The following is a 48,310-nucleotide window of genomic DNA, read 5'->3' on the forward strand; positions in this document are numbered from 1 at the left end:
CGATTGGATTGAAGCCTTTTTGGTGTCGCACCGAGAGGTGCGCTCAGGAGATCAGCGCCAGGCAGCGGCTTAAACGCCTTTGTCTCCCTACGATTGGCCCATGGCCTTCCCGCGCATCAGTCACGATCCCGCCGTGATGGGAGGCAAGCCCTGCATTCGTGGGCTGCGCATCACGGTCGGCACGGTCGTGGGACTGGTCGCCAGTGGCAACAGCCATGAACGAATTCTGCAGGCCTACCCGCTGTTGGAAGCGGCTGATATCGACGAGGCTCTTGCTTACGCCGCCTGGCGCATGGAAGAGCGAGAAGAGGCCCTGGTCCTGAACTAATGGCCAGGATCCTGGTCGACATGAACCTTTCGACCGAATGGATCCCGCTTCTTCAGGGCGCCGGTCATAAGGCGGTGCACTGGTCAGATGTGGGAGATCCGCGCGCACCGGATACGGCCTTGATGGAGTGGGCTGTTGCCAACAACTACGCCGTTTTCACCCATGACCTGGACTTCGGAACAATGCTGGCGCTCAGCCGGGCTGATGGTCCCAGCGTCCTGCAGGTGCGCTGTTTGAACGTCTTGCCTGAGGCGATCGGCGCACTGGTGCTGTCACTACTCCGGACTTACGCGGCCGAGATGGAACAAGGGGCGCTCGTGGTGGCTGATGAACGCCGCTCACGGGTGAGGATTCTGCCGCTCAACAGGCAGAACTGAGTGCCTACAGACGAGCTGGCCAATAGTCCTCCCGCAAGAGCTTCAAGGCCAACGGCACCGTCATTGGCCTAGCGGGCTGGGTTTGGGGCATGGCACTGGCGGTGGTGGTGGCTCCGCAATCCCTGCCAGCGGTACTGCTGTTGATTCCCTACTTGCTCTGGAGCCCAGTGGGCACAATCGTCACTTGGCAGATGCAGCATCTCAACCGCTGAAGAAACTGCACTTGCCAAAGATTACGGATTATGCCTGTGGACATTCACGGAGAGGTAGATAGAATTCAGAAGATCAAAACTTATTCCCATGCTCACCGGTTCGGAACTGCTCGCCAAAGTCAAAGAGCTTGGCGATGTCTCCAAGTCGGAGCTCGTGCGCGAGTGCGGCTATGTGAGCACCAAAAAGGATGGCTCCGAGCGACTGAACTTCACTGCTTTTTATGAAGCCCTGCTCGGCGCCAAAGGCGTCAGCCTTGGCACCGATGGTGGCGGCAAGGGGCGGGGCAAAGGCGGTCGTTCGCTCAGCTACATCGCCACCGTCCAGGGCAACGGCAACCTGCTGGTCGGCAAGGCCTACACCGCCATGCTGGATCTCAAGCCTGGCGATGAGTTCGAGATCAAGCTCGGCCGCAAGCAGATCAAGCTGATTCCCAGCGGTGGTGCTGACGAGGAGGAGTGAGCTGAGAACAGCAGCAGCAGGCTGTGAGCGTTTGTTGCGCACGGCTGCCTTGCTTCTTAGTTGCTTTCAGAGTGAGGCCTAGGCGCCAGCGATGCAGGTGCCGGCATGAGCGCCAGCCTCCCCTTGCCCGGCTGCTCCAGAACCCCCCACTCACCCCGGGGGGTTTCTGTTGTCACCTAGACGGGGCGTGCTCCTGAAGTCTTGTTTCTCAGCGCGGCAGCGGACAGAGCAACGGCCGTCAAGGGCTGGCGGTAGTCAACCTCCCAGGAGTCCTCCGCCGAACGGCCCCTGGTTCCTTTTGCTTCCCAATATTTCCTGGTCTGTCCCAGCGCCCTGGCGCCGGAAATGGACGCCTTGAAGGGGGCATTCGGGGATTGCATGCCCCTGCGTCCCGTCCGCTCCCACGGCGACCAGTCAAAGGGTTCGATTTCTAGACGAGCTCTCTCCAATGCCCGGCCGAGGGTTTCGGCTAGCTCCACCGCTTCCGTGGCCCGAGCCGGGTAGTCCAGCCCAGTCGAGATTCGCTGCTGCCGCCAAAGGGTGTCCGGGGGCTCGCCAGGCTTGGCAGGCATGGAGGCTCGGAGCCTCAGACGTGAGCCAACAAGCTCAAGGGTGACGGCCAAACCGCGCAGCTTGAGGGCTTCGATCTGGCGTCGTAGCCAGGGGTCAGAGGCAGGCACCGGATTTGCCTAGTGATTTGCCTAATCGTGGCTGATCCGGTCTTTTTTGCCTAATCGGTTTGCCTAGTTGGCCCTTCTGGAAGGCTCCTTCTGGAGCTGGGGTCTGAGGCTTAAAACCTAGTCAGTGGAAGGGTTCTGGTGAACGGAGAGGGTGGGATTCGAACCCACGGTGCCTTTCGGCACGCCGGTTTTCAAGACCGGAGCCATCAACCACTCGACCACCTCTCCAGGTGCAAGGTGCGGCTGCTGCCGCACCTCTTTCTATCTTCCCATGGTGGGAAGTCTGGACTCGCTCAGTTGTTGCTGGGCTTGGCCAGGGGCAGCAGGCACTTGTCGGAGTCGCAGCCGGCCGGACCGGCTTCCACCAATTCGCCGCGGTCGTAGCGCTGCAGGGCTTCGAAGAAGCAATCGGTGCGCCGCCGCGCTGCCACCTCGGCATTGAGGCGCAGGTAGGTGGCGTGGTCGATCGGCTCAAACGGCAGCCGCGGGAAGGTGGCGTTGGCATCAAACCGGGCTAGCAGGGCCGCGGAGATGTAGCCCTCGCCGTTGTCGATCGCCTGGTGGATGGCATCGGCCAGAGGTTCGATCTCATTTTCGCGGAACTCCACCGTGGCACTGGTGTTGTGGGCTGTGTAGTGCTTCTGCACCTGCATGTAGAAGTCGAACTGGGCAAGGGCGGAGAAGTTGTTGATCTCCACCGCGTCGGCACCGGGGATGTTGGCCCAGCTCACTTCCGTGGGGATCTCCACCAGCCACTCGGTGCAGCGGGGATCGAACGGATCGTCCAGCAGGCGGCCCTGCTCGTCTTTGTCGCTCTGGCTCGGCACGATCGTGTAGCCGTAGTCCATGCAGGCCAGCGCCACCGGATCGTTCTTGCGGAAGGTGATGCGGCGGATGAAGCGCTGGGCCTTGGGGGGGTGCCAGCCGGGGGAGGCGCCGGTGAGCAGGCTCTTGGTGCCGGCCGGCTGCACGGTGGTGCAGCGGTTGGGGCGGCGCAGGCCGTGGCGATCGCAGTAATCCCACACCGCCTCGTTGACGATCTCCTTCCAGCGGCTGAGGAATTCGGACTCCTTGGCCTTGAAGGCCAGGCCCGCGTCCGTGTTAGGGCGCCCCGCTTCCCACCACTGCAGCCAGGGGGTGCCGAAGGCGTGCACGAAGAAGTCGAACAGACCGGTGAAGCTCACGCCCACGATCGGGTCCCAGGCGCGGCTCTGGCGGTAGCGCTCCACCTCGAAGCGGTGGTTGAGCAGGCAGGCCACGGCCAGGCCGGCGGCGCGGAAGGCCTCCTCCTGGGCGACCAGGTCGGCTGGATCGATCTGGTTGAGGTGGATTTCGGCCAGGTTGCAGTGGAAGTCGGCGCCGAGGATTTCGCCGCAGGGGTTGAGGCCGTAGCGCCCCAGGCGGTGCTCCAGCTCAGCGGCGCTGATGTCGGGGTGGTGGGTGGTGAGCCAGCGGCCGGCTTGCTCCCGGCCCTGGTCGCAGTAGATGCCGATGAACTCCGTGCGGAGTTCGGGGGTGGTCAGCAGGTCGGCGTTGGAGCGGGCAATGGCCTCAGGCGCGAACTGGATCGCGCCCTCTCCGCTCTGGAACTGTTTGTTGACGGCCTCCAGCACCGTCTCCCGTGAGGGGCGGCTGTGGAAGACACGGGTGTGGTTGGCCATGCGCAGGGCATCGCGCTCCGGATCGATGCTCCAGTTGCCCTCGCTGTCCTGCTGCCAGAGGTTCTCTTTGGCGCCGGCGGCGGAGTTGTCTTCGGCGCTGAACTGGCGCATGCCGGCGCTGCGGCGGATGTTGCCGGCCACGATCGTGACGGCGGCCTCATCGATCAGCAGGCAGCACTCCACCGAGGTGAGCTGGCGGCCCTGGGCCTTGTTGAGGATCTGGGCCACCCGGCCGTAGAGATCCTTCAGCTTCACCGGGTTGGCCATGCCGCCGAAACCCTTCAGGGTTTCGCCGACTGGGCGCACATCGGAGAGATCGACGGCGATCTCAATCGGGCTGTTGGCGTCGAAGCGCTGGTCGCTGCAGAGGTTGAGCAGCAACTGGTAGCTGTCCACCCAGCCGCGGCGGGTGTCGCCCACCTTGATCGCCACCCGGTTGCCCTCGATGGTGTGGGTGGTGTGGTCCTGGCGCTGGCCCGCTGGGGTGGCACCGATGTCCGTCACACCGGTCACGGTGAGGCGATTGCGCACCGCCGGCAGCCGGTTGATCAGGTGCGGCTCAATGATGGCGCCGGTGCCGCAGCCCATCATCGCCAGGTCCATCATCAGCCCGAAGGCTTCCCAGTCCACCAGATTGGTGGAGGTGCAGTTGTAGGCCCCGGAGAAATTTTCGCTGCGCTCGATCCATTCAGTGCCACCGATCCACAGCCAGCGGCCGGAGGGCAGGGCCTTCTGCTGCTGCTGCATGCGGCGCAGCAGGTCGACTTCCGCATCGTTCAGATCACCCAGGCGGCGCAGTCCGCCCAGGTTGCGCTCGGCCACTTGATACCAGCTTTCCCGGCCAGTCTCGGTTTTGCGGCTGTAGGTGCGATAGAAGACCGGATTGGCCGCAGGAGCGGTAGCTGGAAAGTCTTGGGCCTCGCCCGCCGGTCTGCCGCTGGGGGCGGCAAAGGCCTTCTCAGCACTGGCGGCTGTTGGGGGCGTGGCGGAGAGGGTCACAGGTGGTACGGCCTGATGGTGTGCCGAACCATAACGCCACCGGTGGGGTGTGCAAGACACCGTTGACACCAGCAACAGTGCGAGGCTCCGCCGGCGCCCCCAGACTGGCGAGACAGGTGTGGTGTGCCGATGCAGCGGATTCCCGAGCCGGAATTGATGGATGGGGCCGACCAGGTGCAGGCCTATGGCGCTGCCGATTTCGACGCCTCCGACCAAGCGATGCTGGATCGCTTATCGGCGCTCTGCGGCGGTGATCCCGGCGGGCGGCTGGTGGATCTGGGCTGCGGCCCCGGCAACATCAGCCTTCGCCTGGCTCGGCGCTGGCCGCTGGCGCGCGTGCTCGGACTCGACGGCGCGCCGCGGATGCTGGCCCTGGCCCAGGAGCGGCTTGCGGCTGAGCCTGGGCTGGCAGGGCGGCTGCAGTTTCAGCAGGCGTTGCTGCCCCTGGCCGACCCGGGGCCCCTGGCCGCGTCCTTCTCGGCGGTGGTGAGCAACAGCCTGTTGCACCATCTGCACGATCCGGGGGGGCTTTGGCGGGCCGTGGCCCAGCTGGCAGCACCAGGGGCTTTTGTGGTTGTGCAGGATCTGCGCCGCCCCGCCAGCCCGGCGGCGGTGGACGCCTTGGTGGCCGAGCAGATGGGCGGTGCCCCGGAGGTGTTGCGCCACGACTACCGGGCGTCCCTGCATGCCGCCTTCACGCCTGAGGAGGTGGTGGGGCAACTTGAGCAGGCGGGATTGGCGGGACAGCTGCAGGTGGCGCCGCGGCAGGAGCGCTACCTGGAGGTGTGGGGGCGCATCGCGTGAATGGCCTGGCAGGCTGACCCCATGACGAGCTCTCCCGAACTGGCGGCCTTGGCCGAGGCCGTGGCCCGGCGCCGCAATTTCGCAATCATTTCCCACCCGGACGCGGGCAAGACCACCCTCACCGAGAAGCTGCTGCTCTACGGGGGCGCGATTCAGCAGGCCGGCGCCGTGAAGGCCAAGGGGGAGCAGCGCAAGGTGACCTCCGACTGGATGGAGCTGGAGAAACAGCGCGGCATCTCGATCACCTCCACCGTGCTGCAATTCGACTACTCGGGCAGCACGATCAACCTGCTGGACACCCCCGGCCACCAGGACTTCTCAGAAGACACCTACCGCACCCTGGCGGCCGCCGACAACGCAGTGATGCTCGAGGACGCGGCCAAGGGTCTTGAGCCCCAGACCCGCAAGTTGTTTGAGGTGTGCCGCATGCGGCGCATCCCGATCTTCACCTTCATCAACAAGATGGACCGGCCGGGGCGCGAGCCCCTGGAGCTCCTCGATGAGATCGAGCAGGAGCTGGGCCTGGCCTGCTGGCCGGTGAACTGGCCGATCGGCAGCGGCGACCGCTTCCGCGGTGTGATCGACCGGCGCAGCCATGACGTGATCCTGTTTGAGCGGGCCGAGCGGGGACGCCAGAGCGAGGAAAAGGTGCTGTCGGTGCAGGAGGCCCGCGACTCAGGTGCCGTGGAGCCGGAACTGCTGGCTCAGGCCCTGGAGGAACTGGAGTTGCTGGAGGGGGCTGGTGCCGACCTCGACCTGGAGCTGGTGCATGCCGGTGAGCTCAGCCCCGTGTTTTTCGGCTCGGCCATGACCAACTTCGGCGTGCGGCCGTTTCTCGATGCCTTTCTGGAGCTGGCCCAAAAACCCATCGCCCGCGCCAGCAGCGCCGGTGAAATTGAGCCGGTGGCGTCGGGTTTCAGCGGTTTTGTGTTCAAGCTGCAGGCCAACATGGATCCTCGCCACCGCGACCGGGTGGCGTTTGTGCGGGTGTGCTCCGGCAAGTTTGAAAAGGACATGACGGTGCAGCACGCCCGCACCGGCAAGGCCATCCGTCTGTCGCGCCCACAGAAGCTGTTCGGCCAGGACCGCGAGGTGGTGGAGGACGCCTACCCGGGTGATGTGATCGGCCTCAACAACCCGGGCATGTTCGCCATCGGCGACACTCTCTATCTGGGCCCCAAGGTGGAATACGAGGGCATTCCCTGCTTCAGCCCTGAGATCTTCGCCTGGCTGCGCAACCCCAACCCTTCGGCCTTCAAGAGCTTCCGCAAGGGGGTGAACGAGCTGCGGGAGGAGGGAGCGGTGCAGATCCTCTACGACACCGACGAGAGCAAGCGCGATCCGATCCTGGCGGCGGTAGGCCAGCTGCAGCTCGAGGTGGTGCAATACCGCCTCGAGCATGAATACGGCGTGCAGACGCGCCTGGAGCCCCTGGGTTTTGCGGTGGCCCGCTGGGTGGTGGGCGGCTGGAGCGCGCTGGAGAAGGTGGGGCGGATCTTCAACTGCAAAACCGTGCGCGACGCCTGGAACCGGCCGGTGCTGCTGTTCAAAAACGACTGGAACCTCAATCAGCTGGTGGAGGAGCATCCCGAGCTGGAGTTGAGCGCCGTGGCGCCGGTGGTGAGTGGGGTGGAGCCGATCGCGCTCTAGGGGCAACTGGGTCCACGGCCAGCCAAGGAGCGCGCCAGACTGGTGCGTAACAAACCATCACAGCGATGCCCAAGCCGCTCTGGCTGGTGCGTCCCCGCCCGGACGGGGGCTGCGATTACGTGAGTTTCCTGCCCGCCCAGGGACCCATCGGTGCGACCACCGTGGAGATGCGGGAGGGGAGCCACCTTCCCCCCCAGTTGCCCCTGCTCAAGCACCGCAAGCGCCTCGGTGCAGAAGAGGCGGAACACTGCCGCCGCCGTTTGCAGCTCGAAGCGGGTTTCCGCTGCAGTGAGCCCCTTTTTTAGCCAAGTCTCGATACGCTCTAGTCCAGGCAACGTCCTGCGATCTCCCTGGTGCCGCGGCGCGGCTCGTCATGACCCAACGCTCCGATCAGCCCTCTCCGGCGGCCGACCCCTCGGGCCCCTATGAGCGATTGGGTGTTCCGTCTGATGCCAGTTTTGATGCGGTGCAGGCCGCCAAGCTGGCCCGCCTTGAGGAGGTGGGCGACGACACGATGGCCCGTTCCCGCATTGAGGCGGCTTACGACGCTGTGTTGATGGAGCGGCTCAAGGAGCGTCAACAGGGCCGCGTCAGCAGTGCCGCCAAATCCGCCTCCCAGCGCGAACAATTGGCCCCGCCACCGCCGAAGCTGGCGGTACCGGCCCTGCCCCAGCTTCCCCTGCCTCGGATGGCAGCGCCCCAGCTCAAATTGCCGGGTCTCGCCTTGGCCAGTGGTCGGGAGCGGTGGTTCCCGCTGGCGACCTCCGGGGTGTTGCTGCTCCTGCTGCTATTGGCTCCGGGTTGCCCCCCGGATTTGGTGCTAGCCCTGGCCACCGCCATGACGGTGATCAACCTGCAGTGGCGGAATCGCCGCTTTCTGGCGGCTGTGGGCTGGGGCTTTGGCCTGCTCTGCCTGGGCCTGTTGGTGGGAGCGATTCTGGCCGGCGCCCTCTCCACCAGCCTGCCCCTCGGCCTGCCTCTGACGCCCCTGCAGGTCCAGAGCCTGCCAGCTCTGCTGCTGTTGCTGCTGGGGGCCCTGCTGATCGGTAACGAGCGCAGCTGAGCGCCATGCACGGCCTGGGCCCAGGAGTGGATTCAGGGTCTTGGGTGGTTGCCCCCCAGTTGCCGTTCGGCAATGGCGAGGCCCAGCTGTTCGACATCCTGGATGAGCTGCACGAGAGGCTCTCCCTGGCGATGAACCTGCGTCGGCTCGAGCCCTGCGCCAACCGCGTGACGCTGGCCCAGCGCTCGGCCCTGCGGTTGGTGGGTGACATCGGCCTCACGGCGATGGCCTGCACGCCCACGGCTGCCCTGGTGGATGACCACCACGAGGCCGTGGTGGCGTTTCTGCAGCTCGGCCGGATCGACTACCGCATTGGTGGTCGTTCGTTTTCGGCTGAAGCGGGCCGCACGCTCATGTATCTGCCGGGAGAGGCGATGAAGGTGCGCACGCACCCTCACGTTGGCATTGCCTACAACCTCAATCGCCCCCTCTTGGCGCGTTATCTGGTGGAGCAGGATCGCGCCCTCAGCCTGGAGCGAGCCCTGCTCGACCTGCATCGGCCCTGGCAGGTTGACCTGCGCGATCCGGACACCCGCTCTGCCCTGCAGCATCTGAACCTGATCATTCGCCTGCTGGATGGCACCGGCGAGATGGTCCCGGGTCTGTCGATCCTCTCGCTGTTGCAGGACCGGATCTACCAGGCCACGGCCCAGCTGCTGCTCCCTGCCATCAGGCGGGGGTGAGCTCGTTGATCAGCTCCTGGAGCTCGCCTCCACCCACCTCGTACACCGCGCTGCAGAAGTGACAGGTGAGTTCGGCCTTGCCGTCTTCGGCCAGCATGGCGCTGAGTTCGTTATGGCCCAGCAGCTTGAGGGCCCCGACGCTGCGCTCGCGGCTGCAGGGGCAGTGGAACCGCACCGGCGTGCACGCCGCACGGTCGTCGAGGGGTTGGGGATCGAGGTCGGGGAAGATGTCCTCCAGCAGGCTGTGCAGCCCCTCGCAGGCGGCCAGCCGCTGGCTGAAGTGCTGCACCTCGCGGCAGCGCTCCTCCAGCAGGGCCACCAGGGCCGGTTCCCGGGCAGCCTTGGGCAGCACCTGCACCAGCACGCCACCGCTGCAGCGCACGCCGCTGCTGTCGATCTGCTCACCCACGAACACGGCCGAGGGGGTTTGCTCCGAATGCAGCAGGTAGGAGGCCAGATCGTCGCCGATGCCACCGCTCACTAGCTCCACGGTGGAGCTGAACGGCTGGCCCTCGCCCAGATCCCGCACCACGTGGAGATAGCCGGTGCCGGTGGCGGTGCGGAAATCGAAGTGATGCAGCCCGTCGGGCTCGCTCACCAGATCCAGCTCCAGGCCGGGATGGCCCACATAGCCGCGCACGCTGCCGTCGCGGCCCGCATCCACCATCAGGCCCCGCAGCGGGCCGTCCGACTGGATGCGCAGGTTGACGCGGCCGTGGGCCACCTTCATCGAGCTGGCCAGCAGCAGCCCCGCCGTCATGGCACGGCCCAGCAGGGCCGTGGTGAGGAAGGAGAGGCCGTGGCGCTCCTGGGCGGTGCGGCTGGTGTGGGTGGTGCTCACCGCCACCATCCGGATGCCCCCGCCGGCGGCCGTGGCCCGCAGCAGCTGATCGCTCAAGGCTCGCCGTTTCGATGTGATGTCATCGTACGGAGCTTGGTTTGGAGGGAGGTTTGGAGGCTGGTCAGCTGGCCCGCCTCCAGCCTCCAGCCCCCATCGATCACGCCGCGGAACAGCTCGGGTTCGTGGGTCACCACCAGCACGGCCCGCTCCTGGGCCAGGGCGGCCAGCAGCTCCAGCACCTCGCGTCGCACGGCCCAGTCGAGGCCGGCGGTGGGCTCATCCAGCAGCAGCACCTGGGGATTGCGCAACAGCTGCACCGCCAGGGCGAGCCGCCGCTGCTGGCCGCCGCTGAGCTGCTCCGGCGCCTGCTGCAGCGAGAGGCCCTCCAGCCCCACCAGCTGCAGGGCGCCCTGGGCCTGCTCGGCCGTCAGTCGCCGGTGGCCGAGCTTGAGCTCCTGGCCCACGCTGAGGCCGAGGAAATGGCGCTCCGGAAACTGAAACACCAGGCCGCACAGCCAACGGCGTTGGCGGCCGTTGAGGGGCTGTCCCTCCCAGAGCAGCTGGCCGGCGGAGGGCTCGGCCAGGCCGCTGATCACCTCCAACAGGGTCGTTTTGCCACTGCCGCTGCGGCCGGCTACCAGCACGGCGCGGCCCACCGGCAGGGCCAGGTTGACGCCGTTGAGCACCGGTTCCTGCGCCGTAGCGGGCTGATAGCAGACGTTGCGCAGCTCGAGCATCAACCCAGCATGCCGCCGGGCGTGTTTGATGGAGCCAGTGTTCCCCCCGATCCCCCTCTGCCATGGAGGTGCGCTTCCGCGAGTTCAACCCCTTTAATTGCTGGATCTGGATGCGCTTCCCCCATCCCCTGGGCTCAGGGGAGCGGGGTTATCTGGAAACCGCTTTCGACAGCTGGTTCTTCCTGGGCAAGCTGGGCGGCTTCAACGCTGAAAACCTTCAGGCCCATGAGGAGGGGGCGGAGCTGGGCTGGATGGCCTACAGCCATGAGACGGCCGCGTCCGCCTTGCCGGCCCTGATGCACAACATGGGCCCGATGGAATACCAGGACGACTGGGCCCGCTGTTGGCTGGACCTGGGCACCAGTGATGCCTTCGCCCTGGATGTGTTGATCAATGCCCTGGGTCAGCTCAACAACGACGTGCTGGAGATCGAGGAGTTGCTGATCGGCGGCCTCAATGACGACTGGCCGATTGAGGAGCAGCCCGAAGCGATGTTTGCGGGCCTGGATCTCATCTATGATCAGGACGAGCACACCGACGAGGACGCCGACGATGAGGACGAAGACGCGTCTGGCAACAGGGCCTGGAGTTAGGGGGCGCCGTGGCTCGGGAACTGCGGCGCCTGCTGATCGCCCCGGAGCGGCTGGCTGCCGCTGCTGAGCGAGTGGGCACCCTGGTCCTCAGCCTGGAACGGGCCGAGGGCCACTACCTCAGCCGGGTGTTGCGGTTGCGCCCCGGCGATCACTTCGCGGTGGTGGACGGGGCCGGCCGGCTCTGGAGTGCGGTGTTGCAAGGCAACGATCGCGCCCACCTGGAGCAACCCCTGGCGGCTCCGTTGCAGATGGAGCCGCCGCCGGCAGTGCGCCTGGAGCTGGCGGTGGCCCTGCCCCGGCGGGATGCCGATGTGCTGCTGCGCATGGTCTGCGAACTGGGGATCGACCGGCTGATCCCCCTGCAGGCCGAGCGCAGCGTCGACCCCGAACCCCTCAAGCCGGGCCGCTCAGGCACCATCCTGCGGGAGGCGGTTGAGCAGTGCGAGCGGCTCTGGCAGCCCGTGCTGGCCCCATCGCTGACGGCCCAGGAGCTGCTGGGTGCCCCGCCGCCAGGCGGCCCGGCCCGGGGATGGCTCTGCACGACGCGTCAGAGCAGCACGCCCCTGTTGGCGGAGGCGTTGGCAGCTCTCGGTTCCACACCGGATGGCCTGCCAGGAGCCCTGACGGTGGCGATTGGTCCGGAGGGCGGTTGGACGTCGCAGGAAGAGGACCTGGCCCGGGAGCACGGGTGGCAGGCCGTGAGCCTGGGCGACACGATCCTGCGCTGCAGCACGGCCGCTGTGGCAGCAGCAGCCCTGCTCAGCCACTGGCGCGCCCAGCGGTTGCCCTAGTTGCGGAACATGCCGGAGGCCATGTCCTTGAAGCCGGCCAGGTTGGCGCCAGCCAGGCGGCGGCGGCTGCGCAGGGTGTTGGCCGGATTGAGGCAGTCGGGGGCAAAGGTGGCGTTGCTGGGCGGGGGCAGGGCCTCCTGGGCCGCCCGCAGCTCAGCGGCAATGGCTTCGGCCGTGGTGAGGCTGCTGCCGGCGGCGGCCTCTGCGCTGGGGGACGCCTGGCTGGGCGCGGGGGTCGTTGCGGGGGTAGCCGCGGTGATTGTGACCGGCGCGCTCTGGCCTTCGGCTGACTTGGCTGGTGGTGTTTTGGGTTGCTGGGCTTTGGGTTCGGCGATGGCCACCTTGGCCGGCTCGGCGCCTTCACTGCCCAGGTCCAGGAAGAAGGAGTCCTTGCGGTTGAACACCATCACGGCAGCAGCGTCGTAGGCCGATTATCCGCTGCCCGGCTCCCCAGCTGCCCCACCGGTCGCGCTGTGCAACACACTTTGATGGCGCCGTCGCCGCCCCGTGCCGATCCCCGCCCTAGTCCTGGTGGCCCCCCAGACCTGGAGCCACTGGTTGGTGGCCCTGGCCCTGAACACCCTGTTGATCGGCGTGGCCCAGCGCCTGCCCCTGCTCACCCGGGCTGGCTGGGTGCACGCCGGCATCCTCGGCAGCCTGCTGTGGGGCTGCCTTGGGCTGAGGGGCTGGCTGGCGGTGGTGCTCTATCTGGCCTTGGGATCCCTGGTGACCCGCCTCGGCTTCCGCACCAAGCAGGCCCGCGGTCTGGCGGAGGGGCGCGGTGGGGCCCGGGGTCCGGAGAATGTCTGGGGTTCGGCGGCCACCGGCGCCCTGCTGGCGATGGCGGCGGTGTTGGCGCCGCCGTCTTGGCAGCCCTTGCTGTTGCTCGGCTTTGCCGCCAGCTTCGCAGCCAAGTTGGCCGACACCTGCGGCAGCGAGATCGGCAAGCGCTGGGGGCGCCACACGGTGCTGATCACCTCCCTGCGCCCCGTGCCGCCGGGCACCGAAGGGGCGATCAGCCTCGAGGGCACCGCCGCCAGCCTCGCGGGCAGCGGCCTGATGGCGGCGCTGATGCTGGTGCTCGGCCTGGGGGCTGGCAGTTCGGTCAGCACCAGTTCGGTCAGTTCCAGTGCCGTCAACCCAGGAGCCGTCTGGCTGCTGATCACCCTGGTGGGACTGGCGGCCACCCTGATTGAAAGCCTGATCGGCGCCAGTGCCCAGCAGCGCTGGGCCTGGCTCAGCAACGAACTGGTGAATGGGATTCAGACGGCGATTGCCGCCCTGCTCGCCATGGCACTGGCTCCGCTGCTGCTGGCTCCGCTGGTGCTGGCTCCGCTGGTGCTGGCGGCGGCCTCCTGAAGCCAGGCCAGCAGAGCGTCCCCCCGGACCCTGGCCTGGCGGCTGGTGAGCCGCAGCTCCAGGGCCAGCTCGCTCCAGCTCAGGCCCTCCATCCAGCGCCCCTCCAGCAGCCGCTGCTCCAGCCGGTTGAGGCGGGCGAGCTGGCTGTGCAACCAGCGGCACTGCAGCTGCTGCTCTGCGTCTGTGTCGGCGTCTGGTTCGGTGTGGGGTGTTGTTCCTGCTGTTGCCCAGCCTGTTGAACAACCTGTTGCACAACCCGCTTCGCTGTCGGCGTCATGGGTGGTGCTGCCAGCGGCCAGTTGATCCAGCAGGCAGCCAGCCTCCTCACCATCGCTGCCGGACAGCGGGGCATCGAGGCTGCGCACCTGCAGGGCCCGCTGGACCGCTGCGGCCTCCTGGAGCTGGGTCGGGGTGCAGCCCAGCTCCTCGGCGAGCTGGGCCGTTTGCAGGGGAGCCAGGCCCTGGCCGCGGCGCTGCTCCTGCAGGCGCCGGGCCCGCTGCTGCAGTTCCCGCAGCCGACGCGGTGTGTGCACCGGTTGGCCGTGGTCGCGCACGTCGTGGCGCATGGCCCCTTCGATGTAGGGCACGGCGAAGCTGCTGAAGTTGCAGCGCTGGCGTAGGTCGAAGGCTTCCACGGCCCGGATCAGCCCCAGGCCTCCGGCCGACACCAGGTCGTCGAAGGGCTGGCCACTGCGCCGGCTGTGGCGCTGGGCCACCATGCGCACCAGGGCCAGGTTGTGCTCCACCAGGGCATTGCGCCACAGCAGTCGGGTGGTGGCGTCGGGGCTGGCCGCCATGGCTTCGAGCCAGCTGCGGTTGCGCACGTGCAGCTCGGATGCGGCGAGTGTTGATGCGGTGGGCTTGGGAGCAAGAGACTGGGGAGCGGCGGCCATGGAGGGCGAGATGTCGGTGTTTTCACCGTCGCCGCGGTGCCCCAACCGTCGGTTCCCCCGCGCGGGGGACTTGCGCTCACCCGAATGGGGGATCGCCGCTGCCTTCAGCAGGCCAGAGGCGTTTGGCCGTGGAGGGGCTGCAGATCCGCCCAGGCCAACAGGGCCGGCCAGGTGCGCACCCGCTCGAACACCTGGCGATGGCCGTCGCTATTGAGGTGCAGGCCATCGCTGCCCAGCCACTGGGGCCAGTCGGGATCGGCCAGCAATCCCTCCAGCAGGGGCAGAAACGGCACGTCGGCTTCCAGGCAGGCCTCCTCCAGCAGGCCCTCGTAGCGGCGGATGTCGGCCAGGGAATACCAGAGCACGTCGGCGTAGGGCATGGCGGCCTCCTCCACCGGGGTGAGCCCGATCACGTGCACTGGGGCGATCGCCCGGGCCTGTTGCAGCAGCTGCTGCAGGCCAAACAAAAAGCCCTCGGCATCGAGCTGGGGCCGGCCATCAGCCCGTCCCACCCGGGCCGTGTCGTTGAGCCCGATCCCCAGCAGGATTCCTTGGGGCTGCTGGCGCCGCAGCTCTCCGCGGCAACCCACTTCACCGCTAAGGCGAGCAGCCAGCCGCTCCAGCCCGTCGCCCCGCACGCCCAGGTTGTAGAGCACCGGGCCGCCCGGCAGGTCCATCCAATGGCGCCGCAGCCGTTCGCACCAGCCCCCCTCCAGCGGGTCGCCCCAGCCGAACACACCGCTATCGCCAAGCGCCACCAGCTTCCTGGGGATGGCCATCACCATGGGGGGTCTCCAGCAGCCACAGGCGGGCGCGATCGCTCAGATCTTCCCCCAGCAGCGTCAACAGCGCGTAGGCCAGCACCAGCGCCAGCAGCTGGTCGCCGGCAAACGAACTGAGGGCCTCGAGCAGCTGGCTGCCCAGACCGGTGGCGCCCACCAGACCCACCACCACCGATTCCCGCAGGATCACGTCGGCCCGGTAGGCGCCGTAGGCCAGGTAGGGGCGGGCCAGGCCACTGAAGCGGCCGTAGAGCAAGGCCAGGCGCGGCCCGCTGCCGGCGGCCAGCAGGGCCTGCTGCTGGGGTGCGCCAGTGGTTTCAGCGGCCTCCAGCAGCAAGCGGCCGAGGATGCCGAGGTTGTGGAACCCCAGGGCAAGGGCGCCGGTGAGCACCCCGGGCTGGAGCACAAACAGCAGCAGCAGGGCGGTCAGTGGTGGCGGCCACAGCCGGCCCAGGGCCCAGAGCCCGCGCACCAAAGCGCCCCCAATCGGCCAGGGCGCGACCACCAACAGCAGCAGGGGTGCCAGACCCACGGCCAGGGCCGCGGCCAGCACCGTTAACAGCACGGTGTTGGCGATCAGGCCTGGCCAGGGCAAGGCGGCCACGGCACCCCAGTCGGCCGGGCCCAGGGGGGGTAGGCCCTGCCACTGCAACAAGGCGGCGGGATCTACCTCCAGCCGCCAGGCCACCACCGCCAGCAGCGGCAGCAGGGCCAGGCCCGCGGCCACCAGCTCGCGCGCCTGCCGTCCCACGGCCCGCTGACGCAGCCCCAGCCGCGCCGGCATGGCCCAGCGGCGCCGCAGCCAGCCCAGCAGGGCCTCCAGCAGCAGCATCACCGCCAGAAGCAGCCACAGGCCGCTCCACAGTTCACGGAAGGCCAGCGACTGCAGGGTGAGGCGCAGCTCGGTGCCCAGGCCCCCCAGGCCGAACACCCCCAGCAGGGTGGCGCTGCGCAGGGCGCACTCGAGGCGGTAGCCGCTGTAGCTGATCACCTGGGGCAGGAGCGGCGGGCCCAGGGCTGTGAGCAGGGCCGCCGGGGCCGGGGCTCCGCCAGAGCGCAGGGCCTCGAGGGTGGCAGTGGGCAGGGCATCGAGCAGGTCGCTGACCACCCGGGCCACCAGGGCTCCGAAGGGAATCGCGATCGCCACCACCGCCACCGCCGGTTGCAGGCCCACCAGCTGCAGCAGCAGCAATCCCCAGAGCAGTTCGTGAATGGAGCGGGGCAGGGTCAGCAGGCGGCGGATCCAGCCGGCCGGGGCGGCATTGCCCATGCAGGTGCGCCAAACCACCCGGGAGCTGGCGATGCCGAGCCCCAGGCCCAGCACCAGGCTGCCGGCCCAGCCCAGCAGGGCGATGCCTGCGGTCACACCCAGGCCACCCAGCACCGACCTCAGCACCAGCGGATCGAGGGAGGGCTGCAGCGCTGCCGCCGCAAACTGCCCCACCAGCTCCCAGCCGCCGCCATGGCTGATCCCGGGCAGCAGGGCCAGCACCGGCAGCAGCACCAGGGCGGGCAGCAGCACCCACAGGGGCGCAGCGGGCCTCATGGTTCAGCGCCGGCGTAGAGCGCCTCGAGTTGGCCAGGATCCAGGCTGGCGCAGGGTTGGTCGAAGACCAGACGCCCATCCCGCAGCCCCACCACCCGATCGAAACCCGTCAGCAGGTCGGGGCGGTGCAGGCTCAGCAGCAGGCCCCGCGGCGGGCCGGCCAGCTCCAGCAGCAGGGTGAGCAGATCGGCAGCCAGGCGCGGATCCAGGCTGGCCAGGGGTTCATCGGCCAGCAGCAGCAGCGGCTCCTGGCGCAGCAGCCGGGCCAGGGCCACCCGCTGCCGCTGGCCGCCTGAGAGCGCCGACACCGGTTGGTTGAGCAGGGCCGGATCCAGATCCAGCCGCTGCAGCACCGCTGCGCAGGCCGGGGTGTCCAGGGGCAGCAGCAGGTTGAGCAGGGCCCGCGGCCAGCCCCACACCGCCAGGCGCGCGGCGTTGAGGTTCTGCTGCACCGTCAGCTCCTCGATCAGGCGCAGGTCCTGCCAGAGGGTGCCGATGCGCGCCTGCTGGCGACGGCGGGCGCGGCTGCTGCGGGCGCGTGGCTCCCCCTGCCACAGCACCTGTCCCTGATCCGGGGCGAGCAGGCCGTTGGCCACCGCAATCAAGGTGCTCTTGCCAGCGCCGCTGGGCCCCAACAGGGCCACCCGCTCGCCGGGCTCGAGCTGCAGCGACACCCCATCCAGGCGTGGCTGGCTGCGCCCGGCCACGGTGATCGACTCCAGGGTTAGCAGGGACTGCAAGGCGAGGTCAGGCCAGGGTGAGTCGATAGACGATCAGCGCCAGGATCAAAGCCACCAGGCTCATCTCAATCAGATCGGGGCCGCGGGGGTTCATGGCCGGATTAGAAGCGCCGCCGCTCAAGGCTGGCCGCCGAGGGCAGCGCCAGAGCTACCGCCAGCAGGGGAATCTCCAGCAGCAGCTGGCCATTGCCGAAGGCGATGAAGGCCAGATCGATGAAGGCGATGCTGCGCAGAAACAACGACCACGCCTCATCACCTTCGTTGCTGGCGCGGTTCCAGAGCACCAGGCCGGCCAGCAGCAGCACCAGATCAATCAACCAGACCACGCAGTCTCCCGGGCTGGAGCGATCTGATTCTGGCCTGCGGCTCGCGGCCCCGGGTGGGGCTGTCAGCGGATTTTGCCGATCTGACGCCCCACCTGCTCGATTTTTTTGTATTCACCCGCTTTCACCGTGGTGAATTGCTGGGCGCCGAACAGCTCCAGAATCTGTTTCTGCTCGGGATCACTGGGCCGCCAGCCAACAATCGCGGCGCGCAGCTTGGCGGTGAAGCCCTTGCCGAAGCGCTGGTCGAGGTTGGGTTGGCCCAGCCAGAGGTAGTCGGGATAGCTGGGGGTGCGCCAGATCTGCGTCACCTTGCTGCGGTTGGCCTTGCCGCTGCGCAGGCTGCTCTTCCACACCTGTTCGTTGACGGCGCCGGCGTCGTAGGCACCGCTCTGCACCAGGGCGATGGTGGCGTCATGGCTGCCGCTGAAGCCCGGCGCGCCACCGGCGAAGTCGCCCAGCTTCACACCCGCCTGGCCCAGGAAGTACTGGGGCATCAGTCGGCCGGAGGTGGAGCTCTCCGAGCCAAAGGTGAAGCGCTTGCCCTTCAGTGCCGTCAGCCCTTTCTGGGTTTGGATCGGCGCGAGGCCGCTGCGGCTGTTGGCGATGAACACGCTGTAAAACTGCGCGTCGATGTCCCGTTGGGCGATCATCTGCGCCCCGGGCTTCTGCAGGCTGGCCTGCACGCCGGTGAGGCCTCCAAACCACACCAGATCGAGGTTGCCGGTGCGGAAGGCGCCCACGGCGGCGGTGTACTCAGTGACGGGCACATAGCTCACCCTCACCCCGAGTTGCTTGCTGAGCTCATCGGCCACCAGGCCGTAGAGGCGGTTCAGTTTTTCGGGGTTCTGGTCGGGGATGGCGCCGATGCGCAGCACCGGCTTGCTGTTGCTGGGTTTGGCCTGGTTCTGCTGGGCTTCAGCCGCCGGCAGCAAGGATGGGGGAAGGGGGGAGAGGACCGCCGGCAGCAGGGCAAAAGCAAGCCCCGCCAGCGCGGCGGTCCAACGTTCTCGAACAGGCATGGCAGTTGATGGAAAAGGGTGAGTCGGGCGGTCAGACGCTGGCCAGGAAGTGCTGCAGTCGCGCCAGGCCGTCCTGGATGGTGGCAGGTCCGGCGGCGCAGGACAGGCGGATGCAGCGGTCGTCGCCGAAGGCCACGCCGGGCACCACCGCCAGACCAACCTCATCAAGCAGGCGATTGCACAGGGTCATGGAATCGAGGCCGTAGGCACTCACGTCGGGGAAGGCGTAGAAGGCTCCCTCCGGCGGCAGCAGTTCCAGCCGTTCGATCGCCATCAGCCCCGCCGTCAGCAGGCTGCGGCGCTCATCGAACTGGGCGGCCATGGCGCGCACACAGTCGCGGGAGCCGCTGATCGCGGCCAGGGCGCCGAACTGGGCGAAGCTGCACACGTTGCTGGTGCTCTGGCTCTGCAGGGCGCTGGCTGCGGCCACCACCGACCGGGCACCTGCTAGCCAGCCGATGCGCCAGCCGGTCATGGCCCAGCCCTTGGCGAAGCCGTTCACCGTGAAGATGCGATCGGCCAGGTCGGGTGCCACGGCGGCAAAGCTGTGGTGGCTGTGTCCGGGAGCCAGCAGAAACTCATAGATCTCGTCGCACACCACCGCCACCTGGGGATGGCGGCGCAGCACCGCGGCGATCGCCTCCAGCTCCGGCCGGCTCAGCACCATGCCGGTGGGGTTGCCAGGGCTGTTGAGCACCAGCAGCTTGCTGGCCGGGGTAATGGCCGCCTCTAAAGCGGCGGGATCGAGGCGAAATCCTTGGGCCGCTGAGCTGGGGATCAGGGTCACCGATGCCCCGGCCAGCCGGGCGATCTCGGGGTAGCTGAGCCAGTAGGGCGCCGGCAGCAGCAGCTCATCGCCCGGCTCCAGCAGCACCTGGAACAAGTTGTAGAGGGCTTGCTTGCCGCCGTTGGTCACCAGCACCTGGTCGGCGGTGGTGACCACACCGTTTTCCTGGTTTAGCTTGGCGGCGATCGCTTCCCGCAGGGCGGGTTCGCCGGCGGCGGGGCCGTAACGGGTGTGGCCTGTCTCTAGGGCCGCAGTAGCGGCCTCGCGGATGAAAGCCGGCGTGTCGAAGTCCGGTTCGCCGGCGCTGAGGCTGCAGATGTCTTGGCCATCAGCCTTGAGGGCTTTGGCGCGGGCGGCAATCGCCAGGGTGAGGGAGGGCTGCAGAGCCCTCGCCCGGGCCGAGAGACTCGGGCTGGTGGTGGGTGCGGCGAACATCCCTATGTCCGGCATCGGGACGCGCGGCTTCAGCACTGCTTTCCATCCTGCCGCACGGGTTCTCCACCTACGGTTCGGGCTGGCACGAAACGGGCAGTTCGTTGCTGAGCGTCACCACTGTTCCTCGATGGCTTCACCATTCCCGCCGCGCGACGCCCTGCAGCAGCTGGCCCTCTCCTGCGCGGCCTGCCGCAGCTGCGGCCTGGCGGAGGGCCGCCAGCAGGTGGTGGTGAGCCGGGGCAATCCAAGCGCCCGGCTGATGCTGATCGGCGAGGGGCCCGGTGCCCAGGAGGATCTGGCGGGGCTGCCATTTGTGGGCCGCTCCGGCCAGCTGCTCGACCAGCTGCTGGCTGCCGCTGGTCTGGACAGCCAGAGCGAGGCCTACGTGTGCAATGTGGTGAAGTGCCGGCCGCCGGGCAACCGCAAGCCCACGGCCGTTGAGATGGCCGCCTGCCGCCCTTGGCTGGAGCAGCAGATCGCCCTGGTGGATCCCCTGGTGATTGGGCTGGTGGGCGCCACGGCCCTGGAGGCCGTGCTGGGCATCCGCGGCGGCATCACCCGGCTGCGGGGCCAGTGGCGCGCAGGCGACCAGGACAACCTGAACCTTGGCGGTCTGCAGGGACGCTGGTTGATGCCCCTGCTGCATCCCTCCTATCTGCTGCGCAATCCCTCCCAGGCGGAGGGATCTCCCCGTTGGCACACCGTTCGCGATCTGGCCGAGCTGCGCCGCCGTTTGCTCGACCCGTCACTTGGCTGATGCTTCGCTTGGCTGATCCGTCAGCGGTGGTGATGTTGTGACAGGCTTTGCGGAGCCTCCGGCCCCCAGCGCTCCCCCGTCATGACCGGCACCCTGGCTCGCCCCGACGCCTCCTCTCCCGACCGGGCCACCGCCCCGATGAACGACTGGGCCAGCGACCCCCGTTTCGACACCCAGATCCATCGCCGCAAGACCCGCAGCGTGCGGGTGGGCAACATCTGGGTCGGCAGTGACCACCCGGTGGTGGTGCAGTCGATGATCAATGAAGACACCCTCGATATCGAGGGTGCGACCGCTGGTATCCGCCGCTTGCATGAGGCCGGCTGCGAGATCGTGCGGCTCACCGTGCCGTCGCTGGCCCACGCCAAGGCGGTGAAGGAGATCCGCCAGCGGCTGGAAGACAGCTACCAGCCGGTGCCGCTGGTGGCAGACGTGCACCACAACGGCATGAAGATTGCCCTTGAGGTGGCCCAGCACGTCGACAAGGTGCGGATCAACCCCGGCTTGTTTGTGTTTGACAAGCCCGACCCCAACCGCACCGAATTCAGCCCCGAGGAGATCGCCGCCATTGGCGAACGCATCACCAACACCTTTGAGCCGCTGGTGAGCTTGCTGAAGGAGCAGGACAAGGCCCTGCGCATCGGTGTCAACCACGGCTCTCTGGCCGAGCGGATGTTGTTCAGCTATGGCGACACGCCCCTGGGCATGGTCGAGAGTGCTCTGGAGTTCATTCGCATCTGCGACCGGCTCGACTTCCACAACATCGTCGTGTCGATGAAGGCCTCGCGGGCGCCGGTGATGATGGCCGCTTACCGAATGATGGCCGCCCGCATGGATGCGGAGGGGTTCCATTACCCCCTGCACTTGGGCGTGACCGAAGCCGGCGACGGCGACTACGGGCGAATTAAAAGTACCGCCGGCATTGCGCCCTTGCTGGCCGAGGGCCTGGGCGACACGATCCGCGTTTCCCTCACTGAAGCGCCGGAGAAGGAAATCCCGGTTTGCTATTCGATCCTGCAGGCCCTGGGGCTGCGCAAAACGATGGTCGAATACGTGGCCTGCCCCAGCTGCGGCCGCACCCTGTTCAACCTGGAGGAGGTGTTGCACAAGGTGCGCAACGCCACCGCCCACCTCACCGGCCTCGACATTGCCGTGATGGGCTGCATCGTTAACGGCCCTGGCGAGATGGCTGATGCCGACTACGGCTACGTCGGCAAGACCCCCGGCACCATCTCGCTCTATCGCGGTCGCGACGAGATCCGCCGGGTGCCGGAGGCGGAAGGGGTGGAGGCCTTGATCGCCCTGATCCGGGAGGACGGCCGCTGGGTCGATCCCTAAGCGCTCCTGGCTTGTTGTCGTCCGGTTACCCACCCCGGTGGAAACCTTGCGGCGGCGCTAGTTTCAGGGAACGTTTCCCGGGCCTCCACGGCTTTTCCTGATGGCCAGCCCCCGCGCCAGCCTGGTTGTGCTGGTAGGCATCGGTGCCTGTGCGGCCACGGCGGTTGTGGCCCGGGAAGTGGTGACCCCGCCGGGGGGCACGTCGCGGATCAGCGACAGCCCCAAGGAAGTGATCGACCAGACCTGGCAGATCGTCTTCCGCGACTACCTGGACATCAACGGCAAGTACAAGCCGGAGCAATGGCGCAGCCTGCGCAGCAGCGTGCTGGCCAAGAGCTATGGCAGCACCAAGGAGGCCTACGAGGCGATCCGGGGCATGCTCGGCAGCCTCGATGATCCCTACACCCGTTTTCTCGATCCGCGGGAGTTCAAGGAGATGCAGATCGACACCTCCGGAGAGCTCTCCGGGGTGGGCATTCAATTGAGTCTCGACAAGGAGACCAAGAATCTGGTGGTGGTATCGCCGATCGAGGGATCCCCGGCGTCCAAGGCCGGGGTGCAACCCAAGGACGTGATCGTGGCCATCGATGGCAAGAGCACCAAGGGGATGAGCACCGAGGACGCGGTCAAGCTGATCCGCGGCCAAGCTGGCACCTCTGTCACCCTCACCCTGCAACGCAAGGGCCAGACCCTGGAGGTGCCGCTCACCCGCGAGCGCATCGAGCTCCATGCCGTCGACCACCAGATCAACACCACCGCTGATGGGGTGAAGGTGGGTTACATCCGCCTGAGGCAGTTCAATGCCACGGCCACCAAGGACATGCGTCTGGCGGTGAAGGATCTGGAGGAGAAAGGCGCCCAGGGCTACGTGTTGGATCTGCGCAGCAACCCCGGCGGCCTGCTGATGGCGAGCGTGGAAATCGCCCGCCAGTGGCTCAACGAGGGCACGATTGTGTCCACCAAAACCCGCGATGGCATCCGCGATGTGAAGCGGGCCAACGGCCGCGCCCTCACCAACAAGCCGCTGGTGGTGCTGGTGAATGAAGGCTCGGCCAGTGCCAGTGAAATCCTCTCCGGCGCCCTGCAGGACAACCAGCGGGCAGTGTTGGTGGGCCAGAAGACCTTCGGCAAGGGTCTGGTGCAGTCGGTGCGGGGGCTCTCCGATGGCTCCGGCATGACCGTGACCATCGCCAAATACCTCACCCCCAGTGGCCGGGACATCCACAAGCACGGCATCGACCCGGATGTGACGGCGAAGATGACCGAGCTGGAGGCCCAGCGCCTCAAGCTGGAGGATCTCGGCACCCGCAAGGACAGCCAATACCGGGTGGCCGAGACCACCCTGGTGAAGCGGCTTCGCACTGCCAACGGTGTGGAGAAGGCCTACAACCCGGCCAGCACCAACCTGCCTTCGGCGCTGGCCAAGCCAGCGGGCACGACCCGCTGAATTCATGACGGCCCCCTCGGAGTCCATCTGGGCACTGAAGCCCTGGTGGTGTCAGCCCTGGAGCATCCTGCTAACAGGGGCTGTGGCTGTGGCCACCAGTTGGTGGTGGCTGCAGCGTTGGTGGATCACCGCGCCTGTGGCTGCAGTGGTGCTGGTGTGGTGGTGGTTGTTTCTGGTGCTGGTGCCAGCTAGCTATCGGGCGCAGGAGCAGGAGCGCCAAAACCTGGAGCCCTGAAACGGCCTAGGCAACAGGCTGCATCAGGCCGCCACCGGGGCTGGAGTCGTCGTCGTCGTTGTTGTTTGTGTCGCCCTGAAGGAGGGCGTAGAGACCCAGGGCGACCAGGCTGACCACTCCGGAGATCAGACTGAAGCCACCACTGAAACCGCCAAAGCCCGAAGTCGCGTCGATCACCTCGCCCATCGGACCCCCGTTACACACGTTCTCATGAATGTAACGGAACTTTGAGGGTTTTGGGGCTGGGGCGGGAATTCGCACCGCCAGCCCTCTCACGCCGCCTGCTCTCACACCGCTTGCTCTCACACCGTTAAAACCGCCTCGTTCTGGGCCGCTTGCTGCTCGCTGCGCTGGGCCTCGGTGAGGCCATCGGCGCCGGGGAGTTGGGCGGCCATCTGGTTTAGCCAGCCCATCAGCTCCTCCAGTTGCTTCTCGGCGGGCAGCACGCCCAGGCCCCGCGCCAGCACCTTGGCGGTGCTCCCCGACCCCGCCTGATACACGAGTCGCCCATGCAGGTGCTGGGGCAGGCCCTGGCGCAGCAGCCGGAAAGCCGGCTCCTCCATCGGTGTGTCCAGGGCGATGTTGGGTTTCTCCGGCTTGATGCGTGAGAAGCCGCAGCGCTTGGCCACCAGCTTCAGCTCCATCAGCAGCAGCAGCGATTGCACCGGTGCGGGGATGGCGCCGTAGCGATCCACCCAGCCGGCCGCCAGCTCCACCAGGGCAGCCTGGCTGCTGCAGTCGGCCGCGGCGCGGTAGGCGGCCATTTTCTCGTCGTTCTCGGTGATCCAGTCGCCCGGGATGAAGGCGGTGATCGGCAGGTCGATCTGGGTGTCGTCCACCGCCGGGATGTCCTGGCCCTGGATCTCGGCCAGCGATTCCTGCAGCATCTCCATGTAGAGGTCGAAGCCGATCGCCTCCATCTGGCCGCTCTGTTCCACCCCCAGCAGGTTGCCCACGCCGCGGATTTCCATGTCGCGCATGGCCAACTGATAACCGGAGCCCAGTTGGGCGAATTCCTGGATGGCCCGCAGCCGCTGGCGTGCCGCTTCGCTGAGGGAAGCATCGCCGGGATAGAAGAGCCAGGCGTGGGCCTGGATGCCGCTGCGGCCCACCCGGCCCCGCAGCTGATACAGCTGGGCCAGGCCGAACTTGTGGGCGTCCTCGATCAGGATCGTGTTCACCCGGGGGATGTCGAGGCCGCTCTCCACGATCGTGGTGCAGAGCATCAGGTCGGCCTCGCCGGCGTTGAAGGCCACCATGGCGCTCTCCAGCTCCCCCTCGGCCATCTGGCCGTGGGCCACCAGCAGCCGCAGGCCCGGAATCATGCTCTGCAGTTGGGCGGCCACATCGTCGATGCCCTCCACCCTGGGCACCACGTAAAAGATCTGGCCGCCGCGGTCGATCTCCTGGCGGATGGCGCTGCGCACCGCCTCCTCATCGAGGGCGGCCAGGTGGGTTTTGATCGGCCGGCGCAGCGGCGGCGGTGTGGTGATCAGGCTCATCTCGCGCACGCCCGAGAGGCTCATGTAGAGGGTGCGTGGGATCGGTGTGGCGCTGAGCGTCAGCACGTCCACGTCTTTGCGCAGGGCCTTGATTTTTTCCTTCTGGTTTACGCCGAAGCGCTGCTCCTCATCCACCACCAGCAGGCCCAGCTGCTTGAAGCCGGTGCCCTTGGAGAGCAGTTGGTGGGTGCCCACCACCACATCCACATTGCCGCTGGCCAGCCCCTCGAGGATCACCTTGCGCTCGCCGGCGGTGCGGAAGCGGTTGAGCAAGCTCACCTTGAGCGGATAGGGCGCGAAGCGCTCCGAGAGGGAGCGCCAGTGCTGCTGGGCCAGCACGGTGGTGGGGGCCAGCATCGCCACCTGCTTGCCGGCGGTGACGGCTTTGAAGATGGCGCGGATGGCCACCTCGGTTTTGCCGAAGCCCACATCGCCGCACACCAGCCGGTCCATGGGCTGGGGCTGCTCCATGTCGCGCTTCACATCGGCGATCGCCTTCACCTGATCGGGGGTGGGTTCGTAGGGGAAGGAGTCTTCGAGCTCGTGTTGCCAGGGGCCATCGGCCGGGAACGCGAAACCCGGGGCCTGGTGGCGCTCGGCATAGAGCTTCACCAGATCCAGCGCCACCTTGCGCACGGCCTTCTGGGCTCGCTCCTTGGCCTTGGTCCAGGCCGTGCCGCCCATGCGGTTGAGCTCGGGCGGGGCATCGGTGCTGGCGCGGTAGCGGCCGAGGCTGCCCAGCTGGTCGGCGGCGACCCGCAGCAGGCCGTCGGCGTACTGCACCACCAGGTAGTCGCGCGATTCGCCGCTGATCGCCAGCTTTTCCAGCTTCAGAAATCGGCCGATGCCGTGGTTGCGGTGCACCACGAAGTCGCCCGGTTGCATTTTGTTGGGATCCACCGTGCGGCTGGCGGCCTTGCGGCGCCGCCTCACATAGCCGGTGGCGGCCAGGGCGTGCTGGCCGAAGAACTCCCGATCGGTGATCAGCACCAGCTTCCAGGCCGGCAACTGCAGCCCTTCGAGCTCAGCGGTGCCCTTGGTTTTCAGCGCCACCGGCGTGGTCTGCTCCACCAGCCGATCAATGGCCGGGAAGTCGGTGGGGTTGGGCACGAAGCGGGTGATGCAGTCGTGCTCCTCCAGCAGGGCCACCGCCCGGCTGGGCTGGGCCGAGAGCAGCCACACCGTGGCCTTCTCGGCCACAAAGCCCTTCACCAGCCCCGCCAGCTTGCCGAAGGCGTTGGGGTAGGCCGGCACCGAGCGGGAGGCCAGATCGAGACTGTTGGGGTGGCTGTCGGTTTCGTGCAGCTCGGCCAGATCGAAGCCGCCGAAGGCCGCCGCCTGCTCCAGCGCCTCGCTGGGCGGGCGGTGCAGCAGCGGTGGCAGCAGGGCCAGCTCCTGGCACACCTCGCTGTGGTGCTCCACCACATGGTCGAACCACTGCTGGCCGTGGGAGAGGCAATGGCGCCGCTCGTCCACGGCGATCAAGGTGTGGGCGGGCAGGTAATCGAGCAGGCAGGCCGGTTGCTGCCAGGCCAGCCCCATCAGCCGCCGCAGGCCCTCGGGGGTGCCGCCCTCCAGCAGCTGGTCGCTGGCCTCGGCGCTCAGCAGTTGATCCAGTCCATCGGGCATCGCCTCGCGTAGGGCATCGGCGATCAGTGGGCCGTAGCCGGTGGGGGTGAGGCGCACCACCTCAACGGCATCGAGGGAGCGTTGGGACGCGGGATCAAACTCCCGCAGCTTCTCCAGCTCCTCGCCAAAAAATTCCAGCCGCACCGGCAGTTCGGCGCTTACCGGGAAGACATCGACGATGTCGCCGCGGCGGCTCCAGCAGCCCTCCTGCTCGATCGTGGGCACCCGCTCGTACCCCAGGCGCGTCAGCGTTGTGGCTAGCTCGTCGAGATCCACCGTGTCGCCCTTGCGCAGGCTCAGGCACTGGGCCTGCAGGGCCTCCGGCGGCGGCAGGTGAGGCTGGAGGGCCCGCTCGGTGGCCACGATCGCCAGGCGCTGGCCGCCATCCAGCAACTCCGCCAGCACCTGCAGCTGGCCCCAGGTGATTTCGCTGGTGGGATCGAAGGGCTCGTAGGGGCTGGCTTCACTGGTGGGATAAAGCTGGCAGCTGGGCCAGCCCATCAGCTCCAGCAGCGCCGCCCAGCGCCCGGCCTCCTCCAGGGTGGGCACGATCACCAGCAGGGGAGCGCCGGCGGCGCCCGCCAGCGCGGAGCTGATCAGGGCCCTGGCCCCCCGGCCAGCGCCGCTCAGCCGCAGGCGCTCGGGCCGCTTGCTGCGCTCCAGCACCTCCCCGGTGAGGGACGCCTGCTGCAGTTGACGCACCAGGGCGGAGAGGGGCATGGAGGCGCGGGAGGCAAGAAGCTCCGATCTTCGCAACCGGCCTCAGACTGGTGCGGACCGTCCGACTGCCCTGGTGCGTTCCCGCCGTCCGCCCCGCCTGGATCGCCCCCACGGCCAGGTTTCCCTACGGGTGCTCAGCGGGCTGCTGGCTCTACTGGGCGCCGGATTGGTAGCCCAACTGTCGAGGCCTGGGGTGGAGGCCCCGCAGCTTCCCCCGCCCGCCCTTGCCCAGCCCGCTCCCCCGTCGCCGGCGTTGGAGGCGTCTCTGCTGCAGCAATTGGCTTTGGCCGATCGGCAGTGGATCCCCAGGGCTGAAACCCTCCCCAATGGTGCGATTCGCTACCACTACCGACGCCGCGCTGATCAACCGACGCTTTCAGTGGCTGAGCTGCGTGCCCTGATCGCCAATCCCCCCAGCTTTGGAGCGGAGCGGCAGGCGATTGCTGAACTGCTGACGGTGTTGGCGACGGCGGGGGTGCGCCTGGAGCTCACCGAGCCGCACAAGCTGGGGGCGGCCGGTGAATGGGATCCCCAGGCGCGCACGCTGCGCATCCAGCCCCGGGTGGTGGAGAAGGGCAGTGTCGAATTCGCCACGGTGCTCAACCACGAGGCCATTCATGTGGCCCAGAGCTGCCGCAACCGGGGGGTGCGCTCCAGTCCGCGGCTGCTGGGTCTGCCCACCGCCTTGCCGGCCCATCTGGTGGGGGTGCTCAACGAACCGGTGTACCGCCAGGCCTCAGCCCACGAACAGCAGCTCGAGCGGGAGGCCTATGCCAACCAGGCTCGATCGGGTCTGGGTGCCCAACTGGTGCGCCAGCACTGTTAAGGGTTCTGCCCGGCCAGCCATTCACTCTCCAGCAGCATGTTGAACTGCAGCAACTGGGCGTCGCTGAGCTGCTGGCGGCTGGTGAGGGAGAAGTGCTGCTCGAGGAAGGCCCGGCCCTGGCCGGGATCCCATTGCAGCTGTCCCAGCAGCGCGTCGCACTGGCTGAGCAGCTCCCGGCGCCGCAGCGGAGCCCGGGCGGTGGCTGGATCCGTGCCCGGTGAAAATCCCTCTAGGGCTTGGAGGTAGGCCAGCAGATCGCCGTAGCTGGTGAGGCGATTGCGGTTGGGGTGGTTGAACACCCGCTCCAGGTAGATCGCCTCCTGGTCGCGGTCCCAGCCGAGCCGTTGCAGCTCCAGGTCCAGTCGGGCCAGTTCGCTGCTCCAGTCCTCCGGATCGGCAGGAGGCTCCTCGGCGACCTGGGAAGCCGGTGGGCTCGGCTGCTCTTGGTGTGGCGGGGGGCTGGGCGTGGGGTTGCTGGGCCGGTCTGATGGGGTTGCTGAAGCGGGTGTTGGAGCCGCTGTAGCTGCTGGCGGCGTTTTGGGGGTGAGGCGGGCCGCCAGGCGTTGGCGGGCCCTGTCTTCGGCCTCCTCCGCCGTGGCGGCCTCCCCAAGGGCGCCGTCGACGAGCGTGCCGCCGCGCCGCGCCTGCACCAGCACCACCCGGCTGCCGTTGTCGGCATGCACCAGTTGGACCTCCAGCTGTGACTCCTCCACGTGCTTTAAACCCTCCACGAGCTGTGAATCCTGCAGCGGGCGGCTCAGGGTGTCTTTCTAGACTGCCTTTCATCTTGGCCCGCTGCAGCCCGTGGAAGCCGAGTCGATCCAGTCCCTCACTCCCCTGATCAACCAGGCCGATCAGTGGAAGGAGGTGGTGCTGCTACTGCCCTTGCTGGTGGCGCTCGAGGCCGTGCTTTCCGCCGACAACGCCATTGCCCTGGCGGCCATCGCCCGTGGCCTGGAGGATCCAGCGCGTCAGCGCCAGGCTCTCAACCTGGGCCTGGCGCTGGCGCTGGTGTTTCGGCTCGGCCTGATTGTGGCGGCCCAGTGGGTGTTGAACTTCTGGCCGCTGCAGCTGGCGGCAGCGGGGTATCTGCTGTGGCTCTGCGGCCGGCACCTGCAGCTGGTGTGGTCGGAGCCCGGCGATGGGGCCGAATCCAGTGATTTGGCCGCAGCCGGCGCTGGTGCCGAAGGTTCCGGCGGATCAACCCATCCCGGCTCGCTCCACCACGCCGGCCTCGGCTCGATCGTGGCCACCCTGGCCCTCACCGACCTCGCCTTCTCCCTCGACAGCGTGGCTGCGGCGGTGGCGGTGAGTGATCGTTTGCTGCTGGTGATGGCCGGTGGTGTGATCGGAGTGATCGCCCTGCGGCTCACCGCCGAGCTGTTCATCCGTTGGCTGGAGGTGTACCGGCACCTCGAGACCGCCGGCTACCTGGCGGTGGGTCTGGTGGGGATTCGGCTGTTGCTGCGGCTTGGTCTGCCCCAGGTGGTGCCGCCGGAATGGTTGCTGCTTCTCTTCGTGGCGGCCCTCTTCGCCTGGGGCTTCTCGGCGCGCAACGCACCATTGGAAATACCGCCCGAGCCATGAGGGTGGAGCTGCGCCAGATCGGCAGCGACCAGCTGCTCGATGCCCTGGAGGTGGCCGAGCTTGGTGAGGTGCCCCAACCCGGTCGCTGGCTGGAGGCGGCTGGCCGCAGTTTTCTGGTGCTGCAGCGCCGCCACCGCTACCAGCTGCGCAACGGCCGCTATGAACTCGCCTCCGTGGCGCTCCAGGTGAAGGCCCAGCGGCGGCCTGCCGATGCCCGCTGGTGGCAGAACCAATGGGTGATCGGCGATCCCAGCTGCCGTTTCAACGCTCGCAGCCCGCTGCTGCGCTGCGCCGTGCTGCCCGATGGCCCCTGCGAGCGCTGCAGCCACTTCGCCGTGGCGGGCGCTGCCGGCCATGGCTGAACCTGATCAGCCGGTCTGGATCACGGGGCGCCTGATCCGGGGTTACGGCGTCGCCTCGGGGCGTGATTCCGCTTCCCCCTACCCGGCCGGCACCATCAGCCTGCAGCGCCCCCTGTTTGCCCAGCGGGGCCTGGATCTGTCCGACTGTTTCGCCGGCACCCTCAACCTCAGCCTGGCACCCCTGGAGCTGCGCAGCGAGCACCCTGACCACTGCTTTGAGCAGCTCCTTTGGAGCGATCGCCATCCGCCGGAGACCTTTCGGTTTTGGCGCGTGCTGGTGCGCTGCGGCGACTCCCCTGCCCTGGGGGGCTGGATCTACCAGCCCGATCCGCAGACCAAACAACGCCACGGGCAGCCGCCCCAGGTGGTGGAAGTGCTGGCGCCGCCGCTGGAGGGGATTGCGCCCGGTGTGGAGATCGCCCTCGTGGTGGACCCCCACCGGCTCTGGACCATCGATGGCACCCGGCTGCGGGCGCGCTTGCTGGAGTTTTTCAAATTTCGGGTGTTGGCGGCCCAGGACGCTTTCTTCCGCGACTGGCGCGATTCCCCCAGCGGTGCCGTGGATCCGGCCCGTCTGCGGCTGTGGCTCCAGGGGGCCTGGCCCGAGGCGCTGGCCCTTTCCGACAGGGATCTGCTGGCCACCTGCGACCAGGCCTGGCAGCTCTATGGCCCCTGACGGCGGTGCGGTCCGCTGACCAGCCCCCCCTAGGCTGGAGAACTCCGCAGAGCCGGCGATCCGTCAGTCCCCTCCCCGATCCCGCACCGCAACGGCCATCTCCAGTCCAACAGCCGTCTCCAGTCTCCGGGAGGCTGAAAGTCTCGTGAGGGCTGCTAGCGAGGTGCAGGCTGCCAGCCAGTCGCAGGTTGCCGCTGATTCAGCAGCCAACGCGGCGTTGGTCGACTTTGCCTCCTTCGGACTGGGTGAGCCGATCCTCAAGGCGGTGACTGAAAAGGGCTACACCAAGCCGTCGCCGATCCAGGGCCAGTGCATCCCAGCCGTGCTGGCGGGCCATGACGTGATGGCGGCCGCCCAGACCGGCACCGGCAAAACCGCAGGATTCACCCTGCCGATGCTGGAGCGGCTGCGCCATGGCCCCCATGCCCGCGGCGGTGTGGTGCGTTCGCTGGTGCTCACCCCCACCCGAGAGCTGGCGGCCCAGGTGGCCGAAAGCGTGCGGGCCTATGGCCGCTACCTCGACCTGCGCAGCGACGTGGTGTTCGGCGGCGTGAAGGTCAACCCCCAGATCAGCAGGCTGCAGAAGGGCACCGACGTGCTGGTGGCCACACCGGGCCGCTTGATGGATCTTTACCAGCAGCGGGCCCTGCGGCTCGATCGGGTTGAGATCCTGGTGCTCGATGAGGCGGATCGGATGCTCGATATGGGCTTCATCCGTGACATCCAGAAAATCCTGGCGCTGCTGCCTCCCAAGCGTCAGAACCTGCTGTTTTCAGCCACCTTTTCCGGTGATATCCGGCGCCTGGCCACTGGACTGCTCCACAACCCGGTGCAGCTCCAGGCCACTCCGGAAAACCGCACGGCCCCCACGGTGGAGCACCTGCTGCATCCCTGTGACATGGATCGCAAGGCGGATCTGCTCAGCCACCTGATCCGCAGCAACGATTGGCAGCAGGTTCTGGTGTTTTCCCGCACCAAGCACGGCGCCAACCGGATGGCCGAGCGGCTCAGCCGCGAAGGCATGTCGGCGGCAGCCATCCACGGCAACAAGAGCCAGGGGGCACGCACCCGGGCCCTCGCCGACTTCAAGGCCGGCACGCTGCGGGTGCTGGTGGCCACCGACCTGGCCGCCCGGGGCATCGACATCCACCAGCTGCCCCACGTGGTCAACCTGGATCTGCCCAACCAGGCCGAGGACTATGTGCACAGGATCGGCCGCACCGGCCGGGCCGGCCACAACGGCCATGCCATTTCCCTGGTGGCGGCCGAAGAGAGTGAGCTGCTGCGTGCCATCGAGCGCATGATCGGCACCCGCCTGCCGCGTCAGGAGGTGCCCGGCTTCGAACCCAAGGTGCTCTCCGCTCCACCTCTCGATCTCAGTGGCGGCCGGGGTCGTGGCGGACGCCGCCCCTCCTCTTCCCGACCCGCCGCCTCCCCCCAGGGGGCCCGCCGCGAGGGCCGCCGCAGTTCGCGGGCACCGGGCGCGCGACGCTGAACGGCAGCAGTCTCGCTGAATGGCAGCAATGGACACACCGGCTGCGGTGGGTCTCCGCTCGGATGGTGGGGTTGAGACACTTGACATGCCCTACGAGCCCGGATCCCCCCAGTGCCGCGTGCTGATCGATTGCAAGGGGCAGATTGAGGCGATGCTCTTGGCCCTTGGGCGCATCGACAACAGCCAGCACATCCGCGACCAGCTGGTGTCGGTGCACAACCAGCTGGAGGGCCTCCATGCGCTGTATCGCAAGGAGATTGGCTTGGGCTGATTGCGATCAGCTGGCCTCGGTGATCCGCTCCATCTCCAGGCACTGACAGGTGGCGTAGGCACTGGCCAGCGTGGCGACCCTGCGGCGCTGTTTGGGTTGTTGTTCGTGGCTGACCACGTAGCGACCCGACGTCTCCCGGTAGATCAGGCAGCCCTGGCCTGTTTCACCGACATAGGACAGCTCGCTTCCCATGGATCCTCAGCAATGTCTCCACCCTCTGTAGCCACCGTGGGGGATCAGGAAAATTGTGCGAGCCCTAACAACACAGAACGTAAGCCTGCTGTCATCGAGCTTCACGCTGAGCCCAGGCGATCGCCAGGCTGGGCCGCGAGCTGTTGGAGCAGGCTGCCGCCCCTGGCGGTCGCCCTGCCCTCCAGCTGGGCTTCACGCACCAGCACCGGGCAACCGCCGGTGGCCACCACCAGGCCTGTGTCCGATAACACCGCCAGCACCGTGCCTGGGGCAACGGCCGCTGCTGGCTGAGCTGGTGCGGCTCCGCTGCTAGAGGCAAGCGTCGCCTGGGCTTCGGGGCTCAGCTGCTCGGCAAGGCGAGCCACCAGCGGCTCGGTGCTGAGCAGTTTCAGCCGTTTGCCCCGCCAGCTGGTGTGGGCTGCGGGATAGAGACCCATCACCCGCCGGTGGATCGCCAGGGCGGAAGCGCTCCAGTCGATCACCGCGTCGTCTTTGGTCAGCATGCGGGCGATGGTGAGCCCCGCCTCACCCTGGGGGCGCACTCCCAATCGGGTCAGCCGTTCGGTTTCCGGGCCCGTGCCAGTGGCCTCGATCCGGGGCAGGGCTTCAACGAGCAGCTCGGCGCTGAGCTGGGCCAGCCGCTGCCCCAGCTGTTGGGCGTTCTCCCGCAGACCGATGGCGAGGCTGCGCTCCAGCAACACCGGCCCGGTGTCGAGCCCCACCTCCATGGCCATGATGCCCACGCCGGTTTCGGCGTCGCCCTCCAGCAGGCACCACTGGATGGGCCCGGCGCCGCGCCAACGGGGCAGCAGGGAGCCGTGGGCGTTCCAGCAGCCCAGGGGGGGCTGGGCCAGCACCTCGGGCGGCAGGATCTGGCCGAACGCCACCACCACTGAGACGTCGGCGCCCAGGGCCGCGAGCTGCTGCTGGCAGGCTTGATCCCGCCGGATCCTTTCCGGCGTGAACACTGGAATCCCGAGCTCCAGGGCCCTGGCCTTCACTGGGCTGGGCTGCAGCTCCTTGCCGCGCCCACGGCGACGATCCGGCTGGCTCACCACCCCCACCAAGGTGTGACCGGCAGCCACCAGGGCCTCCAGGCTGGGCACGGCGTACGCAGGGGTGCCCCAGAACAGGATCTTCACAACAGTGATTTCAGGGCCGGGATTTCAGGGCCGGTTCAGAGCTGGGTGGTCAGGCTTCGCCGGTGATGGAGAGCCCTTCCACCCAGACGTAGGGGCAGAGGCCATCGGGGGTCACCTTGGCCTCGCCCTCAAACCCCACAATCGCCTGGAGCACCGTGCGAATGTCGCCGGCCACGGTGGCGGCTTCGATCGAGCGGCTGCTGCCGCCCTGCACCAGCCAGCCGTCGAAGGGGAGGGAGAAGGAGCCCTGGCTGGCCTTGACGCCGGCGTGCAGGGCGGAAAGGGAATCGATCACCACCACGGGCCCATCGTGGCCGAGGCGGTTGAGGCCCTGCTGGCCGCCGCCACTGCCCGGGGTGGCGCCGATCTCCAGCCAGTCGATCCCCACCGACACCTTGGCCCCCATGCCGGCATGGCCGGTGGGGGGCACGCCGAAGGCGCGGGCCGTGGCCTCGGAGTGCAGGAAATGCCGCAGCACCCCGCCGTCCACCAGGTCGAGGGGAGCGGTGGGTGTGCCCTCGCCATCGAAGGCCGAGGCGCCCACGTTGCCCGGGTGCAGGCCGTTGTCGCGGATGCTGAGGAACGGCACGGCCAGGGTCTGGCCCAGGGAGTCGCGCTGGCTGAGGCTGACGCCATCGAGCACGGCCCTGGCGTTGAACAGGCTGCTGAAGGCGCCGATCAGATCCAGAAACGCTTCGGGGCTGAACACGCAGGTGTAGTGGCCTGTCTCGATGGGGGCGTAGTCGAGGTGGGCGATGGTGCGCTGGGCGGCTTCTTCGATGCAGCCTTCGATGTCGAGGTTGGAGGTGCCGTAGGCCAGGCGCACTGCTCCTGAGCTGCGGGGCTTGCGGCCGGCTTCCTCGGCCCGGGCATAGAGATACAGACTCGCCGTGGTGAGTCTCTGGTGGCGGCAGGCCCCCTCGCTGTTGAGGTAAAGCCTCTCGCTGCTGCGCTGGGCTAGGCCGTTGTAGGGAACGGTGCCGATGGCGGCATGGCGATCGAGCAGTTGGCGTTCGGCCTGCTTGAGGGTCTCCAGCAGGGTGAGGATCGGCTGGGGCTCGTGGTGGGGCTGCTCCAGGCTGGCCAGGGGGGCCGTGGCCAGGGGCGAGAAGGCCGGGGTCTCATCGGCATTGCCAAAGGCGCTGGCGTCGCGGGCACCGGCGAGGGCTCGAACCAACCCTTCGTCGCTGAGGTCGGAGGTGCTGGTGATGCCCACCAGCCCATCGCCGTTCCACACCCGCACGGTGATGGCGCTGCGCTGGGCCCCTTTCATCTGTTTGGCCTCGCCGCGGTCGACCTGCACGGAGGTGTCGGTGCTGCAGGAGGCGCCCAGATCCCACTGCTGGATGTCGGCCTGTTGGGCCAGCTGCTGGAGTCGGCTGCTCAGGGCCTCGGCGTTGAGGCCGGCGGAGGTGGCCATCGTCAGCGGCCCCCCACGGTGATCGAGTCGACTTTGATGTGGGGCTGGCCCACGGTGACGTAGACACTGCCGCTGACGGAGCCGCAGAAGCCCGCCGCCAGTTCGAGGTCGTTGGCACACATCGAGATCCGGGGCATCACCTCCTTGGCTTCGCCGATCAGGGTGGCGCCTTTCACCGGCTTGGTGAGCTGGCCGTTTTCGATCAGGTAGCCCTCCTCCACGGCGAAGTTGAACTGGCCGGTGGGGCCGACGCTGCCGCCGCCCATCGATTTGCAGTAGAGCCCTTTGTCGACCGAGGCGATCAGTTGGTCGGGCGTGTGCGGGCCGGCGGCAATGAAGGTGTTGCGCATGCGGCTGGCGGCGGCGAAGGCATGGCTCTGGCGCCGGCCGCTGCCGGTGCGGCCATGGCCGGTGCGCCGTTCGCCGGCGCGATCGCTGAGAAAGCGTTTGAGGATGCCGTTTTCAATCAGCACCGTGCGCTGGGGCTCCATTCCCTCGTCGTCCATGGAGAGGGAGCCGAAGGCGCCGTCGGTAAGGCCTTCATCGATGGCCGTCACCGCTGCGTGGGCGATGGGCTCGCCCACCTTGTCGGCAAAGGGAGTGGTGCCGCGCTCCACCTGGGTGGTTTCCAGCAGGTGGCCGCAGGCCTCGTGGAAGATCACGCCACCGAAACGGTTGGCGAGCACCGCCGGCATCTGCCCGGCTTCCACGTAGTCGGCGTAGAGCATGGTGCCAACGCTGGCGCACACGTCCTGGGCGGAGGCATCCGCATCCCAGACGCGCAGGTCGTCGGGACGGCCGGAGGTGCCGTAGCGGCGGCCCAGGCCGGCGCGGTGGTCGCCATCGGCGGCGAGGACGTTGAGGCCCAGGGATTGGTGCAGGCGGATGTCGCGGGCAAAGGTGCCGTCGCTGGCGGCCACCAGCACCGCTTGCCAGTCGCGGGAGTAGCTGCCCCGGCGCGCCTGCAGGTGGCGGCCGTGGTGGGCCAGGCGGGCCGTGCCGTCCAGCAGCTTCAGCGTGGCCTCCGCCAAGGAGGGGCAGCGCTCCAGCCAATCGGCCTTGGCGGCGGCAAAGTCGCGCAGGGTACCGAGGCCGTCGAACTGGGTGGCGGGTGCGCTGCTGCGCAGCAGCCCGAGCATGCCCAAGGCCTGATCCAGGGCCTGGAGCAGGCCGGCGTCGCTCAGGTCGTTGGTGCTGACAAACCCATCCCGATCGCCCCGAAACACCCGGATCCCGGCGCCCATGCCGAAGGAGGGACTGACGCTGGTGATGGTCTCCTGCTCGGCCAGCACCCCGAGGTGATCGGTGCGCTCCAGAAAGATCTCCACCAGGTCAGCCCCAGCCCCCTGTCCTACCGCCAACAGGCTTTCGAGACGGGGCTGCCAGGCCAGGTCAAAGGCGTCGGGTGCAGAGGCAACCAAAAGAGATCAGCGATGGGGGGGCAAAAGCGTTGGGCCGCAGAGGCCTCAGCGCACCGAGGGTTGGAACTGCTCGCTGCGGATCGGGGCCATCAAATAGAGCTTGGCCATCTCGGCGCCATTGGCGATCCAATAGGGCAGCTTGCGCAGCACCTTGATCGGGGCCGGAGCCGAGCTGGCATCGGCCTCGCTCAACTTGTTGTTGTTGCTCACCAGCCGCTCCAGCCGTGTGTAGAACTTCGGATGCTCCACATTGAGCACCACCGGGAAGACCCGGGCGGACGTTTCGTTGGTTTTGGCGATCACGTACTTGTCGTAGTCGCGGGCATCCAGGCCCAGGGCCTCATAAAACTCCTTGCGGGCCACGTCGCGCACGTACATGGTGGCGAACACCGCCAGCAGGAAGAAGCGGCACCAGAGGCGGGCGGTCAAGCCACGCACCGTGTCGGGCTGGGCCTTCATCAGGGCGTCGAAGAAGTCGCCGTGGCGGTTCTCGTCCTGGCACCAGTTTTCAAAGAAGTTGAAGATCGGGAAGATCTTGCTGTCGGGATTCTTCTCGAGGTGACGGAAGATCGCGATGTAGCGCCAGTAGCCAATCTTCTCGCTCAGGTAGGTGGCATAGAAGATGAACTTGGGCTTGAAGTGGGTGTAGGCCTTGCTGGCGGTCAGGAAGCCAAGATCCAACTGCAGGCCAAAGTCGCCCATGGCTTTGTTGAGGAAGCCGGCATGGCGGGCCTCATCACGGGCCATGTGGGCAAAGCACTCCGCCAGCAGGGGGTTCTTGTCTTTGATGCGGCGGCTGAGCTCCTTGTAGAGAAGGAAGCCAGAGAACTCCGAGGTGCAGCTCTGCTCCAGAAACTCGATGAACACCTGGCGGGTTTCAGGATCGAGCTTGTCGGCGGCGCCTTCAAACTCCGCGTTGCGCACGAAGTGCTGCCGGTTGTAGTCCTTGCGGAACTCCTCGCAGATCGCTTCCAGCTCAACGGCATTGGGGCGCAGATCCATCGCCGCCATGGCGTCGAAATCCGTGGTGTAGAACCGCGGGGTCAGGATCGTGTCCTTGACCGGATCCTTGACGGCCGGTGCAGCGGGGCTGGCAATTGCGGCGGGAGGAACCATCGAGCGTGGCGGCTTACGGCAGTGCAGGCATCGTAGAGGGACCGCTCGTCAGTTCGGGCCCAGCCATTTCTGACCGTTCAGCCGCTGCACCAGCCGGGATACCAGCAGCGCCAGGCTCATTTTCTTCTCATCGATCAGAAAGGACTCCAGCAGGCTCGGCTCACTGCCGGCTTCGGCCACGGCCACGGTTTTGGGGGAATTGATGTCCGCTGTGGTAAAGCACAGCCAGAAACGCCGCTCCCCGGGCAGCTTGCCTTTCACCATCCAGCAGTCCGCACCCACCACGGGCATCGGACCTTGCTCGAAGGCCAACTCGGGGGCCGGACCGCCGTAGCCCTGGATCTCCTTGGCCAGGGCGGGGAGCAGGAGCTCGGGCACAAACGTGGAAAACGGCTGGTCTTCCGGGGCCGGTGGCTTGGCTTTGGCGGCTGGCTGGGCGGATTCGCTCACCGGTGCAGGCCCCTTTCGGCATCTGCGCCGACTCTACGCAGATCGCGCTCACCAGTCGTCGCCGCCGGGGCTGTCCCAGCCGTTGCCCACGGCGGTGGTTTGGGGCGTGGCGCTAGTGGGCTCGGCGGCAGCTGCAGAGCGACCCTTGCGGATCACCCGGAACGGCACCGCCACGGTGGGTGCCGGATCGCCGGGTGGACGTTGTGGCCCGGCGGCCCGGCGGGGTGGCGGAGGGGCGGCCGCTTGGGGTGGTTCCTCCCAGGACTCCACCGGTTCGCGGGGCTCGCGCCGCACCTGGCGGCGCAGCGAGACCGGCCCCGTTTGCAGGGCCAGGGCGGCGGCTGCGGCGCTGAGGCCGGCGCCACCGCCGGCGGCCAGGGCGATCCAGGCCCCGATCGGCAGCGCTGGGGTGCTCCAGATCAGCAGCCGCAAGGCCAGGTTGGGCCTGGGGTTGAGGGCGCCCACCAGCAGCACCAGCAGCAGCGGGGCGAGCAGGGGGAGCAGCAGTAGGCGTTGAAGCAGGGCCAACCTAGGCGGAAGGGTCGCCCGGGGATCCTGGCTGGTGGGCCGGCCCCTGCCAACGGCGCAGGCTGCCGAGTTCGTAGCCGAGCACGTCAAAAACCCGGATCACCAAGAAATCAACCATGTCGTCGATGGTCTGAGGTTGGTGGTACCAGGCGGGCACCGGTGGGGCGATGCGGGCGCCTGCCTCGGCCAGGGCTGTCAGGTTGCGCAGGTGAATCAGGCTCCAGGGTGTTTCCCGCGGGCAGATCACCAGGGGCCGTCCCTCCTTGAGATGCACATCGGCGGCGCGCTCCACCAGATCCAGGGCCACCCCAGAGGCGATACGACCAACGGTGCCCATGGAGGCGGGCAGGATCACCATGCCGCGGGTGCGGAAGCTGCCGCTGGCAATGCCGGCAGCTTGGTCGTTCCAGCGGTGGCAGCGCAGCTGGCCGGAGCTGATACCGGTGCGCTCGCGCCAGAACGCTTCCTGGGCCGCCGGCTCCGAGGGCACCCTCAGGCCAAGCTCCGCCTGCCACACACCAATGGCGCCGCGGGAGGTGACCAGCTCCACCGACTCGCCGGCCTCCAGCAGCAGCTGCAGGGCCCGCTGCGCTAGCGGTTGAGCCGAGGCGCCGGAGACAGCCAGCACCACCGGCCCGCTTCCGGCCGCAGGGGTCATGGCTCAGGCCTCGCTTAACACCGGTATCGGCGCAAACGGATCGTGGTCGTGCTCGAGAGCGCGGGCGTCATCGGCGTCATCGGCCCCTTCGGCCGGCCCGTCCCCGTCGGCCATCACGCCTTCGGGCAGCACAACGGCTAGATCGATCTGATGGCGCAGGGCGTCTACCTTCTGGATCTCCACCTCCACCTGGTCGCCGAGCATGTAGGTGCGCCGGTTCTTGCGTCCCACCAGCCGGTTCTGACGCGAGCGGTATTCGTACCAGTCGTCTTTGAGCGAGCTGACGTGCACCAGACCCTCCACCTGGGAGGGGGGGACTTCGACGAAGAAGCCGTAGCTCTGCACGCCGCTGATCACACCGGGGAGCACCTGGCCCACCAGCGGCTCGGCCTGGCGGGCCTGCACCATCGCCAGCAGGTCGGCCTGGAGTTCGGCCAGGAAGCGGCGCCGGCCGTTGAGGCGTTGCACCAGCCCATGCTCCTGGGCCTCCAGGAAGGGGGTGAGCTGGCTGGGGGCCAGCAGCGGCCAGTCGATGGCGCCGTGGCAGGCATCGGAGGCCAGGTCGACGGTGGTTTTGTGGCGCACGCTCGGGCGGTCCTTGCCCTCGGTGAGCAGCAGCACCAGCAGCTGCTGGTTCCAGATGTCCGCGTAATGGAGGGTGGGGCAGCACCACGGGGCCAGGGCCGCATCCTCCTCCAGGCGACCCGATAGGGCATGGGCGCCGGGGGTGCTGCTCAGCTGAATCGGCTTGAGGATGGCCTGCAGCTGTTGCTGCAGAGGCCGGCTGCGATCGGTGCCGGCGAAGGCGGCCGCCAGCTCGGCCGCACTGGCGTTGCCCTCCTCGCTCAATTCCAGGGGAATGTCGAGGGCCAGGGCCGAGCGGGCCACGTCGTTGAGATCGTTGGCGTCGGCGGGAGCGTTGGTGGCGTAGACCACCGGCAGCCCGAGGGTCTGGAGGTGCTGGCCCAGGGCCTGCTCGGCCACCAGCACCGCTTCTCGCAGCAGCGCCAGGGGATGGTGGGGGTCGAGGGTCACCATCCAGCCCTCCAGGGGAGCATCAGGACCTGGCACCGCCAGGTCGCCGAGGCTGTCGATGGCGGGCAGCGGCAGGTTGAGGTCGAGGGAGCCGGCCGCCTGACGTTGTTGACGCAGCAGGCCGGTGACAGCGATCAGCTGCTCCAGCAGGGGCAGCTGATCTTTGAGTCCCTTGAGAGCCGCCGGCACGGTGCGGCTCTTGGGCTTGCGATCCCCGAGGGCCGTCAGAGCTTCAAGGCCCGCGGCGGCCACCGGTTGGATCTGGCTGCGGCAGAAGCGGTAGTGCTCCAGCTTCCCGTCGGTGCTGATCTCCAGGCCCACCGACAGGGCCGCCTGCACCTCGCCCACCTTGAAGGCGCTCGCCTTGGCCAGGGCTGGACTGAGCAGGGGCAACCACTGGCGGCCCACGCAGTAGGCATCGGCCTGGTTGCGGAGCCAGGTGTCGAGGGCGGTGCCGTTGGCGAAGCGCTCGGCGATGGCCGGGGTATGCACCCACAGGGTCCAGCCGCCTTCCCGCTCCTCCAGGGCCAGGGCCGGCAGCCCTGGGGCATCCTTGCCGCTCCACGGTTCCAGCAGCAGGGCTGCTTGGGTGGTGAGGTCGGTGCGCTCTTTGGCCGCCAGGGCCTTGAGGGTGGCCCGGGGGGGCTGGGGACGGTTGTGGAGCCGATGCTTGGTGAGCAGCAGGTCGAGGTCGGCAGCCTCACCGCCGTTCACGGGCAGGCACCGGGCCACGTGGCCTTGGGGTGCAAACTGCCCCACCGGATAGCGGTCTACCAGCACTTCCACCACAGAGCTCTGCTCGGTGTCGAGATGGGTGGCATCACCGGCCGGCAGTTCTACGGCGGTGAGCAGCCGGTCGTCGAGGGGGGTGGCCACCAACCGCTCCTCTTGTTGCTCGACCTGAGCCAAGAGCGAGGTGGTGTGCCGCTCGAGGATGCACTGCACGCCCCCCTCCGGAGAGCGGCGCCGCCCGCCTTCGCGGGTCACTTTCACCAGCACCCGATCGCCGTTCCAGGCGTGGTTGAGCTGGTGATCGCGGATGTAGATGTCTTCGCCGCCGTCTTCCCGCAGGGCGAAGCAGAAGCCTTTGCTGGAGCAGCGCAGCCGGGCCGGGATCAGCTCGGGATCCTCGCGCCGGGCGACGCCGGCATCGCTGATCTCCACCAGCCCCAGCTTGGTGAGTCCGTCGAGCCCGATCTGCAGCTGCTGCTTCTCAGCTTTCTGGCTCAGGCCGAGGGCCTTCTCGAGCTTGGTCAGCGGCAGGGCTTCATGGGCGGGAAGCTGGTCGAGCAGGTCGGCGACCGTGAACTTCATCGGTGGGAGGGCTGGTTGGCGGTGGGCCACCCAGGAATGCCCCAGGATGCAGGGGCGGGCGGCGAGGTGAAGAAGGCGGCTGATGGCGGACTGGGCTCGGAGCGATGCCCACGGCCACCAAAACCTTCCTGGTCAATGTTAGTCGGCTGAGGGATCCTTGGCTGCCGTTCCGACCTCTGCGACGGTCTCTTCGCCGCTGGAGCGCTGGATCAGCCGCACGCCGATCACCAGGAAGCCCACCGAGGCCGCCAGTTGCAGCGCATTGGTGGGGATCACGGCCGAGAGGGATCCGCCCGCCGCCGCTCCCAGCAGGCTGGCCAGCACCAACGCCAGGGAGCTACCAGCGAAGACTGCCCCGGGGCGGGTCGAGGTGCCGCTGATGGTCACGATGGCGAGCTGGGTCTTGTCCCCCAGCTCGGCCAGGAACACGGTGACGAAGGTGGATGCGAGCAGGGCGAGCGGCAGGGCGGACACGGTCGTTCAGGTGAGGGGAAGTTCGGAAGGAGAGGGCACCAGTCCCAGCACGGCCTGACGGCCCAGCCAGAGCCCCAGGGCCACCATCAGGATTCCCGCCAGGCGTTCCAGCTGCTGCGGCGGCATCACCCGCGCCAGCCAGCGGCCCAGCAACACCCCCACCAGGCTGGAGCTGATCAGGGCCAGGGAGGCCCCCACAAACACCACCACCGGACGTCCCGACTGGGCCGACAGCAGCAGGGCGGCGAGCTGGGTCTTGTCGCCCAGCTCTGCCAGGAACACCGTGGTGAAGGTGGTCAAAAAGGCCGCACCCCAGGTGCCGGCTTGGGCGGGTTTGGGGAGCTCGCGGTCGTTGCTCATGGGAGTGCTCATGGGCGTGCTCATTGGCGCTGTCGGATGGCACGTCGGAAGCGCCGCATCACCCTGCCACGGCCTCCGTATTCACTGCGGATCTGTTGGAGGCAACAGCTGATCGCCAGGCGGTCGCCGGCGCCGGGGTCCTCGGGCGAACCAAACAGCTTGACCAGGTTGGCGACGTTGCAGAAATCGGGGCGGTCGGCATAGATGCGGCAGCTGCGGGAGCCGGTGTTGAAGTGAATGCACCAGCCATCGGCGCCCACCATCGCCAGATACTGCTCCTGCTGTGCGGGGCTGAGGGCGTCGATGGCCTCCTGCCGCAGGCTCGGATCCAGGCGACAGCAGGCCCCGCAACCGCTGATGCAGCGCCATTTCTCCTGTGTCATCGCCCGGTCGCGGTTGCTGTCCATTCAGCCACAGTCATTCCCGCGTGCCCGCTGTGACAAGCCGTCACAGAGCCAAGCGGAAGCCCTGGAGCAGCGGGCACGGCGCTTACCCTGTGGGCGCAGCGTTTGCCGCTTCTCAGCCGCCACCACCATGGGTATCGACTTTCATCTGATCGCGAATTTCGCCGCCCTAGCCCTGATCACCCTGGCCGGTCCGGCCGTGATCTTCGTGCTCTTCTACCGCCGCGGCGCCCTCTGAATCAGGGGCCAGCTCTGGCATCCTGCCCAGCTTCCAGAGGGCGTGATAAATCGGCTCGGGTTGGACCCGGCGGCCAACGGTGGCTCCAAGCACTGCGCTGAGCAGGATGCCGAACAGCCATTGCTGATCGCCCAGCATGCGCATGGCGAACAACACCGTCATCAGCGGCAGCTGGGTGGCTCCGGCTAAACCTGCTGCCATGCCCAACGCGAGACCCAGCTGGGCATCCCCGCCGAGCAGCTCGAGTGAGCCACTGCCGAACAGGGCACCGATCGCGAAGGCCGGGTCAATCAGTCCCCCAGGGACTCCGGCCGCCAGGGCCAGCACGGGCGCCACGATCCGTGAGCCCAGCACCAGCCACCAGGCCGCGATGCTCACCGGCTCCCCCGGGATGGGCAGGCTCCCCTGACCGTCCAGTAGCTGGCCCATCAGCGCCTCGCCATCGCCACCACTCCAGCCACCGCTGGCGAAGGCGATCAGGCCCAAGGCCAGGCCCAGCCCGAGCCCCCAAGCCAAAGGGCGTTGCCGTATCCGCTGCCGCAGCAGGGCCGAGCTGGTCCAGAGCAGGCGGCTGAACAGCCCTCCCAGCAGCCCACCGCCGATCCCAACCGGCAGGGCCCAGAGCAGCTGCTGCCATTCGGCTTGGGGGGTCTGCACCAGGCCCAGGGTGAAGATCGGGATGCCGCTGAGGTTGCTCACCAGGGCGGCGGCGGTGCACACCACTGCTGCAGGCCAGAGCACCGACGTGTGAAAGCGCCCAGTGAGCTCTTCCATCACGAACACCACCCCCATCAGCGGGCTGTTGAATCCTCCCGCCAGGCCGGCGCCGGCGCCGATGGCCATCAGGCTCTGGGGCTGAAGCGAGGCAAGCAGGCGCGGAAAGCGGCGGCGCAGCCCATGGGCCACGGCCGCGCCCACCTGCACCACCGGCCCTTCCCGGCCCAGGGGCACCAAGGCCAGGCTGGCGGCGCTCCAGAGTGCCAGTCGCGCCAGCGTTGGGCCGCGGCTCATCAGCTGGGGTGCCTGGCTGGGATTCTCCAGGCTTTCGAGCGCCTGGGGGATGCCGGAGCCGGCGCCCTGGGCCAGCGGCCCGGCCTGCAGCCACAGCAGCAGGGGCATGACCAGCACCGGTGCGAAGGCCAGGGCCAGGCTCTGGGGCGTCCAGTGCCCACCCCGGAAACCGGGCAGCTGGTGCAGCAGCAGGTCCTGGGTGCGGTCGACCAGGTTGAGGGGCCAGCAGGCCAGGCCCACCAGCACGCCGATCAGCAGAAGCTGAAGCAGGGTGCGCAGGGGGGAGCGGAGCAGGGGGAGGGCCATCTCAGGCAACGAGTCCCAAGGCGATGGCCGCATCCTGCATGAGGGCCCGCACATAGGGATGGGCATGGCTGCTGCCCTCCGCACTGGTGAGTTCATCTCCGGCCGCATTGCGCACCACCAGGCCGGCCCCCTCGCGGCGGCACCAGTAGGTGCGGTCGCGCCGCTTGAGCACCACTTCATCGCTGCCGCTAGCCCCGCCGGCGCTGGGCCGCAGTCCCACCAAGTCAAGTTGCAGGCGCTCCTCCCCCTGCCAGCTGTTGAGCGCCAGGCGGTAGGCCACATCCACCCGCCCCGGCAGGTTGGCCTCGCCCTGCCAGCGCCAGCCCATGGCCCGCAGGCCAGCTTCACCCTGGCGCAGCTCCAGCTGCAGGTGTCCCCCGCGCAGCAGTTTCTGGCTGGCCACCTCGCAGCCCTGGCTCCAGAACACCGGCTGGGGGTGGCCGATACCAAAGGGTTCGAGCCGTTGCAGCTGCCGGTGGAAGTTGCGGTCGATCTGGGCGAACGGCAGCAGGGCCTCCGGTTCCACCGGGGTGCCCTGGCCGGCCTGTTGCAGCCAGGTGTCGGCCAATTGGTTGAGCTGCTCGTGCAGCGCTGCCACCTGTTCGGCCCGCACCGTGAACCCCCCTGCGGCGGGGTGGCCGCCAAAGCGCTCCAGCAGGGGGGCGCAGTGCTGCAGGGCCCGATCCACCGCAAAACCCCGGGGCGCCCGCACCGAGGCCCGCAGGCGGCCATGGCCCTCCCCGGCCAGCAGGGCGGCGGGCAACCCGAAGCGCTCCACCAGCCGGGCCGCCACGATGCCGATCACGCCGTGGTGCCAGTGGTTTTGAGCCAGCAGCAGAAAGGCGGGACGCCGGGGCCCATCGGCCTCCAGCAGGGCGATCGCCTCCGCCTCGATGGCGCTGCAGAGGTCGCGGCGCTGCCGGTTGAGGGCCTCGCAGTCTCGCGCCAGATCCAGGGCCCGATCGGGATCGTCGGTGGTGAGCAGCTCCACCACCAGCTGGGGATCCCCCAGCCGGCCCACGGCATTGATGCGCGGGGCGATCTGAAATCCCACCGCCTGGGCATCGAGCGGGGCCTCGTCCAGTCCGGCCAGCCGCTGCAGGGCCTGCAGGCCAGCCAGGGGGCTGCCCCCCAGCCCGGGTAGCCCGTCGATCAACCAGCGCCGGTTGACCCCCACCAGGGGCGCCATGTCGGCGATCGTGCCGATGCAAAAGAGATTGAGCGCGATCTGCAGGCCATCGGCCCGCTTGAGGCTTTGGCAGAGAGCTGCCGCAAGCACGTAGGCCAGGCCAACGCCCGCCAGGCCGCGATAGGGCGACTGGGGTGGCGTGCGCTCTGGATGCAGCAGGGCCAGGTGGGGCGGCAGGGGATCGGGGATCGTGTGGTGGTCGGTGAGGATCGCCTCGACGCCGAGGGCCTCGGCCCGCTCCAGGGCCTCCAGGGCCGAGACGCCGTTATCGACCGTCACCAGCAGGGCCACGCCCTGCTCGGCCAGCCGTTCCACCATGGCGGCGTTGAGGCCGTAGCCGTCGTCCATGCGGCTTGGGATCGCCGCGACTGGTCGGGCCCCCAGGCGCTGCAGCACCCCCACCAGCAGGGCCGTGCTGGTCATGCCATCGGCGTCGTAGTCGCCGCAGATGGCCACCTGTTCCCCCTGACTGCAGGCCTGTTTCAGCCGGGCCACGGCCTTGGCCAGGTCGGGGAAGTGGCGGCCAGCTGCGGGTGCGGCGGGCGGATCCAAGAGGGCCGCGATCGCCTTTGCACTGTTGAAACCGCGCCGGCTCAGCAACGCCAGCAAGGCCTCCGGCAGCGGACTGTCTGCTGGCGCCTGGCAGAGCCCTTCGGGCGCCAGGGGGGCAGGCAGGTGCCAGCGTTGCTGATCAAGGGCAGGCAGCAACGACGGCGCAACCAGGGCCCCGCCATTGTGCGGCGCCTGCCGTGCGGATGCATCCCTGCTCAGGCCCAATGCAGGCAGTTCACCCTGCCATCAGTGCAGCCACTGCACCGCGCTGCAGCGTCCAATCGGCGAGGTGCGCAGGACACCTTTGAGCAGCTGGAAGGATCTGAGAAACGATGGATCGGCAATCACATCACGGTGGCCGATGAAGGCCATCACCTCCTTGACATCCAGTTGGTAGGGCAAAGGCACCACCCCGAGTTTGGACTCAAGCTCGGCGAGGCGATGAGGCGGCACCACTGTGAGGCTGTGGCCATCGGTGGCAACATCCTCCCAACGATGGGCGTCGTAGTCGGCGCCGCCATAGGGGCAGCTGGAAAGGCCATGCTGCTGCAAGGCTTTGGTGAAAAGAGGTGACACCCCCATGGGTAGGGCTGGTGATGGATAAAGCGCTAAATCGTCCGGGGTGATGTTGGAGCACCTTTGAAGGGGATGGTTGCGATGGCTCACCAACACGTACTCCCAGCTCAACAGGGGAATCGCAAGCAGGCTTTGGCCTAGGGCCAGGCGGTTGGCCTGCAAGACCTCCAGCGCAGCAGGAATCAGGGGCTGACATTCGAGCAAGCCACCAAACCACACATCGACGAGGCGGTCGTCGAGCAGCGAGAGTGCTCGGCCCGTGCTCATGGAGGAGATCTGGAGCTGCTTACACCCCAAGGGCAGATCCAATCCGGGAGATTGCCAGCCTTTGGAGCAGCGCAACACGGCCCGGCGAACGCGTAGCTTCTGGGACGCCTCGCGCAGCGCCGACAACACGTCATAGTTGCGGCGTGGCATGTAGCCGTCGTCACCTCGATCAAAGCCCAGGTCGAGCTGGTCGCTGAGCAACCGGTATCGCCGCGAACAACTGCTCTGGGAAAGCCCCAGCTGTTCGGCCACTTTTACCGTGCTGCCAAAAACCTGGATGTGATCCAGCACATCGAGGTCGGAGAGGACGCTCTCGTCAAACACAACAGGAATGGCGACTTGAGAGGGGAGAATGCCTAGCTGCATCCATCTCCTAGATATGAATAGTCGCATCTACGCTGCAAAATTGCGCTATTTTTTCCAAAAAAATGCCAAATCCGCATAGGCTGCACTGGGTTATTTGCGTTGCGCATAACAATATTCGCTTTTCGGGTGGCAAGATGGGGTTCGAGTCCCACGGCTTTCCTTCCCTCTCCCGCTCTCTGGTTGGACGGTCCTGGCTCATGCCCATGTCTTTCCATAGCGCCAAGCTAAGAATTTTCAAATGTTCGGCTTGAACATCCCCCCCCCCCCCGCTTTTTCTCTCCATCCCCCGTGTTTTCAGGATTCATCCATGCCCGACAACGAACTGGATCGCCCCTTTGTCGTGACATATGAGTTCAATGAACTCGTAGTCAATATGTGTGCCTTGGTTATGTATCACTCAAAAAAGCTCAACGAACTTGCCGAGCTTGGCTCTTCTTGTTCAGATCAGCGGGCAAAAGACAATGCAAAGCGCTATGTGTGCATTGCGGAGTCGCTGATCTTGCGTATTCAAGATGTCTTGGATGAAAAAGAATTGAGCTCGCTGGCCGCGGCTCCAGGGCCGACTGAAAGTCAGGCACAAGGCAGCTGGCGCGGCCATGCTGGTGCCGGTTTTGTCGGGACTGCTCCCGTCCGTTGGCCCATTCTGTTGCCAGTGCTGATCTGATCGCCTTCCTGCAGGC

The 48,310-nt window shown here is 67.7% G+C and carries 54 protein-coding genes and 1 tRNA gene (1 of these 55 running past the window's edge); 25 read left to right on the forward strand and 30 right to left on the reverse strand.

Annotated elements, in window-relative coordinates; genetic code table 11:
- The 5 genes from KBY57_RS08050 to KBY57_RS08070 all read left to right on the forward strand — a co-directional run.
- Positions 1 to 73, forward strand: the final stretch of a protein-coding gene (locus KBY57_RS08050; protein ID WP_254995401.1) for an RAD52 family DNA repair protein. The gene continues 656 nt to the left of window position 1, outside the view; 73 of the gene's 729 nt are visible here — the last part of the coding sequence; its start codon lies beyond the left edge, outside the window; it ends in the stop codon at positions 71 to 73.
- A 27-nt stretch (positions 74 to 100) separates the two neighbouring features.
- Positions 101 to 328 (forward strand): DUF433 domain-containing protein, encoded by a 228-nt coding sequence (locus KBY57_RS08055; RefSeq protein ID WP_254995351.1) that lies wholly within the window; start codon positions 101 to 103, stop codon positions 326 to 328.
- Complete coding sequence (locus KBY57_RS08060) at positions 328 to 705, forward strand: DUF5615 family PIN-like protein (protein ID WP_254995352.1); 378 nt, start codon at positions 328 to 330, stop codon at positions 703 to 705. The genes KBY57_RS08055 and KBY57_RS08060 overlap by 1 nt, the downstream gene beginning before the upstream one ends.
- Positions 706 to 767: 62 nt before the next feature.
- Complete coding sequence (locus KBY57_RS08065; protein ID WP_254995402.1) at positions 768 to 917, forward strand: tryptophan-rich sensory protein; 150 nt, start codon at positions 768 to 770, stop codon at positions 915 to 917.
- 88 nt (positions 918 to 1,005) lie between these two features.
- Positions 1,006 to 1,377, forward strand: coding sequence for an AbrB family transcriptional regulator (locus tag KBY57_RS08070; protein WP_254995353.1), 372 nt, complete (start codon positions 1,006 to 1,008; stop codon positions 1,375 to 1,377).
- Positions 1,378 to 2,200: 823 nt separating this feature from the next.
- Here the strand turns inward: KBY57_RS08070 and KBY57_RS08075 are convergent.
- Both KBY57_RS08075 and nrdJ read right to left on the reverse strand, forming a co-directional pair.
- Positions 2,201 to 2,285, reverse strand: a tRNA-Ser gene (locus KBY57_RS08075).
- A gap of 65 nt (positions 2,286 to 2,350) precedes the next feature.
- Positions 2,351 to 4,717, reverse strand: coding sequence for a ribonucleoside-triphosphate reductase, adenosylcobalamin-dependent (gene nrdJ, locus KBY57_RS08080; protein WP_254995354.1), 2,367 nt, complete (start codon positions 4,715 to 4,717; stop codon positions 2,351 to 2,353).
- Between the two features lie 129 nt (positions 4,718 to 4,846).
- Here nrdJ and KBY57_RS08085 point away from each other — a divergent pair, with 129 nt between their 5' ends.
- The 5 genes from KBY57_RS08085 to KBY57_RS08105 all read left to right on the forward strand — a co-directional run bounded on the left by KBY57_RS08085 (position 4,847) and on the right by KBY57_RS08105 (position 8,917).
- A complete protein-coding gene (locus KBY57_RS08085; protein WP_254995355.1) occupies positions 4,847 to 5,521 on the forward strand; it encodes a class I SAM-dependent methyltransferase in 675 nt (224 codons plus the stop codon).
- A gap of 21 nt (positions 5,522 to 5,542) precedes the next feature.
- Positions 5,543 to 7,171, forward strand: a complete 1,629-nt coding sequence (locus KBY57_RS08090) for a peptide chain release factor 3 (RefSeq protein WP_254995356.1) — start codon at positions 5,543 to 5,545, stop codon at positions 7,169 to 7,171.
- 65 nt (positions 7,172 to 7,236) lie between these two features.
- Positions 7,237 to 7,476 carry a hypothetical protein gene (locus tag KBY57_RS08095; protein ID WP_094559320.1) on the forward strand — a complete coding sequence of 80 codons (240 nt, stop codon included), beginning with the start codon at positions 7,237 to 7,239 and terminating at the stop codon, positions 7,474 to 7,476.
- Between the two features lie 68 nt (positions 7,477 to 7,544).
- Positions 7,545 to 8,234, forward strand: coding sequence for a CPP1-like family protein (locus KBY57_RS08100; protein WP_254995357.1), 690 nt, complete (start codon positions 7,545 to 7,547; stop codon positions 8,232 to 8,234).
- Positions 8,235 to 8,239: 5 nt separating this feature from the next.
- On the forward strand, positions 8,240 to 8,917 hold the full coding sequence (locus KBY57_RS08105) for a hypothetical protein (protein WP_254995358.1): 678 nt from the start codon (positions 8,240 to 8,242) through the stop codon (positions 8,915 to 8,917).
- On the opposite strand, the gene hslO is transcribed toward KBY57_RS08105, so the two are convergent.
- Together hslO and KBY57_RS08115 are read right to left on the reverse strand one after the other, a co-directional pair.
- The gene (gene hslO / locus KBY57_RS08110; RefSeq protein ID WP_254995359.1) at positions 8,904 to 9,815 is read right to left on the reverse strand and encodes an Hsp33 family molecular chaperone HslO; all 912 of its coding nucleotides are present in this window, start codon (positions 9,813 to 9,815) and stop codon (positions 8,904 to 8,906) included. The genes KBY57_RS08105 and hslO overlap by 14 nt on opposite strands.
- Positions 9,812 to 10,495, reverse strand: coding sequence for an ABC transporter ATP-binding protein (locus tag KBY57_RS08115; RefSeq protein ID WP_254995360.1), 684 nt, complete (start codon positions 10,493 to 10,495; stop codon positions 9,812 to 9,814). The genes hslO and KBY57_RS08115 overlap by 4 nt, the downstream gene beginning before the upstream one ends.
- A 62-nt stretch (positions 10,496 to 10,557) precedes the next feature.
- Here KBY57_RS08115 and KBY57_RS08120 point away from each other — a divergent pair, with 62 nt between their 5' ends.
- Together KBY57_RS08120 and KBY57_RS08125 are read left to right on the forward strand one after the other, a co-directional pair.
- Entirely contained in the window at positions 10,558 to 11,088 is a 531-nt protein-coding gene (locus KBY57_RS08120) for a DUF3531 family protein (RefSeq protein ID WP_315859788.1), read from the forward strand.
- An 8-nt stretch (positions 11,089 to 11,096) separates the two neighbouring features.
- Positions 11,097 to 11,879, forward strand: a complete 783-nt coding sequence (locus KBY57_RS08125) for a 16S rRNA (uracil(1498)-N(3))-methyltransferase (protein ID WP_254995361.1) — start codon at positions 11,097 to 11,099, stop codon at positions 11,877 to 11,879.
- Here KBY57_RS08125 and KBY57_RS08130 read toward each other — a convergent pair.
- Positions 11,876 to 12,286 carry a hypothetical protein gene (locus tag KBY57_RS08130; RefSeq protein WP_254995362.1) on the reverse strand — a complete coding sequence of 137 codons (411 nt, stop codon included), beginning with the start codon at positions 12,284 to 12,286 and terminating at the stop codon, positions 11,876 to 11,878. The genes KBY57_RS08125 and KBY57_RS08130 overlap by 4 nt on opposite strands.
- A gap of 100 nt (positions 12,287 to 12,386) precedes the next feature.
- On the opposite strand from KBY57_RS08130, the gene KBY57_RS08135 reads away from it, so the two are divergent.
- Positions 12,387 to 13,238, forward strand: coding sequence for a DUF92 domain-containing protein (locus tag KBY57_RS08135; protein ID WP_254995363.1), 852 nt, complete (start codon positions 12,387 to 12,389; stop codon positions 13,236 to 13,238).
- On the opposite strand, the gene KBY57_RS08140 is transcribed toward KBY57_RS08135, so the two are convergent.
- The 7 genes from KBY57_RS08140 to KBY57_RS08170 form a co-directional block, all read right to left on the reverse strand.
- Complete coding sequence (locus tag KBY57_RS08140) at positions 13,142 to 14,131, reverse strand: sigma-70 family RNA polymerase sigma factor (RefSeq protein ID WP_254995364.1); 990 nt, start codon at positions 14,129 to 14,131, stop codon at positions 13,142 to 13,144. The genes KBY57_RS08135 and KBY57_RS08140 overlap by 97 nt on opposite strands.
- 104 nt (positions 14,132 to 14,235) lie before the next feature.
- Positions 14,236 to 14,916 carry a GDSL-type esterase/lipase family protein gene (locus KBY57_RS08145; RefSeq protein ID WP_254995365.1) on the reverse strand — a complete coding sequence of 227 codons (681 nt, stop codon included), beginning with the start codon at positions 14,914 to 14,916 and terminating at the stop codon, positions 14,236 to 14,238.
- Positions 14,873 to 16,459 (reverse strand): ABC transporter permease subunit, encoded by a 1,587-nt coding sequence (locus KBY57_RS08150; protein ID WP_254995366.1) that lies wholly within the window; start codon positions 16,457 to 16,459, stop codon positions 14,873 to 14,875. The genes KBY57_RS08145 and KBY57_RS08150 overlap by 44 nt, the downstream gene beginning before the upstream one ends.
- On the reverse strand, positions 16,456 to 17,199 hold the full coding sequence (locus KBY57_RS08155; RefSeq protein WP_254995367.1) for an ATP-binding cassette domain-containing protein: 744 nt from the start codon (positions 17,197 to 17,199) through the stop codon (positions 16,456 to 16,458). Before KBY57_RS08155 ends, KBY57_RS08150 begins: the two co-directional genes overlap by 4 nt.
- Before the next feature lie 101 nt (positions 17,200 to 17,300).
- Positions 17,301 to 17,525, reverse strand: coding sequence for a hypothetical protein (locus KBY57_RS08160; protein WP_254995368.1), 225 nt, complete (start codon positions 17,523 to 17,525; stop codon positions 17,301 to 17,303).
- A gap of 62 nt (positions 17,526 to 17,587) precedes the next feature.
- Positions 17,588 to 18,544 carry a putative selenate ABC transporter substrate-binding protein gene (locus KBY57_RS08165; protein WP_254995369.1) on the reverse strand — a complete coding sequence of 319 codons (957 nt, stop codon included), beginning with the start codon at positions 18,542 to 18,544 and terminating at the stop codon, positions 17,588 to 17,590.
- A 31-nt stretch (positions 18,545 to 18,575) separates the two neighbouring features.
- Entirely contained in the window at positions 18,576 to 19,766 is a 1,191-nt protein-coding gene (locus tag KBY57_RS08170) for a pyridoxal phosphate-dependent aminotransferase (RefSeq protein WP_254995370.1), read from the reverse strand.
- 127 nt (positions 19,767 to 19,893) lie between these two features.
- Between KBY57_RS08170 and KBY57_RS08175 the strand changes: the two genes are divergently transcribed.
- The 4 genes from KBY57_RS08175 to KBY57_RS08190 all read left to right on the forward strand — a co-directional run bounded on the left by KBY57_RS08175 (position 19,894) and on the right by KBY57_RS08190 (position 23,543).
- Positions 19,894 to 20,523 (forward strand): uracil-DNA glycosylase, encoded by a 630-nt coding sequence (locus KBY57_RS08175; protein ID WP_254995371.1) that lies wholly within the window; start codon positions 19,894 to 19,896, stop codon positions 20,521 to 20,523.
- A gap of 138 nt (positions 20,524 to 20,661) precedes the next feature.
- Positions 20,662 to 21,861 (forward strand): (E)-4-hydroxy-3-methylbut-2-enyl-diphosphate synthase, encoded by a 1,200-nt coding sequence (gene ispG, locus KBY57_RS08180; RefSeq protein WP_254995403.1) that lies wholly within the window; start codon positions 20,662 to 20,664, stop codon positions 21,859 to 21,861.
- Between the two features lie 100 nt (positions 21,862 to 21,961).
- A complete protein-coding gene (locus tag KBY57_RS08185) occupies positions 21,962 to 23,308 on the forward strand; it encodes a S41 family peptidase (protein WP_254995372.1) in 1,347 nt (448 codons plus the stop codon).
- Positions 23,309 to 23,312: 4 nt separating this feature from the next.
- Positions 23,313 to 23,543, forward strand: a complete 231-nt coding sequence (locus KBY57_RS08190) for a DUF6737 family protein (RefSeq protein ID WP_254995373.1) — start codon at positions 23,313 to 23,315, stop codon at positions 23,541 to 23,543.
- Between the two features lie 6 nt (positions 23,544 to 23,549).
- Here KBY57_RS08190 and KBY57_RS08195 read toward each other — a convergent pair whose 3' ends face one another.
- Complete coding sequence (locus tag KBY57_RS08195) at positions 23,550 to 23,729, reverse strand: hypothetical protein (protein ID WP_094559304.1); 180 nt, start codon at positions 23,727 to 23,729, stop codon at positions 23,550 to 23,552.
- Positions 23,730 to 23,845: 116 nt separating this feature from the next.
- On the reverse strand, positions 23,846 to 27,394 hold the full coding sequence (mfd, locus tag KBY57_RS08200; protein WP_254995374.1) for a transcription-repair coupling factor: 3,549 nt from the start codon (positions 27,392 to 27,394) through the stop codon (positions 23,846 to 23,848).
- Between the two features lie 73 nt (positions 27,395 to 27,467).
- Here mfd and KBY57_RS08205 point away from each other — a divergent pair, with 73 nt between their 5' ends.
- The gene (locus tag KBY57_RS08205; RefSeq protein ID WP_254995375.1) at positions 27,468 to 28,220 is read left to right on the forward strand and encodes a hypothetical protein; all 753 of its coding nucleotides are present in this window, start codon (positions 27,468 to 27,470) and stop codon (positions 28,218 to 28,220) included.
- Here KBY57_RS08205 and KBY57_RS08210 read toward each other — a convergent pair.
- Positions 28,217 to 28,933 carry a hypothetical protein gene (locus tag KBY57_RS08210; RefSeq protein WP_254995376.1) on the reverse strand — a complete coding sequence of 239 codons (717 nt, stop codon included), beginning with the start codon at positions 28,931 to 28,933 and terminating at the stop codon, positions 28,217 to 28,219. The two genes, KBY57_RS08205 and KBY57_RS08210, sit on opposite strands and share 4 nt — an antisense overlap.
- A gap of 91 nt (positions 28,934 to 29,024) precedes the next feature.
- On the opposite strand from KBY57_RS08210, the gene KBY57_RS08215 reads away from it, so the two are divergent.
- From KBY57_RS08215 to KBY57_RS08235, 5 genes are all read left to right on the forward strand, one after another.
- Positions 29,025 to 29,807, forward strand: coding sequence for a TerC family protein (locus tag KBY57_RS08215; protein ID WP_254995377.1), 783 nt, complete (start codon positions 29,025 to 29,027; stop codon positions 29,805 to 29,807).
- Positions 29,804 to 30,169 carry a DUF6464 family protein gene (locus tag KBY57_RS08220; RefSeq protein WP_094559289.1) on the forward strand — a complete coding sequence of 122 codons (366 nt, stop codon included), beginning with the start codon at positions 29,804 to 29,806 and terminating at the stop codon, positions 30,167 to 30,169. The genes KBY57_RS08215 and KBY57_RS08220 overlap by 4 nt, the downstream gene beginning before the upstream one ends.
- Complete coding sequence (locus KBY57_RS08225) at positions 30,162 to 30,845, forward strand: hypothetical protein (protein ID WP_254995378.1); 684 nt, start codon at positions 30,162 to 30,164, stop codon at positions 30,843 to 30,845. The genes KBY57_RS08220 and KBY57_RS08225 overlap by 8 nt, the downstream gene beginning before the upstream one ends.
- A 241-nt stretch (positions 30,846 to 31,086) precedes the next feature.
- Positions 31,087 to 32,340 carry a DEAD/DEAH box helicase gene (locus KBY57_RS08230; protein ID WP_409996428.1) on the forward strand — a complete coding sequence of 418 codons (1,254 nt, stop codon included), beginning with the start codon at positions 31,087 to 31,089 and terminating at the stop codon, positions 32,338 to 32,340.
- A gap of 85 nt (positions 32,341 to 32,425) precedes the next feature.
- Positions 32,426 to 32,611 (forward strand): hypothetical protein, encoded by a 186-nt coding sequence (locus KBY57_RS08235; protein WP_254995379.1) that lies wholly within the window; start codon positions 32,426 to 32,428, stop codon positions 32,609 to 32,611.
- 6 nt (positions 32,612 to 32,617) lie between these two features.
- Here KBY57_RS08235 and KBY57_RS08240 read toward each other — a convergent pair whose 3' ends face one another.
- From KBY57_RS08240 to KBY57_RS08295, 12 genes are all read right to left on the reverse strand, one after another.
- Complete coding sequence (locus tag KBY57_RS08240) at positions 32,618 to 32,803, reverse strand: hypothetical protein (RefSeq protein WP_254995380.1); 186 nt, start codon at positions 32,801 to 32,803, stop codon at positions 32,618 to 32,620.
- Positions 32,804 to 32,904: 101 nt separating this feature from the next.
- A complete protein-coding gene (gene fmt, locus KBY57_RS08245; RefSeq protein WP_254995381.1) occupies positions 32,905 to 33,945 on the reverse strand; it encodes a methionyl-tRNA formyltransferase in 1,041 nt (346 codons plus the stop codon).
- A 49-nt stretch (positions 33,946 to 33,994) separates the two neighbouring features.
- Positions 33,995 to 35,365, reverse strand: a complete 1,371-nt coding sequence (locus KBY57_RS08250; RefSeq protein WP_254995382.1) for a TldD/PmbA family protein — start codon at positions 35,363 to 35,365, stop codon at positions 33,995 to 33,997.
- A 2-nt stretch (positions 35,366 to 35,367) separates the two neighbouring features.
- Positions 35,368 to 36,786, reverse strand: coding sequence for a TldD/PmbA family protein (locus KBY57_RS08255; protein WP_254995383.1), 1,419 nt, complete (start codon positions 36,784 to 36,786; stop codon positions 35,368 to 35,370).
- A gap of 45 nt (positions 36,787 to 36,831) precedes the next feature.
- A complete protein-coding gene (gene acsF, locus KBY57_RS08260; RefSeq protein ID WP_254995384.1) occupies positions 36,832 to 37,902 on the reverse strand; it encodes a magnesium-protoporphyrin IX monomethyl ester (oxidative) cyclase in 1,071 nt (356 codons plus the stop codon).
- Positions 37,903 to 37,950: 48 nt separating this feature from the next.
- Complete coding sequence (locus KBY57_RS08265; protein ID WP_254995385.1) at positions 37,951 to 38,352, reverse strand: DUF2996 domain-containing protein; 402 nt, start codon at positions 38,350 to 38,352, stop codon at positions 37,951 to 37,953.
- 48 nt (positions 38,353 to 38,400) lie between these two features.
- Complete coding sequence (locus KBY57_RS08270; protein WP_254995386.1) at positions 38,401 to 38,880, reverse strand: hypothetical protein; 480 nt, start codon at positions 38,878 to 38,880, stop codon at positions 38,401 to 38,403.
- A 1-nt stretch (position 38,881) separates the two neighbouring features.
- Entirely contained in the window at positions 38,882 to 39,538 is a 657-nt protein-coding gene (locus tag KBY57_RS08275; protein WP_254995387.1) for a flavin prenyltransferase UbiX, read from the reverse strand.
- Between the two features lie 3 nt (positions 39,539 to 39,541).
- A complete protein-coding gene (locus KBY57_RS08280) occupies positions 39,542 to 41,887 on the reverse strand; it encodes an RNB domain-containing ribonuclease (RefSeq protein WP_254995388.1) in 2,346 nt (781 codons plus the stop codon).
- Positions 41,888 to 42,025: 138 nt separating this feature from the next.
- The gene (locus KBY57_RS08285; RefSeq protein ID WP_254995405.1) at positions 42,026 to 42,352 is read right to left on the reverse strand and encodes a TMEM165/GDT1 family protein; all 327 of its coding nucleotides are present in this window, start codon (positions 42,350 to 42,352) and stop codon (positions 42,026 to 42,028) included.
- Positions 42,353 to 42,367: 15 nt separating this feature from the next.
- A complete protein-coding gene (locus KBY57_RS08290) occupies positions 42,368 to 42,721 on the reverse strand; it encodes a TMEM165/GDT1 family protein (RefSeq protein ID WP_254995406.1) in 354 nt (117 codons plus the stop codon).
- Between the two features lie 20 nt (positions 42,722 to 42,741).
- Positions 42,742 to 43,104, reverse strand: coding sequence for a YkgJ family cysteine cluster protein (locus KBY57_RS08295; protein ID WP_254995389.1), 363 nt, complete (start codon positions 43,102 to 43,104; stop codon positions 42,742 to 42,744).
- Here KBY57_RS08295 and psb30 point away from each other — a divergent pair.
- Positions 43,079 to 43,363: a photosystem II reaction center protein Ycf12/Psb30 gene (gene psb30 / locus KBY57_RS14285; protein ID WP_315859789.1), complete on the forward strand. Its 285-nt coding sequence runs from the start codon at positions 43,079 to 43,081 to the stop codon at positions 43,361 to 43,363. The two genes, KBY57_RS08295 and psb30, sit on opposite strands and share 26 nt — an antisense overlap.
- On the opposite strand, the gene KBY57_RS08305 is transcribed toward psb30, so the two are convergent.
- The 3 genes from KBY57_RS08305 to KBY57_RS08315 form a co-directional block, all read right to left on the reverse strand.
- Complete coding sequence (locus KBY57_RS08305) at positions 43,295 to 44,680, reverse strand: chloride channel protein (RefSeq protein WP_254995390.1); 1,386 nt, start codon at positions 44,678 to 44,680, stop codon at positions 43,295 to 43,297. The two genes, psb30 and KBY57_RS08305, sit on opposite strands and share 69 nt — an antisense overlap.
- A 1-nt stretch (position 44,681) precedes the next feature.
- On the reverse strand, positions 44,682 to 46,577 hold the full coding sequence (gene recJ / locus KBY57_RS08310) for a single-stranded-DNA-specific exonuclease RecJ (RefSeq protein ID WP_254995391.1): 1,896 nt from the start codon (positions 46,575 to 46,577) through the stop codon (positions 44,682 to 44,684).
- Between the two features lie 90 nt (positions 46,578 to 46,667).
- Complete coding sequence (locus KBY57_RS08315; protein WP_254995392.1) at positions 46,668 to 47,630, reverse strand: LysR family transcriptional regulator; 963 nt, start codon at positions 47,628 to 47,630, stop codon at positions 46,668 to 46,670.
- A 307-nt stretch (positions 47,631 to 47,937) separates the two neighbouring features.
- Between KBY57_RS08315 and KBY57_RS08320 the strand changes: the two genes are divergently transcribed.
- On the forward strand, positions 47,938 to 48,294 hold the full coding sequence (locus tag KBY57_RS08320) for a hypothetical protein (protein WP_254995393.1): 357 nt from the start codon (positions 47,938 to 47,940) through the stop codon (positions 48,292 to 48,294).
- The last annotated feature ends 16 nt before the right edge of the window (positions 48,295 to 48,310 follow it).

Origin of the sequence: Cyanobium sp. Aljojuca 7D2 (assembly GCF_024346415.1) — a bacterium.
GTDB lineage: Bacteria > Cyanobacteriota > Cyanobacteriia > PCC-6307 > Cyanobiaceae > Cyanobium_A.

What these genes read in the sequence shown, in the direction of transcription:
- KBY57_RS08055 (WP_254995351.1), top strand. Translation starts at nt 101, where the DNA reads ATGGCCTTCCCGCGCATCAGTCACGATCCCGCCGTGATGGGAGGCAAG.
- KBY57_RS08060 (WP_254995352.1), top strand. Translation starts at nt 328, where the DNA reads ATGGCCAGGATCCTGGTCGACATGAACCTTTCGACCGAATGGATCCCG.
- KBY57_RS08070 (WP_254995353.1), top strand. Translation starts at nt 1,006, where the DNA reads ATGCTCACCGGTTCGGAACTGCTCGCCAAAGTCAAAGAGCTTGGCGAT.
- KBY57_RS08085 (WP_254995355.1), top strand. Translation starts at nt 4,847, where the DNA reads ATGCAGCGGATTCCCGAGCCGGAATTGATGGATGGGGCCGACCAGGTG.
- KBY57_RS08090 (WP_254995356.1), top strand. Translation starts at nt 5,543, where the DNA reads ATGACGAGCTCTCCCGAACTGGCGGCCTTGGCCGAGGCCGTGGCCCGG.
- KBY57_RS08095 (WP_094559320.1), top strand. Translation starts at nt 7,237, where the DNA reads ATGCCCAAGCCGCTCTGGCTGGTGCGTCCCCGCCCGGACGGGGGCTGC.
- KBY57_RS08100 (WP_254995357.1), top strand. Translation starts at nt 7,545, where the DNA reads ATGACCCAACGCTCCGATCAGCCCTCTCCGGCGGCCGACCCCTCGGGC.
- KBY57_RS08105 (WP_254995358.1), top strand. Translation starts at nt 8,240, where the DNA reads ATGCACGGCCTGGGCCCAGGAGTGGATTCAGGGTCTTGGGTGGTTGCC.
- KBY57_RS08115 (WP_254995360.1), bottom strand. Translation starts at nt 10,495, where the DNA reads ATGCTCGAGCTGCGCAACGTCTGCTATCAGCCCGCTACGGCGCAGGAA.
- KBY57_RS08120 (WP_315859788.1), top strand. Translation starts at nt 10,558, where the DNA reads ATGGAGGTGCGCTTCCGCGAGTTCAACCCCTTTAATTGCTGGATCTGG.
- KBY57_RS08130 (WP_254995362.1), bottom strand. Translation starts at nt 12,286, where the DNA reads ATGGTGTTCAACCGCAAGGACTCCTTCTTCCTGGACCTGGGCAGTGAA.
- KBY57_RS08140 (WP_254995364.1), bottom strand. Translation starts at nt 14,131, where the DNA reads ATGGCCGCCGCTCCCCAGTCTCTTGCTCCCAAGCCCACCGCATCAACA.
- KBY57_RS08145 (WP_254995365.1), bottom strand. Translation starts at nt 14,916, where the DNA reads ATGGTGATGGCCATCCCCAGGAAGCTGGTGGCGCTTGGCGATAGCGGT.
- KBY57_RS08150 (WP_254995366.1), bottom strand. Translation starts at nt 16,459, where the DNA reads ATGAGGCCCGCTGCGCCCCTGTGGGTGCTGCTGCCCGCCCTGGTGCTG.
- KBY57_RS08165 (WP_254995369.1), bottom strand. Translation starts at nt 18,544, where the DNA reads ATGCCTGTTCGAGAACGTTGGACCGCCGCGCTGGCGGGGCTTGCTTTT.
- KBY57_RS08170 (WP_254995370.1), bottom strand. Translation starts at nt 19,766, where the DNA reads ATGTTCGCCGCACCCACCACCAGCCCGAGTCTCTCGGCCCGGGCGAGG.
- KBY57_RS08175 (WP_254995371.1), top strand. Translation starts at nt 19,894, where the DNA reads ATGGCTTCACCATTCCCGCCGCGCGACGCCCTGCAGCAGCTGGCCCTC.
- ispG (WP_254995403.1), top strand. Translation starts at nt 20,662, where the DNA reads ATGAACGACTGGGCCAGCGACCCCCGTTTCGACACCCAGATCCATCGC.
- KBY57_RS08185 (WP_254995372.1), top strand. Translation starts at nt 21,962, where the DNA reads ATGGCCAGCCCCCGCGCCAGCCTGGTTGTGCTGGTAGGCATCGGTGCC.
- KBY57_RS08190 (WP_254995373.1), top strand. Translation starts at nt 23,313, where the DNA reads ATGACGGCCCCCTCGGAGTCCATCTGGGCACTGAAGCCCTGGTGGTGT.
- KBY57_RS08195 (WP_094559304.1), bottom strand. Translation starts at nt 23,729, where the DNA reads ATGGGCGAGGTGATCGACGCGACTTCGGGCTTTGGCGGTTTCAGTGGT.
- mfd (WP_254995374.1), bottom strand. Translation starts at nt 27,394, where the DNA reads ATGCCCCTCTCCGCCCTGGTGCGTCAACTGCAGCAGGCGTCCCTCACC.
- KBY57_RS08220 (WP_094559289.1), top strand. Translation starts at nt 29,804, where the DNA reads ATGAGGGTGGAGCTGCGCCAGATCGGCAGCGACCAGCTGCTCGATGCC.
- KBY57_RS08225 (WP_254995378.1), top strand. Translation starts at nt 30,162, where the DNA reads ATGGCTGAACCTGATCAGCCGGTCTGGATCACGGGGCGCCTGATCCGG.
- KBY57_RS08235 (WP_254995379.1), top strand. Translation starts at nt 32,426, where the DNA reads ATGCCCTACGAGCCCGGATCCCCCCAGTGCCGCGTGCTGATCGATTGC.
- KBY57_RS08240 (WP_254995380.1), bottom strand. Translation starts at nt 32,803, where the DNA reads ATGGGAAGCGAGCTGTCCTATGTCGGTGAAACAGGCCAGGGCTGCCTG.
- KBY57_RS08250 (WP_254995382.1), bottom strand. Translation starts at nt 35,365, where the DNA reads ATGGCCACCTCCGCCGGCCTCAACGCCGAGGCCCTGAGCAGCCGACTC.
- acsF (WP_254995384.1), bottom strand. Translation starts at nt 37,902, where the DNA reads ATGGTTCCTCCCGCCGCAATTGCCAGCCCCGCTGCACCGGCCGTCAAG.
- KBY57_RS08275 (WP_254995387.1), bottom strand. Translation starts at nt 39,538, where the DNA reads ATGACCCCTGCGGCCGGAAGCGGGCCGGTGGTGCTGGCTGTCTCCGGC.
- KBY57_RS08280 (WP_254995388.1), bottom strand. Translation starts at nt 41,887, where the DNA reads ATGAAGTTCACGGTCGCCGACCTGCTCGACCAGCTTCCCGCCCATGAA.
- KBY57_RS08290 (WP_254995406.1), bottom strand. Translation starts at nt 42,721, where the DNA reads ATGAGCAACGACCGCGAGCTCCCCAAACCCGCCCAAGCCGGCACCTGG.
- psb30 (WP_315859789.1), top strand. Translation starts at nt 43,079, where the DNA reads ATGCAGCGCCATTTCTCCTGTGTCATCGCCCGGTCGCGGTTGCTGTCC.
- KBY57_RS08295 (WP_254995389.1), bottom strand. Translation starts at nt 43,104, where the DNA reads ATGACACAGGAGAAATGGCGCTGCATCAGCGGTTGCGGGGCCTGCTGT.
- KBY57_RS08305 (WP_254995390.1), bottom strand. Translation starts at nt 44,680, where the DNA reads ATGGCCCTCCCCCTGCTCCGCTCCCCCCTGCGCACCCTGCTTCAGCTT.
- KBY57_RS08315 (WP_254995392.1), bottom strand. Translation starts at nt 47,630, where the DNA reads ATGCAGCTAGGCATTCTCCCCTCTCAAGTCGCCATTCCTGTTGTGTTT.
- KBY57_RS08320 (WP_254995393.1), top strand. Translation starts at nt 47,938, where the DNA reads ATGCCCGACAACGAACTGGATCGCCCCTTTGTCGTGACATATGAGTTC.